General features: G+C 63.4%; 54 protein-coding genes (2 of these 54 only partly in view). 19 read left to right on the top strand and 35 right to left on the bottom strand.

Annotated elements, in window-relative coordinates:
- Together LMTR3_RS01330 and LMTR3_RS01325 are read left to right on the top strand one after the other, a co-directional pair.
- Positions 1-1,030, top strand: partial view of a peroxidase family protein gene (locus LMTR3_RS01330; RefSeq protein ID WP_065743276.1) — the 3' portion only. The gene continues 713 nt to the left of window position 1, outside the view; 1,030 of the gene's 1,743 nt are visible here — the last part of the coding sequence; the start codon falls outside the window, past its left edge; it ends in the stop codon at positions 1,028-1,030.
- Positions 1,031-1,071: 41 nt separating this feature from the next.
- Positions 1,072-1,482, top strand: a complete 411-nt coding sequence (locus LMTR3_RS01325) for a hypothetical protein (protein WP_065743275.1) — start codon at positions 1,072-1,074, stop codon at positions 1,480-1,482.
- Positions 1,483-1,491: 9 nt separating this feature from the next.
- Here the strand turns inward: LMTR3_RS01325 and LMTR3_RS01320 are convergent, their stop codons facing one another.
- Together LMTR3_RS01320 and LMTR3_RS01315 are read right to left on the bottom strand one after the other, a co-directional pair.
- Complete coding sequence (locus LMTR3_RS01320) at positions 1,492-3,597, bottom strand: BTAD domain-containing putative transcriptional regulator (RefSeq protein WP_065743274.1); 2,106 nt, start codon at positions 3,595-3,597, stop codon at positions 1,492-1,494.
- Positions 3,598-3,636: 39 nt separating this feature from the next.
- On the bottom strand, positions 3,637-4,998 hold the full coding sequence (locus tag LMTR3_RS01315) for a YcaO-like family protein (RefSeq protein WP_176721799.1): 1,362 nt from the start codon (positions 4,996-4,998) through the stop codon (positions 3,637-3,639).
- 69 nt (positions 4,999-5,067) lie between these two features.
- On the opposite strand from LMTR3_RS01315, the gene LMTR3_RS38295 reads away from it, so the two are divergent.
- Positions 5,068-5,622 carry a hypothetical protein gene (locus tag LMTR3_RS38295; protein ID WP_028351060.1) on the top strand — a complete coding sequence of 185 codons (555 nt, stop codon included), beginning with the start codon at positions 5,068-5,070 and terminating at the stop codon, positions 5,620-5,622.
- 378 nt (positions 5,623-6,000) lie between these two features.
- Here the strand turns inward: LMTR3_RS38295 and LMTR3_RS01305 are convergent, their stop codons facing one another.
- From LMTR3_RS01305 to LMTR3_RS01290, 4 genes are all read right to left on the bottom strand, one after another.
- Entirely contained in the window at positions 6,001-6,219 is a 219-nt protein-coding gene (locus LMTR3_RS01305) for a helix-turn-helix domain-containing protein (RefSeq protein WP_283809259.1), read from the bottom strand.
- Between the two features lie 95 nt (positions 6,220-6,314).
- Positions 6,315-6,671 (bottom strand): hypothetical protein, encoded by a 357-nt coding sequence (locus LMTR3_RS01300; protein ID WP_141686419.1) that lies wholly within the window; start codon positions 6,669-6,671, stop codon positions 6,315-6,317.
- 231 nt (positions 6,672-6,902) lie between these two features.
- Complete coding sequence (gene pgm / locus LMTR3_RS01295) at positions 6,903-8,543, bottom strand: phosphoglucomutase (alpha-D-glucose-1,6-bisphosphate-dependent) (RefSeq protein WP_065743270.1); 1,641 nt, start codon at positions 8,541-8,543, stop codon at positions 6,903-6,905.
- A gap of 219 nt (positions 8,544-8,762) precedes the next feature.
- The gene (locus tag LMTR3_RS01290) at positions 8,763-10,406 is read right to left on the bottom strand and encodes an ATP-dependent acyl-CoA ligase (protein ID WP_065743269.1); all 1,644 of its coding nucleotides are present in this window, start codon (positions 10,404-10,406) and stop codon (positions 8,763-8,765) included.
- A gap of 184 nt (positions 10,407-10,590) precedes the next feature.
- On the opposite strand from LMTR3_RS01290, the gene LMTR3_RS01285 reads away from it, so the two are divergent.
- Positions 10,591-12,213, top strand: a complete 1,623-nt coding sequence (locus LMTR3_RS01285) for an AMP-binding protein (protein ID WP_065743268.1) — start codon at positions 10,591-10,593, stop codon at positions 12,211-12,213.
- Positions 12,214-12,235: 22 nt separating this feature from the next.
- On the opposite strand, the gene LMTR3_RS01280 is transcribed toward LMTR3_RS01285, so the two are convergent.
- The 5 genes from LMTR3_RS01280 to LMTR3_RS01260 form a co-directional block, all read right to left on the bottom strand.
- Positions 12,236-13,393: an ABC transporter substrate-binding protein gene (locus tag LMTR3_RS01280; protein ID WP_065743267.1), complete on the bottom strand. Its 1,158-nt coding sequence runs from the start codon at positions 13,391-13,393 to the stop codon at positions 12,236-12,238.
- 28 nt (positions 13,394-13,421) lie between these two features.
- Complete coding sequence (locus tag LMTR3_RS01275) at positions 13,422-14,207, bottom strand: cyclase family protein (RefSeq protein ID WP_065743266.1); 786 nt, start codon at positions 14,205-14,207, stop codon at positions 13,422-13,424.
- A 29-nt stretch (positions 14,208-14,236) separates the two neighbouring features.
- Complete coding sequence (locus LMTR3_RS01270) at positions 14,237-15,478, bottom strand: SDR family NAD(P)-dependent oxidoreductase (protein ID WP_065743265.1); 1,242 nt, start codon at positions 15,476-15,478, stop codon at positions 14,237-14,239.
- Positions 15,475-16,653 carry a thiolase family protein gene (locus tag LMTR3_RS01265; protein WP_065743264.1) on the bottom strand — a complete coding sequence of 393 codons (1,179 nt, stop codon included), beginning with the start codon at positions 16,651-16,653 and terminating at the stop codon, positions 15,475-15,477. Before LMTR3_RS01265 ends, LMTR3_RS01270 begins: the two co-directional genes overlap by 4 nt.
- Before the next feature lie 137 nt (positions 16,654-16,790).
- Complete coding sequence (locus LMTR3_RS01260) at positions 16,791-17,588, bottom strand: aspartate/glutamate racemase family protein (RefSeq protein WP_065743355.1); 798 nt, start codon at positions 17,586-17,588, stop codon at positions 16,791-16,793.
- Positions 17,589-17,659: 71 nt separating this feature from the next.
- Here LMTR3_RS01260 and LMTR3_RS37235 point away from each other — a divergent pair, with 71 nt between their 5' ends.
- Positions 17,660-17,914 (top strand): hypothetical protein, encoded by a 255-nt coding sequence (locus LMTR3_RS37235; RefSeq protein WP_141686417.1) that lies wholly within the window; start codon positions 17,660-17,662, stop codon positions 17,912-17,914.
- A gap of 177 nt (positions 17,915-18,091) precedes the next feature.
- On the opposite strand, the gene LMTR3_RS01255 is transcribed toward LMTR3_RS37235, so the two are convergent.
- On the bottom strand, positions 18,092-18,916 hold the full coding sequence (locus tag LMTR3_RS01255) for an alpha/beta fold hydrolase (RefSeq protein ID WP_065743263.1): 825 nt from the start codon (positions 18,914-18,916) through the stop codon (positions 18,092-18,094).
- A gap of 139 nt (positions 18,917-19,055) precedes the next feature.
- Here LMTR3_RS01255 and LMTR3_RS01250 point away from each other — a divergent pair, with 139 nt between their 5' ends.
- Genes LMTR3_RS01250 through LMTR3_RS01235 form a run of 4 tightly spaced genes read left to right on the top strand, consistent with a single transcriptional unit; the run spans position 19,056 to position 23,762 of the window.
- Positions 19,056-20,204 carry an ABC transporter substrate-binding protein gene (locus tag LMTR3_RS01250; RefSeq protein WP_065743262.1) on the top strand — a complete coding sequence of 383 codons (1,149 nt, stop codon included), beginning with the start codon at positions 19,056-19,058 and terminating at the stop codon, positions 20,202-20,204.
- A gap of 38 nt (positions 20,205-20,242) precedes the next feature.
- Positions 20,243-21,286: a branched-chain amino acid ABC transporter permease gene (locus LMTR3_RS01245; RefSeq protein WP_065743261.1), complete on the top strand. Its 1,044-nt coding sequence runs from the start codon at positions 20,243-20,245 to the stop codon at positions 21,284-21,286.
- Positions 21,283-23,052 carry a branched-chain amino acid ABC transporter ATP-binding protein/permease gene (locus LMTR3_RS01240; RefSeq protein ID WP_065743260.1) on the top strand — a complete coding sequence of 590 codons (1,770 nt, stop codon included), beginning with the start codon at positions 21,283-21,285 and terminating at the stop codon, positions 23,050-23,052. Before LMTR3_RS01245 ends, LMTR3_RS01240 begins: the two co-directional genes overlap by 4 nt.
- 5 nt (positions 23,053-23,057) lie before the next feature.
- Positions 23,058-23,762 (top strand): ABC transporter ATP-binding protein, encoded by a 705-nt coding sequence (locus tag LMTR3_RS01235; protein ID WP_084029328.1) that lies wholly within the window; start codon positions 23,058-23,060, stop codon positions 23,760-23,762.
- 328 nt (positions 23,763-24,090) lie between these two features.
- On the opposite strand, the gene LMTR3_RS01230 is transcribed toward LMTR3_RS01235, so the two are convergent.
- The 7 genes from LMTR3_RS01230 to LMTR3_RS01200 all read right to left on the bottom strand — a co-directional run bounded on the left by LMTR3_RS01230 (position 24,091) and on the right by LMTR3_RS01200 (position 30,662).
- Positions 24,091-25,068, bottom strand: coding sequence for a 3-hydroxybutyryl-CoA dehydrogenase (locus LMTR3_RS01230; RefSeq protein WP_084029326.1), 978 nt, complete (start codon positions 25,066-25,068; stop codon positions 24,091-24,093).
- Entirely contained in the window at positions 25,065-26,156 is a 1,092-nt protein-coding gene (locus LMTR3_RS01225; protein ID WP_065743258.1) for an NAD/NADP-dependent octopine/nopaline dehydrogenase family protein, read from the bottom strand. Before LMTR3_RS01225 ends, LMTR3_RS01230 begins: the two co-directional genes overlap by 4 nt.
- 41 nt (positions 26,157-26,197) lie before the next feature.
- Complete coding sequence (locus LMTR3_RS01220) at positions 26,198-26,845, bottom strand: flavin reductase family protein (RefSeq protein WP_065743257.1); 648 nt, start codon at positions 26,843-26,845, stop codon at positions 26,198-26,200.
- Between the two features lie 9 nt (positions 26,846-26,854).
- Entirely contained in the window at positions 26,855-27,766 is a 912-nt protein-coding gene (locus LMTR3_RS01215) for a fumarylacetoacetate hydrolase family protein (RefSeq protein ID WP_065743256.1), read from the bottom strand.
- 104 nt (positions 27,767-27,870) lie between these two features.
- On the bottom strand, positions 27,871-28,998 hold the full coding sequence (locus LMTR3_RS01210; RefSeq protein WP_065743255.1) for a cupin domain-containing protein: 1,128 nt from the start codon (positions 28,996-28,998) through the stop codon (positions 27,871-27,873).
- 51 nt (positions 28,999-29,049) lie between these two features.
- Positions 29,050-29,445, bottom strand: coding sequence for a RidA family protein (locus LMTR3_RS01205; RefSeq protein WP_065743254.1), 396 nt, complete (start codon positions 29,443-29,445; stop codon positions 29,050-29,052).
- Positions 29,446-29,486: 41 nt separating this feature from the next.
- Positions 29,487-30,662, bottom strand: coding sequence for an acyl-CoA dehydrogenase family protein (locus LMTR3_RS01200; protein ID WP_065743253.1), 1,176 nt, complete (start codon positions 30,660-30,662; stop codon positions 29,487-29,489).
- 281 nt (positions 30,663-30,943) lie between these two features.
- Between LMTR3_RS01200 and LMTR3_RS01195 the strand changes: the two genes are divergently transcribed.
- From LMTR3_RS01195 to LMTR3_RS01165, 7 genes are read left to right on the top strand one after another with little or no spacing between them, the layout of a single operon-like run.
- Positions 30,944-33,106, top strand: coding sequence for a thiamine pyrophosphate-dependent enzyme (locus LMTR3_RS01195; protein WP_065743353.1), 2,163 nt, complete (start codon positions 30,944-30,946; stop codon positions 33,104-33,106).
- A complete protein-coding gene (locus tag LMTR3_RS01190; protein ID WP_065743252.1) occupies positions 33,103-34,647 on the top strand; it encodes an indolepyruvate oxidoreductase subunit beta family protein in 1,545 nt (514 codons plus the stop codon). Before LMTR3_RS01195 ends, LMTR3_RS01190 begins: the two co-directional genes overlap by 4 nt.
- A gap of 2 nt (positions 34,648-34,649) precedes the next feature.
- On the top strand, positions 34,650-35,612 hold the full coding sequence (locus LMTR3_RS01185) for a PDR/VanB family oxidoreductase (protein WP_065743251.1): 963 nt from the start codon (positions 34,650-34,652) through the stop codon (positions 35,610-35,612).
- A gap of 11 nt (positions 35,613-35,623) precedes the next feature.
- Entirely contained in the window at positions 35,624-36,937 is a 1,314-nt protein-coding gene (locus LMTR3_RS01180) for an aromatic ring-hydroxylating dioxygenase subunit alpha (RefSeq protein WP_065743352.1), read from the top strand.
- 1 nt (position 36,938) lies between these two features.
- On the top strand, positions 36,939-37,451 hold the full coding sequence (locus LMTR3_RS01175; RefSeq protein WP_245319683.1) for an aromatic-ring-hydroxylating dioxygenase subunit beta: 513 nt from the start codon (positions 36,939-36,941) through the stop codon (positions 37,449-37,451).
- 12 nt (positions 37,452-37,463) lie between these two features.
- The gene (locus LMTR3_RS01170) at positions 37,464-38,192 is read left to right on the top strand and encodes an SDR family NAD(P)-dependent oxidoreductase (RefSeq protein ID WP_502686589.1); all 729 of its coding nucleotides are present in this window, start codon (positions 37,464-37,466) and stop codon (positions 38,190-38,192) included.
- Between the two features lie 20 nt (positions 38,193-38,212).
- Positions 38,213-38,740 carry a MarR family winged helix-turn-helix transcriptional regulator gene (locus LMTR3_RS01165; protein WP_084029324.1) on the top strand — a complete coding sequence of 176 codons (528 nt, stop codon included), beginning with the start codon at positions 38,213-38,215 and terminating at the stop codon, positions 38,738-38,740.
- A gap of 31 nt (positions 38,741-38,771) precedes the next feature.
- Here the strand turns inward: LMTR3_RS01165 and LMTR3_RS01160 are convergent, their stop codons facing one another.
- Positions 38,772-39,611, bottom strand: a complete 840-nt coding sequence (locus LMTR3_RS01160) for a dienelactone hydrolase family protein (protein WP_065743249.1) — start codon at positions 39,609-39,611, stop codon at positions 38,772-38,774.
- A gap of 100 nt (positions 39,612-39,711) precedes the next feature.
- Between LMTR3_RS01160 and LMTR3_RS01155 the strand changes: the two genes are divergently transcribed.
- Positions 39,712-40,641 (top strand): GlxA family transcriptional regulator, encoded by a 930-nt coding sequence (locus tag LMTR3_RS01155; protein WP_065743349.1) that lies wholly within the window; start codon positions 39,712-39,714, stop codon positions 40,639-40,641.
- A gap of 5 nt (positions 40,642-40,646) precedes the next feature.
- Here LMTR3_RS01155 and LMTR3_RS01150 read toward each other — a convergent pair whose 3' ends face one another.
- The 7 genes from LMTR3_RS01150 to LMTR3_RS01120 form a co-directional block, all read right to left on the bottom strand.
- Entirely contained in the window at positions 40,647-42,062 is a 1,416-nt protein-coding gene (locus LMTR3_RS01150; protein ID WP_065743248.1) for an aldehyde dehydrogenase family protein, read from the bottom strand.
- Between the two features lie 114 nt (positions 42,063-42,176).
- Positions 42,177-42,479 (bottom strand): SDR family NAD(P)-dependent oxidoreductase, encoded by a 303-nt coding sequence (locus LMTR3_RS01145; RefSeq protein WP_065743247.1) that lies wholly within the window; start codon positions 42,477-42,479, stop codon positions 42,177-42,179.
- A 16-nt stretch (positions 42,480-42,495) separates the two neighbouring features.
- Positions 42,496-43,464, bottom strand: coding sequence for a Bug family tripartite tricarboxylate transporter substrate binding protein (locus LMTR3_RS01140; protein WP_176721798.1), 969 nt, complete (start codon positions 43,462-43,464; stop codon positions 42,496-42,498).
- A 44-nt stretch (positions 43,465-43,508) separates the two neighbouring features.
- Positions 43,509-44,603: an alpha/beta hydrolase gene (locus LMTR3_RS01135; RefSeq protein WP_065743246.1), complete on the bottom strand. Its 1,095-nt coding sequence runs from the start codon at positions 44,601-44,603 to the stop codon at positions 43,509-43,511.
- A gap of 56 nt (positions 44,604-44,659) precedes the next feature.
- Positions 44,660-45,631, bottom strand: a complete 972-nt coding sequence (locus LMTR3_RS01130) for a DUF6282 family protein (protein WP_065743245.1) — start codon at positions 45,629-45,631, stop codon at positions 44,660-44,662.
- Between the two features lie 29 nt (positions 45,632-45,660).
- Positions 45,661-46,593, bottom strand: coding sequence for a cupin domain-containing protein (locus LMTR3_RS01125; protein WP_065743244.1), 933 nt, complete (start codon positions 46,591-46,593; stop codon positions 45,661-45,663).
- Positions 46,577-47,395: an HpcH/HpaI aldolase family protein gene (locus tag LMTR3_RS01120; RefSeq protein WP_065743243.1), complete on the bottom strand. Its 819-nt coding sequence runs from the start codon at positions 47,393-47,395 to the stop codon at positions 46,577-46,579. Before LMTR3_RS01120 ends, LMTR3_RS01125 begins: the two co-directional genes overlap by 17 nt.
- Positions 47,396-47,531: 136 nt before the next feature.
- Here LMTR3_RS01120 and LMTR3_RS01115 point away from each other — a divergent pair, with 136 nt between their 5' ends.
- Both LMTR3_RS01115 and LMTR3_RS36010 read left to right on the top strand, forming a co-directional pair.
- Positions 47,532-48,311, top strand: a complete 780-nt coding sequence (locus tag LMTR3_RS01115) for a DNA-binding transcriptional regulator (RefSeq protein ID WP_065743242.1) — start codon at positions 47,532-47,534, stop codon at positions 48,309-48,311.
- Between the two features lie 191 nt (positions 48,312-48,502).
- A complete protein-coding gene (locus tag LMTR3_RS36010) occupies positions 48,503-48,778 on the top strand; it encodes a winged helix-turn-helix transcriptional regulator (protein ID WP_349643784.1) in 276 nt (91 codons plus the stop codon).
- 62 nt (positions 48,779-48,840) lie between these two features.
- Here the strand turns inward: LMTR3_RS36010 and LMTR3_RS01110 are convergent, their stop codons facing one another.
- The 8 genes from LMTR3_RS01110 to LMTR3_RS01075 form a co-directional block, all read right to left on the bottom strand.
- Positions 48,841-49,968 (bottom strand): mandelate racemase/muconate lactonizing enzyme family protein, encoded by a 1,128-nt coding sequence (locus LMTR3_RS01110; protein ID WP_065743241.1) that lies wholly within the window; start codon positions 49,966-49,968, stop codon positions 48,841-48,843.
- Positions 49,969-49,984: 16 nt separating this feature from the next.
- The gene (locus tag LMTR3_RS01105; protein ID WP_065743240.1) at positions 49,985-51,022 is read right to left on the bottom strand and encodes a tagatose 1,6-diphosphate aldolase; all 1,038 of its coding nucleotides are present in this window, start codon (positions 51,020-51,022) and stop codon (positions 49,985-49,987) included.
- On the bottom strand, positions 51,019-51,933 hold the full coding sequence (locus LMTR3_RS01100) for a sugar kinase (RefSeq protein WP_141686416.1): 915 nt from the start codon (positions 51,931-51,933) through the stop codon (positions 51,019-51,021). Before LMTR3_RS01100 ends, LMTR3_RS01105 begins: the two co-directional genes overlap by 4 nt.
- Before the next feature lie 41 nt (positions 51,934-51,974).
- On the bottom strand, positions 51,975-53,048 hold the full coding sequence (locus tag LMTR3_RS01095; RefSeq protein WP_065743238.1) for an ABC transporter ATP-binding protein: 1,074 nt from the start codon (positions 53,046-53,048) through the stop codon (positions 51,975-51,977).
- Positions 53,049-53,053: 5 nt separating this feature from the next.
- Complete coding sequence (locus tag LMTR3_RS01090) at positions 53,054-54,058, bottom strand: alcohol dehydrogenase catalytic domain-containing protein (protein ID WP_065743237.1); 1,005 nt, start codon at positions 54,056-54,058, stop codon at positions 53,054-53,056.
- A gap of 7 nt (positions 54,059-54,065) precedes the next feature.
- Complete coding sequence (locus LMTR3_RS01085; RefSeq protein ID WP_065743236.1) at positions 54,066-54,893, bottom strand: carbohydrate ABC transporter permease; 828 nt, start codon at positions 54,891-54,893, stop codon at positions 54,066-54,068.
- 9 nt (positions 54,894-54,902) lie between these two features.
- Positions 54,903-55,790, bottom strand: a complete 888-nt coding sequence (locus LMTR3_RS01080) for a carbohydrate ABC transporter permease (RefSeq protein WP_028351096.1) — start codon at positions 55,788-55,790, stop codon at positions 54,903-54,905.
- A 74-nt stretch (positions 55,791-55,864) separates the two neighbouring features.
- On the bottom strand, positions 55,865-56,580 hold the 3' portion of the coding sequence (locus LMTR3_RS01075) for an ABC transporter substrate-binding protein (RefSeq protein WP_065743235.1). Its footprint extends 586 nt past the window's final position; only the last 716 of its 1,302 coding nucleotides appear in the window; its start codon lies off the right edge, out of view; its stop codon occupies positions 55,865-55,867.

Below are 56,580 nucleotides of genomic sequence, written 5' to 3'. Positions count from 1 at the left end.
CGACATCATCCGCCGCCATGAAGGCAATGCGGGGCCAAACGGCCGGTTCGGCGCCGCTTACAAACGCTTCCTGTGCGCGCGCGGCGCGTTGAAGGCGATCTATCACAACATCATCCGCAACGACCTGATGCGGCGAGTGCTCCATCCGGCGATTTACGCAAGCTATCGCGGTCCGGCCCCGCGGTTCATCGACCGCACCGATCCCGCAAGGAAAGCCACGATCGGCGATTGGGAAATACCGCTGGAGTTCTCGCATGGCGCATTCCGCTTCGGCCACGCCATGGTGCGACCAGAGTACCAGATCAACGACCTCTCTCTCCACGACCTCAACAACACGCTCGAAAAGAGCTCGGTAAATGACCCGGCCAACATGCCGCTCGACGAGACGTGGATGGTGCAATGGTCGCGCTTTTTCGAGATCAACGGTTCGACGCCGAATTTCAGCCGCCGCATCGGGCCCCATCTCAGCTACGGGCTTGGCAACGACCAGTTCTTTCCGGCGTTCGACGAAACGGAACGGGTCGGCCTGCTCTATCGGGACCTGCTCGGCGCCGGACTGGCGGGCATGTGGTCGGTTGACTCCCTGATTGCAGCGATCGGGAATCGTAGACCGAATTTCATCGCGCTGTCGCGGCTGCTGGAGGACCGCGACTACCGCGTCAATGAGCTTCGCGAATGGCTGGGTGCCGGGCGGGCATACGGCGCCCTGACTGATGACGACATCGAAACTCTTTCAAACGATCCGCCGCTGCCGTTCTTCATCCTGTTCGAGGCGATGCAACAGACGAAGGGCCTGCAACTCGGGCTGCTCGGTTCGATCATCGTATCGGAAGTGATATTCGGGGCGCTCTCAAGCGACCCGCAATCGGCCTGCGGCGGTTCGCTCGCCGATCAACTGGATCTCGTTGCCCGCGAATTTTACCTGGCGAACGTACTTAAGGACATTCCGGACATCTCAAACATGGCGCAGTTGGTGGAGTTCACCACTGAAATTGCCGAGCTGCAGCATGCCGTGCCAGCATTTCTGTGAGCGGAATTGTTCCGTCTCGCGCAACCCCGAGGAGTAAAACCATGCGCATCGAAAGGCTACAAGTAAGCAACCATGAGCGGTGGGGCAAACTGGTAAAGACCTGGGCTACCGGCACAAACTATCTTGAGGATGATAATACCTATCCGCTGCCCGAGACCGTGGAAGAATTCAAGGAGCAACTAGCCAAGGCTCAAGTATTCGCCACCGTGCCTGATCGCTTCAAGCACATCAAATTCGTGGCGCAGGAGCAGGACACGATCACAGTGAAGTTGCCACCGAAGGTGATGATCGAGGATTCCGAGGCGCTGCTCAACCAGCCCGGATCGACCTATCCGCTACCGCCGTTCTACAAGCGGCTGTTCAACGGCATCGATCCGGTGATCCCGGAGGAAGACAAGTTCAAGGTGCACGCCGAACGCATCGGCGACTACACGCTCAGCCTTTGTGCCTAAGCCAATCAGCTAAGCGGAAAGCTGGACGATACCGTCGACTGGAAGCCCTGCGCCACGCAAGCCGTGGCGGAGGGCGTCCCATCGCTCGCCGACACTGATCGGATGGGCCTGTAGAACCCAGCGCGTCACGGCCTCGTCGGTGGGGGCCAATTGTCCAACCCAGAAAGAGCGCAGCCCGTTCGCGAACCGCTGCGCCTGTTCCCGCGCCATTTCGCGCTCCCCCAGATAGAACAGCGCCGCCGCCCGCCACGCGGGCAGGATCGGCACGACGTCATGCGTGCGGTCATAGGCGTCGAGCGCGCCCGCATAGTCGCCTGTCAAGAAGCGGATGATGCAATGGTAACTCCATTCGAGATACGACGGCGCCGGTGACAGCGCGAGCGACTGCTCGGCTCGCTGCCGGGCCTGCTCGATCGAACCGCAGAACGCGTCATAGTGCGCGCTCGATAGCAACGTCCACGGATCGTTGTCGTTGAGTTCGCAGGCAAGCTGCATGTGCGGCGCAGCTTCGGTTTCCCGAAGGGCCATCATATAGGACCAGCCGCAGCATAGATGCGCCCTTGAATCGACGGGATCGAGTTGAACGGCGGTCTTTGCAAGTTCGAGTGTTGCCCGCGCCTTGTCGAGATCGCGGAACATGCCCGGATGCACGAAATGCTCGATGTTGTTCATCTGCACGAGGCTGCTGTAGCAGGGCGAGAAGCCCGGATTGTCGCGGATCGCATCGCGGAAGATGGCGACTGCCCGCCGCCAGCTTTCGGGATCGAACTTCGACATGAGGTTCTGTCCGCGCAGCCAGCGGTCATGCAGATCGAGCGACACGTCGGGCTCGCCGGCCAACCGCATCAACCGTTCGGTCGAGAGCTGCACGTTCAGCGAGGTGGCGATCCGGCGGATGATGCGCTGCTGTGTTTCGAACCAGTTGCCGAGGCCGAGCCGGAAGCTTTCGCTCCAGACGTAAATCCCGGTGGTATCGTCCCGGAGCACCATCACGATGTTGATTTCGGCACCCGCCTGATAGGCGGTGGTCTCGATGCAGTATTGCGGAGCCGTACCCGCCGGAAGCACGAGGGCCGCCGGAGGACGATCGACGACGCTCCATTCCCGGAAGCGCACGAGACAGGCCGCGAGATGCTGGGAGAACCCCTGCACCAGATGGCTGTGGTCCTCATCGACGCCGTGCATCGCAAAGGGCCGCAGCACCAGGCGCGTCTTGGCAGGCGCATTGGCCGGTGGCGGCATCGGGGCCACCGGCTGGAGAGCGGCCGCTCTGACCATCCTGACGGCGAATTCGTCATTCGCTGCCGATGCGGCCCGATCGGCGGGCGCGCGCTCCAGAATGCCGAGCTTGATGTTCGCGACGAGCTCTTCGGTGGCCGACGACGGCTCCATGGCGTAGTCGCGATCCAAAAGATCCCACAGCGCCTTGTAGATGCGCAGCGCGCCGGCGACATCGCCTTCTTCCGCATGCGCCCGCATCAGATAGCGGCAGGCATGTTCATGGGTCGGATCGAGATTGACGATCGCAGCGGCGATCCTCTTCTTGGCGTCGGCGGGAACGCTTGCGGAGGTCAAGCCTTCGTCGAGATTTCGCATCAGCCGTTCGTGGATGGTCTGCCGCTTGGCCAGCACCCAAACCCGGAATGACGGGTCGAGATCGTCCATTCCTTCGAGCAACCGCCCGTCAAGCTGCGGCGTATCGAGCAGCAGCGGGTGAACGCGTCCACCTTCAGCGAGTTGAATCACGCTTTCGATGTCGACTTCGATTCGTCCGACGTCGATGCCGATCATCAGCCGTTCCGCGACGAAGCCGTCATATCCGGCCTCCTCCAGCATCGACCGCAGTTCGCGCACGACCTGGCGCAGCGAGGCGCGCGCCTTTTCCTCGTCCGAACGACTCCAGAGCAGGCCGACCAGCCGTTCGCGGCTCTCCTGCTTCGATTCCAATAACGCCAGATAACTCAGAACCGCGCCAGCCTTACGGGTTCGCAGTTCGATAGGCCGGCCATTGAACCGCACGCCGAGCCGCCCAACCAGCGATACCGACAGGCGCGGGGCGCTTTCGGGCGCCACCGTGGCCTCGTCTGCTGTTATGGCGTTTGCGCTGACCGGCATGCAACGGTTTCCGGAACCGGTTGGTTAATTCCCGCCAGTCTATATCAAAGAGACACCCCCGGTATAGGTTGCGCCGCCGCCGGTTCGCGCCATCGCATCCTGCAGCCTGGCCGTGACGATTTCGGATGGCTCAAGTTGCAGGCCCGGGGCAATCACGCGGATCACTGGAATGGCAAAACGCGGGCGCGTGAGTTCGAGGTAGAACGTCTCGATTCCGAGCTTTTCCAAACGCTGTACGATCAATCCAAATATGACGCTCGCTTCAGTTGCCGGAAAGGGCGGGTGGGCCGCGCACTCCGCGACCGGCTGCAGCAATCTGCACTCGTCGGCATCGATCGCCGCGCGCTGCAGGTGGATGCGATCCTGTGCGTTGAGCGCGTCATCGCCGCGTTCACCGCGTTTGGCGGCGACGACGGCGTCGGCCAGTTCGAGCTGGCACATTTCCAGAATCGCCGAGCGGACCGCGGCCTCGAGGGACGGCCGCGCGGCGAGACCGAAGGCGAAGCCGGAACCGTCCGCCCGGCAGGAGACCGCAGCGACGCAGGGCACGCCGATTTCCGTCGTAATATCGAGCAGCCATGTCCGGCGTGGCACCGATGCGCCGTGCCGGACCTGCCGCAACAAACCTTCCGCCGCGATACCTGCTTCATGCTGCGGCGAAATCGATCGTGGCAACTGACCGCCTCGCCACCACAGGCTGGCAGCATCGCGCTCGATCAATTCCAACAGGCCATGCAGCGCTGCGGCGTCCCGCGACGGACCGGCTGCCGATCCGATGCTCAGCGGGAACGGCGGCGCAAACTCGCGCTGCGCTGGCGGCCGACGCAGGCAGATGTCCGCCGGAAGCAACACCTCGCCGCCGTCGGTCAGTCGCGTCGCGCGACACCAGGAAAGCGCTCGCTCCGGTTGCATGCGGCGCTCCGAAAGGGCTGCGACCAACTCCAGCGCCTTCGGACCGAGTTTTCCGGCCCAATCGTCGACGCCGGGTTTGAGCAACAGGTCGGTTCCGGTCTGCAATTGAGAGAGGTATTCGACGCCCTCGCCGATGCAGCTCTGAAACGCGTCCCGCAACGTCAGACCGACGCCGGAAACGCCGACTATCGGGCTTTCCTCATGCAAGGGATCGGCAAGCGCTGGATCGAATTGCGCGCCAAAGCTGATCAGGCCGGGCGCATCGGGCGAGGCCAGTTCGAACACGCGCGCAAATCGGGAAGCAGCGATCAGCAAATGAGCGCGATTGGCGAGCTGCGAATCAATCCCGTTGCCGGATTCCTCGGCATATTCCAGCGCCTGAAGGATGAGTCTGGCGTCGTGATCGCCGGCCGCGTCCACATCGTTGCCAAGAAGCAACGATGCAGCGCGCGCGAACAATTCCTGCATCGAATTTTCGGTACCGCTCACGGTGACCTCACGACTTGACGTGCAGACTCCGGACGTGAGGCCAGTCCGCCCTCGCCCTGGAGGAAACTTATGCTCGCGAAAGCCTTCGTCATAGCCATGGCAGCAGATATTGCTCGATCGGATTACGCCAAGCCGACCTTGATTCGTAGCCGCAGCCGTGAGTGGCTGATTGCCTGCCGTTGGGGACCGGAGGGTGAATATCTTTCGATTGCGACAGCCGGCCCGATCACGGAGCCTCTCGCATTGGTTGCACCGCAGGCGATCGCACCAATCCACAGCCTGGTCGGCGTGCTGGTTTCCGAATCGGAGACGCAATCCACCAGCACATTCCTGCTGGTGCGCCAGTTGCCTGCTGCGATCGAGCTTGCCGGCACGTTTTTTCCGGCCGACGGATACGTGCTGCTGCAGGATCACGGCGATGTCCATCTCGTTTGCAAGACGCGCTATTCGCATAGCTGCGGCTGGCTCGACGGCAAAGAGATCCGCAAGGACATTCCCGATCCGGCACCCTATTCTGCTGAGGCGATGTCCTGGCACATCGAAGCAACGCGCCGAGACTGGATCGGCGAATTCATTCCCGGCAGCAGGCCGCCGGAGCGGTTTGCGATTCGCGCGACCGGCTGAAGCCGCGATCGGACTAGAGCCTTTCGGTTCTGATTGAATCAGAACCGGGCTCTCGATTCTTGTTTTGACGCGTTTTCTTGACGCGAACCGGCATCCACCCCGGATCAAGTCCGGGGCAGGCTTTCGCTGGAAAACGCTCTAGGCAGAAACGGGGCGGCACGAGGTTGCCGCACGCCTTCTATGGAAGGCTATCCCCGCGAGGGAAACCTCCGCCGATCACCGCGATCGACAGTATTCAGCCGCGCAACCGTGGCTTCACCCCGGCCGTTCGATCGCAGATGCTTTCAACCAGCTTGGCGACGCGACGTCGCACGCTGGTCATTCGTGCAAGGCCTTGAGAACGCGCAAGGCGCCCGACTCTGCGAGCAAATAAACTGGTCAATTCAAGCCGGGAGATCCGGGCCGGGAAGATTCGAACAACTCACCGACCGAAACGCCGAGCACCGAAGCGATTTGCGCCAGTCGGCTCGCGCCAACCCGGTCGGCGCTCCGCTCGTATTTCTGCACCTGTTGAAAAGTCACGCCGATGCGTTCCGCAAACATGGTTTGGCTGATGCCGCGGTCGACGCGAAACATGCGAATCCTGGCGCCCACCATCGCATCGAGCGGGCCAGACTTCCTCGTCGCCATCGGCAAGCTCCGCAGCTATTCAAGCCGGGAGACCTTAGCACAACCTCAGGGAGACTCAGGCACTAGTTTGCGATCCTGGGAAGCAATTTTATCCGCTTCTCCTCGGTGACGTGCTCGATTGTCAACCGGCCCTTCGGGTCGATCGCCGCCTTCATGGCGGACGGGTGACCGGCTTCGAGGAAATGCTGCAGGGCGGCACGGCTCTCATCCGAAAGCGCAAACAGCCCGCGCATTAATTCAAAGAACCCAGGTTCCTCCGCTACATAGAGCAGCTCGCGCAATTCCGCGCCGGTATACTGTCCCAATGCCGTTATAAGCCATTCGGTTTGGTCATTCGGATCGCTCTCCGGCACGCGATTCAGATAGTAGACAACCGATTCCGCACTCATTTCATCCCCCGGTACCTCGCGATAGCTCACAGGCCGCCCGTTCGGTACGGCTTGCTGGCAGCTAACTCCCGAGCTTAACACTGCGTGGGCTCTCGTGATTTCAGCGTGATCGCAAGCGCAACCTGAAATTCCGTTCCGGTTCCAGGCTGTGCCGAACTGGTGCAGGCCGCGCAGCCGGGCGCAATATGCAATATTCTGCCGTCCCGTGGCGGTCCGGCATTTGCCCGTTAGACATCTCCCAACCGCCTCACGGCGCGACAATCAGAAAGCCTTTGCGATGGCCCGCTGGGCATCCTGCTGAATCGTCTTCAGGTGATTCTGGTCCCGAAAACTCTCGGCATAGATCTTGTAGACATCTTCGGTGCCCGATGGCCGCGCGGCGAACCATCCCGCCTCGGACTCCACCTTGATGCCACCGAACGATTGATCGTTACCCGGCGCCTGGGTCCGAATCGCGCTGACCGGTTCACCGGCAAGCTGGTGCATGTTGAGCTGCTCCGGTCCGAGTGCCTTTAGCGCGTTCTTCTGTTTTGGCGTCGCCGGCACGTCGATCCGCTCATAGAAGGGCACGCCGAGTTCGGCGGTCAGGGCCGCAAACTGCTGGCTCGGATCGCGGCCGGTGCGACCGAGCATTTCGGCGGCGAGCAGCCCCATCACCATGCCGTCCTTGTCGGTCGTCCAGACCGAGCCATCGCGCTTGAGGAACGACGCGCCGGCGCTTTCCTCGCCCGCGAAGCCGAAGCCGCCCGTGCCAAGGCCTTCGACGAACCATTTGAAACCGACCGGGGTTTCGACCAGCTTGCGGTTCAGCTTCTTCGCGACACGGTCGATGATCGAACTGGAGACGATGGTCTTGCCGATCGCGGCCTTGCTGCCCCATTGCGGCCGATGCGCGAACAGGTACGCGATCGCCGTCGCGAGAAAATGGTTCGGATTCATCAGCCCGCCGGTGCGGGTCACGATGCCGTGCCGATCGGCGTCGGTATCGTTGGCGAAGGCGACGTCAAATCTGTCGCGCATCTGGATCAGGCTTGCCATCGCGAACGGAGACGAACAATCCATCCGGATCTTTCCATCCCAGTCCGCCGTCATGAAGCGAAACGTCGGGTCGACGGCGTCGTTCACGACAGTTGCGTTGATCCCGTAATGCTCGATCAGCGGCTGCCAGTAGTGAACGGCGGCGCCGCCCAGCGGATCGATCCCGATTCTCACGCCGGATGATTTGATCAACGCCATGTCCACGGTATTGCCGAGATCGGCGACATAGGGACGGATGTAGTCGTGCAGATTCGTCGATGGCGCCTTGCGGGCGCGCTCATACGGCATCCGCGCAACGCCCTTCATGTCGGCTTCGATGTAGGTATTGGCAGCCTTCTCAACCCTGGCCGTTACGTCGGTATCGGCCGGGCCGCCATGCGGCGGGTTATATTTGTACCCGCCATCGTCTGGCGGATTGTGTGAGGGCGAGATGACAACGCCATCGGCAAGTCCACTCGTTCGTCCCTTGTTGTAACTCAGGATTGCATGCGAGATGACGGGCGTCGGCGTATAGCCGCCGCCCTCGTCAATCATGATGTCGACGCCGTTGGCGGCAAACACCTCTACCGCGCTTGCCAGCGCCGGCTCGGCCAGCGCATGGGTATCGATGCCGATGAATAGCGGACCGGTCAGTCCGGTCTCGCGGCGATAGTCGCAAATCGCCTGCGTGGTTGCCAGGATATGATTTTCATTGAACGAGTTCTTCAACGACGTCCCGCGATGGCCCGAGGTGCCGAACGCAACGCGCTGGGTGGGATCGGACGGATCCGGTTTCGATGCAAAATAGGCCGTTATCAACCGCGGTACGTTGACGAGGGAGGCGGGATCGACCGGTTTGCCGGCAGCGGGATTGGGGGCAGTCACATGACCTCACGGAATGGTGGTTTCGCCGGATTATAGGTGCAAGCGTTGGCCTGGGCAAAATCGGGCGTCACGTCAGCGCCGCAAGCCGATGCCACCTTCAGTAAACGCCGCGCTGCCGGGGCGGTTTCCTAACGCCTTGCGCAAATCGTCAGGCAACGCGATCGATTTGTGATCCACCAGCGAGATCGTCACGGTGACGGACCAAGCCCGCACCTGATCTTAACGAAGCAGTTTGTACCCCGCGGTATCGCGGTCCCAGGTGTCCGGAGTCTTCCCGGCCTCGCGCAGCGCGACCTTGCGTATCTTGCCGTTCTCGGTCAACGGCATCTCGGTGACGATGCGGACAAAACGCGGAATCGCGAAATAGGCGATCTTGCCCTCGCAATGGCTGATGATCCCGACAGGATCAAGCGCTTGGCCGGGTTCAAGCTGGACGGCCGCCGCAACCTCCTCCTCGCCGAGTTCGGACGGCAGCGGATAGATCGCGCAGGCAGCAATCGCCGGGTGCTTCAGCAACACCTGCTCCACCTCCCAGGACGAAACATTCTCGCCGCGCCGGCGGATCGAATCCTTCATTCGGTCGACGAAGCGATAGTGGCCGTCCGCGTCGCGCGCGACCCGGTCGCCGGTGTGAAACCACCGATTCCGCCAGGCTTCGGCCGTCTTGTCCGGCATTGCGAAATATCCCGTCGCAAACGCGAGCGGTTCGCGCGCGCGTAACAACAACTCGCCGGCCTCGCCGTCAGCCAGGGGTTCGTCCTCGGAGTTGACGATACAAGCCTCCACGCCTTCGACGAGATAGCCCATGGTGCCGGGGCGATCGGACGGGATCGTGCTCGCGAACACGAAATTCGTCTCGGTCGAACCATAACCGTCGAGCAGCGGCACGCCGAAACGCTCGAGGAACGGGCCGTGAAATTGGCCGGCCACGCCGCCACCGAGCGCGACACGCAGGAAATGCGCGGTGTCGTTCGCTGACGGGGGCTGTGCCAGCAACATCACGGCCATCGCGCCGAGGAGATAACCGACCGTTGCCTGATGTCGGCGCGCCGCGGCCCAGAAACCGGAGGCGGAGAATTTCTGTTCGAGCACGTAGGTGCAGCCGTTGAGGAGCGCCTGATAGAACGCGTTCAGCGCGTTGGTGTGGAACAGCGGCAGCGTCGTGAACAGGACGTCGCCTTCGCGAATGTCGAGCGCACGCGCCGAATAGACGCTCCACCAGAACATCTGCGCCTGCGGGCAGCAAACGCCTTTGGAAGGACCCGTGGTGCCCGACGTATAGAGGATCGCGACCGTGTCGCCCGGCTGCACCGGCGCGGGCGGTGTTCCAGCGCCGAGCGTCGGCAGCGGCGAGATCGATCCCGACGCGACCGGAGTTGCGGTGGCTTGCCCGATCGTCCAGATAATCTCCGGCGATGACACATCCTCTTCCAGCGTGTCGATGGCGGGCATAAAGCACGACTCGATCACCAGCAGCTTCGGCGTGGAGTTGCGCAGGATGTGGCTGAGCTGGATACCGCGCAGCGCGGTGTTGATCGGCACCGTGACGGCGCCCATCCAGGCGCAGCCGAGATAGATTTCCAGGAACTCCGGCCGGTTCGAGCACATCAGCGCGACGCGGTCGCCGGCGCGAATTCCGGCCTGCATCAGGCGGGCGGCCGATGCGGCGGCGATCGAAACCGTCTCGGCGTAGCTCCATCGCGTTTCGCCAAAGACAAACAGCGTGCGGTCGCGGTACCGCCCGGCTTGCCGTGTCAAAATGGTCGAGAGAATTCGATCCGCCGGCGGAAAACGCTCAGCCGCCTGCGGCCAGATCGACCCACCCCGCCGCTGCCCGGCCGCGCCGCCATCACCTGCCCGCATACGCACCTCCTACTTCCAAAGCTACTCTCCAAGATTCGCCGGGCAGGCCTGCGATAGATCGCTATTGGCCGGCAATATAGTTTAGGCTTAAAGTATTCGACGAGGACCGCTGCAGCAAGCGCTGCGTGCGGACTTCCGGTCACCTGCGTCCGGCGGCAGGACATGAATGGGAGCGACGCCCGCAATGAGTCTCAACATTCCGTATCGATCGCCATCCGATGCTTTCGCCGCCACGGCTGCAAGGCGGCCGGACGCGCCATTCCTGCTGGCGCCTGCGAGTGCGCAACTGCCGTACGCACCAGAAGGTTTCAAGATCGAATACGGCGCCTTTAGGTCCGAGGTCGAGCGTCTGCGTGCCGAATACGCAGCCGCCGGCTACGGACGCGGTGCGCGGGTCGCCTTGCTGCTCGAAAATCGCCCGGTCTTCTTCCTGCATTGGCTCGCGCTCAATGCGCTCGGAGTTTCGATCGTTCCGATCAATCCCGACGTCCGCTCTGATGAACTGTCCTTCCAGCTTGAGCTGTCGGAGGCCGACCTGCTCGTGGCGACGCTCGATCGCATCCATGTGACGAAAGATGCGGTGCTCGGCCGCGCCCGCCTGATCGATACCGATAGCCGCATTCCACCGTGCCAGACGAACGTCAGCGCCCAAAGCTCCGAGTTCAATGATGAATGCGCGCTGCTGTTCACCTCAGGCAGCACCGGCAAGCCAAAGGGCTGCATGCTCTCGAACCGCTATTTCCTGCAGGTCGCCGACTGGTACCTCGCGCAAGGCGGCGTGGCAGAGCTACGGCCAGACCGCGAGATCAACCTGACGCCATTGCCGATGTTTCACATGAACGCGCTCGGCTGCAGCGCCGTCGGCATGATGGTGCTCGGCGGCGCCGTGGTGCCGCTCGACCGCTTCCACGCCAATCGCTGGTGGCAGTGCGTCGCCGATAGCGGCGCGACCGTCGTGCATTGTCTCGGCGTCATCCCGGCCATTCTGCTGCAACTGCCTGTAACCGAAGTGGAACGGCAGCATCGCGTGCGCTTCGCCTTCGCGCCGGGCGTCGATGTCCGCCACCGCGCCACCTTCGAGGAGCGCTACCGCATCCCGATCGTCGAGGCCTGGGCCATGACCGAGACCGGCGGTGCGGCAGCGACGACCACCGCGCGTGAGCCCGCGGGGTTTGGCGCGCGCTGCGTCGGCCGGCCATCATCGGATATGGAGTATCGCCTGGTTGACGATCAGGGCTCCGATGTTGCGCCTGGAAAGCCCGGCGAATTGCTGGTCCGCGCAAAGGGTGACAATGCCCGGGCTGGCTTCTTCAGCGGATACCTGAAAGACGAGGAAGCCACCGAAGCGGCGTGGCAGGACGGCTGGTTCCACACGGGCGATCTGGTTTTCGACGACGAGGACGGGCTTCTGTACTTCTTCGATCGCAAGAAGACCATCGTGCGCCGCAGCGGCGAGAACATCGGCGTGCTCGAGGTCGAAAGCGCGCTTTACATGGACACGCGCATCGGCGGCTGCGCGGTGACGCCCGTTCCCGACGACATCCGCGGCGAAGAGGTTTTTGCTTTCATCGTGCTGAACACGGAGGTCGACGATTCAGCCGCGCTCGCGGCTTCGATCATCAAAACCTGCGCCGAACGCCTCGCCTATCACAAGGTGCCCGGCTACGTCGCGATCGTCGATGAGTTGCCGCTGTCGTCAACGCGCAAGCTCGCCCGGGGCGAGATCAAGACGTGGGCGGCTGCCGCCGTCAGCGCCAATCGCGCGATCGACATGCGGGCGCTGAAGGCGAAGCTGCGACACGCCTGAGCCGCGGGTGCCGACCCGGCAACTACGGCAGCAGCTTGTATTTCCCGTTTTCGATCTGGACCAGTATTCGCGCGCGGCTATCGACGCCGTGGCGGTCGGCCGGCGTATAGGTGTAGATGCCGTGCGCACCGACGACATCCTTGGTCGCGAACAGGGCTTCGCGTAACGCGTTACGGAACGCCGGCGTGCCGGGCGTCGCGCCGGTCGCCTTGGCACGTTTGGCGGCATCCATGAACACCAGCCAGCCATCGAAGGCATAGGGCGAAAACGCATCGGCCGGCGCCTCGCCATTGGCTTTCTCATAGGCCGCGCGGAATGCGAGCACGACCTTGCGGATAGGATTGCTCTCGGGAAGCTGTTCGCCCGCCGTCACGGGCCCGGTCGGGCAGATGATACCCTCGGCCGATTTGCCGGCAAGCCGCAGAAAGTCCGCGCTGATCATGCCGTGATTGCCGTAGAGCGGCCCCTTGTAACCGCGCTCGGATAGCGCGATCACGGGCAACGCGCCGGGTGTTCCTGTGCCGCCCAGCATGATCGCGTCGGGCCGCAAGGAAACTGCACGCAGCACCTGCGCAGTGACCGAATTGTCGGAGCGCGCGTAGCGTTCGTTGGCGATCACCTTGATGTCGGCCTTCTCGGCGCTCTGCAGCAGCGAATTATACATCAGGTCGCCGAAGGCATCGGAGAAGCCGATGAAGGCCACCCTCTTCACGTTGCGGCTCTTCATGTGATCGACGATGCCCTGGACGAGCAGCGGCGTCGGCTGCGGGGTTTGCACCACCCACGGCCCGCCCTCCCCGGCCGACACCGGCGCGATCGGCGAGACCGCTATCATCGGCACTTTCATCTCGACGGCGGCGGTCGCCATCGCCAGCGTCTGCGGCGCGCCTGACGTGCCGATCAGAAAATCAACCTTCTCCTGCTCGACCAGCTTACGCGCGTTGCGCGTCGACGCGGCCGGATCCGAGCCGTCATCGAGCTGGATGACGCGGACTTTTTCGCCATCGATCTCGCCGACATAGGCCTGGCCAGCGGCCAATCCCTTGGCGTTCGGCACGCCGATCGAGGACACCGGTCCGCTCAGGCCGGTAACAAAACCGACGAGGATTTCGGCATGCGCCGGCGCCACGGCGGCGAGCAAGAGCGCAGCGCCGATCAACAAAGTCTTTTTCTTGTTCATGGATGTCACTCGATGTCGACGAAAAGGTTCAGCCCTGCCCAGGTACCAGCGCCAGCACGCGCAACGGACTGCCGGAGCCATTCTGGATTTTGAGCGGCGCGGCCACGATCACTGCGCCGGTCGGCGGAAGCTGATCGAGATTGCATAGGCACTGCAGGCCGTAGCGTCCGCCGCCGTGAAGGAAATGATGCGCCGGATACGGAGGATCGAGATGCCCGGCCTGGCCGGCATCCGTCCCGATCGTCTCGGTGCCGAAGCCGATGACGCCGCGCTCCTCGACCAGCCAGCGCATCACGGCTGCATCCGGCCCCGGCGTGTGCGCGCCGTCGTCCTTCAGATTGGCGTAGTCGCGCCAACCTTTCTTCGACCAGTCGGTGCGCAGCAGCACCCAGTGCCGTTCCGGAATCCGCCCGTGGCTTTTTTCCCAGCCTTCGACGACCGGTATCGTCAAAAGGAAATCTGCATCCTTTGCGGCCTGCGCCGAGCAATCGATCACGCAGGCCGGCGCGATCATGTCGCGCAGCGGCAGCGTGTCGACTGCGTTGTTCGGCAGGTCCTTGCCGGTGAACCAGTGAATCGGCGCATCGAAATGCGTCCCGGTGTGCTCGCCGAAGGTAAGATTGTTCCAGTACCAGGCAGGACCATTCGCGTCGTAGCGCGAAATCTGCTGGATGCGGACCGGCGCGGCCTGACCAAATTCCGGCGGCAGCACGATGACGGGAAAGTCCGGGCTGAGCGTAAACGTCAGATCGACGACACGCACCGCGCCGGATGCAACCGCGCCGGCAAACTGCATGAGACTGTTGCTGTCCATTGCGCTTCTCCCGTTCTCAACAAGCCCGCCTACGCCCCTAGCTCACGCTCGACTGCCTTGGGGTTGGCCGCCAGGCGCTGGCGAATGTCTTCGGCGACATCGCCCACGAACACGTCTTCAACCCCGCGCCTGAGCGCCGACACGATCGCGTTCGCGACTGCGCGAGGCGCGACCTTCGGCGGCGGCACCGTCTGGAACCACTCGATATCGAGCGGACCCGTGAACACGTTCACCACCTTGACGCCGCCGGGCCGCAGCTCCGCCCGCAGGCAGTGCGACAGCGACAGACAGGCAGCCTGCGACGCCGAATAGGCGCCAAACACCGGCCAGTTCGCCAGCGCATAGACCGACAGGATATTGACCCAGGCGGCTGCACTGTTGACGCCATCCGAGCCGCGCATCCGCATCGCCGGCCCGAACGCCTGCGCCAGATGCACGAACCCGAGATAGCTCTGGTCGATCTCATCGCGCACGACGCTGGTGCCCTGACGATCGAGCAGCCCGCCGGCGCGGACATGCTCGGTGGTGTTGACGAGAATATCGACCTTGCCGCCAATATCGGCCGCCAGATCTGCGACCGACTTCTCGTCGCCGATATCGAGCGGCACGATCTCGACGCCCGCCATGGCGCGCAACGCATCCTCGCCGCGGAACGGCTTCCACGGCTCGGCGACGCCGACGAACACGATCGACGCGCCGGCTGTCTTCAGCGCAGCCACCACTTCCTGACCGACGATGCTGCGCCCATTGGTCACCAGAACGCGCCGGAATTTTGGATCGGCGGTCATCTCACGCCACTGCCTGTCGTCCGTCATGTTGGGGGGCTCACGTTCGGGGTGCGCGAAGGCCACGGCCTGTCCGCTCTTGTCCAGTTGGAACGACATCACGACCGGCCCGCCCTCTTCGCAATCGGCGTGCAGGTGCGTCACGAGGGTTGGCCCGCACTCCATTGCAACCAGGCCGATGCGCCATGGCGCGCGCTCGCGGAAGTGCACGTCCGCCGGGACGTGCAGCGTCGTTTCGGACAAAAGCGTCCCTCGCCGCGGCGCATCCGTGAAGGCGAGTTCGGCGGAAAGGCATGCAAGGCATGCATCGCGCGCCGGATAACAGAACGTTCCGCAGGCGCCGCAACGTTGCAGCATGAAGCGGCCCTCGGCGGCGGCCCGCGTGAACCCGTGCGAGGCGCGGCTGCGTGCGCGCGCTGGCGACGTCGGCAGCCGCGTCCGCTGCAAAGGGTTCTTCCGACGCGGCTTGGCGATCGGTTCGATCATGCGTCTGGTCCCGCGAGGATCGCCGCGCCCGAAGCGAGGCCGCGATCATAGTTGATCATTCCAAAACCCGAAGCCAACCCGACGCGTGCATCCCTGACTTGCGTCGGACCGGCCTGCCCGAGAACCTGGCGCAGCGCCTCGACCACGCCGAGATAGGCGCCGCCCGCGCCGGCCTGCCCGACCGAGAGCTGACCGCCGGACGTGTTGTGCGGGAAGCTGCCGTCGATCGTGAGATCGTGCTGCCGAACGAAGTCCGGTCCCTCCCCCTTCCGGCAGAAGCCGAGGTCCTCGAACTGCATCATCGAGATCACAGGGTAATCGTCGTAGGTCTCGACAAAGTCGAGATCATCAGGCTTGACGCCGGCCATCGCGTAGAGTTCATCGACATCCATCGCCCATCCGCCGCGCACCTGAACGGGGTCGTCGCCGAACGCATTGTGGCGCTCGATCGTGGCGAGAATCCTGGCCGCAGGCAAATTCAGCGATGCGGCGACATCCTCGCCCATCACCAGGAACGCCTCCGCGCCGGCGCACGGCATCACGCAGTCGAACAGATGGATCGGATCGGCGATCGGACGCGCCGACATGTATTGCTCGATGCTTAGCGGCGCTTTCATCAGCGCGTTGGGATTGCGGAGCGCATTGCTGCGCTGGGCGACGGCGATCTTGCCAAAATCCTCGCGTTTGGCGCCAAACGTTCGCATGTAGTTGCGCGCGATCAGTGCAAAGCTCGCATTGGCGCCGCCGGCGCCATAGGGATAGACGGCATCCTGATTGAAGCGCGAGAAGTTTTCGAGTGTGTAGCGGAAGGAATCGACGTGGTTGGTATCTCCAGCCACGCAGGCCACGATGCGCGCGTCGCCCGCCTGTACCGCCCGCGCCGCGCGGCGGAGCGCGGCGATGGCGCTCGCGCCCCCAAGCGGAATGGTGTCGATCCATCGCACGCAGAGGCCGAAATGTTGGGTGAGCCCGATCCCGCTGTCGAGCCCTGCCGTGAAACTCGAAACACAGAAGCCGTCGATGTCGCGCGGCGTGATTCCGGCGCCATCGACCAGCGCCTTCAGTGCGTGGCCGATCCACCACTGCGCGCTCTCGATCGAATAGCGCACGTACGGGATCGTCACCGGAACTGCCATCACGACCCGATCGTAAGGTGTTCGGATGGAGCTCTGCATCGGACCGCCGGATTCCTGTGAGCCGTTCAGAGTACGGTCAACTTGACGTCGTCGCTCGCCGCCTTGCCGTCGCGCCCGCCGGTCGCCGTCACCTCGTCTTCATACAAGATCTTGTCGGGCTGCAGCATGTCTTGTCCTCAAGCGCTGTTCGGTTTGTCGGGCGTGCGCGCCACGGTGGCGCGGAAATCCCGGCGGGCACGATCATTGGCCAGCGCAAAACTCGGCCCGCGGCTCGGCTCGGTGCCGTTGAGACGCTGCAGCTGCACCCACATCTCGGCGCTCTTCAGCGCGACCGCCGCGCAGTTCACCACGGGCGCATAGCCGATCTTGAACCCACGCTCGCTCGCAATCAGGAGGCCGGGCAACACGCCGGCTGGAATGATGACGTCGGCGCCGCGATCGACCAGCGGCTGCGCGCAGGCCGCAAAGTCGCTCAGCATGCGTGCCTTCGCCACTGCATCGCCCGCAAACGCGGCGCTGAAATCTTCCGGACGACAGCCCATCCCGGTAACATGCACCACGCGGCCGGAAAGCCCGTAACGATCGGCCTGCTCATAATGCCAGACCTCGAAGGCGGCATCGAGCGTGACAAGGCCGAGCCGACGACCGAGTTGCGAAGCCGCCAGCAGCGTGGCTTCGCCGGCGCCGACCACCGGGATCGTCAGCGCCGAACGCAGTTCGTACACTCCCGGATCCTGGAAGTGGCCCATGACGTAGGCGTCGAAGCCGTTTTCCTGCGCTGCGAGTCCATTGTCGACCGCCTGAATGGCACAACGGAATTCGCTGAGGCGACCGAAGTCGCGATCGGCGGGCGTGATGCCCTCGACGTGGACGCTGGTGCCGGGCGCCGCGATCTCGTTCAGATAGGCCGCAAGCTGCGCCATGTAGGGCGCGCTCGTAGCCTGATCGACGAAGCTCTGCCAGAAGATGCGCACAGCGGTTATCCCGTTCACAGGCGACGCGTGCCGATCGATCCTCAACCACGCAGTCTGAGAGGACTGACGATATGCACGAGACAATCGATGTGAAGGCACGCGATAGCGTCGCGCCATTCCATCGACTGAAATATTTCAACCACAAAATAATTTTCGCGTCAATTGAACGGCTTTCCGACGATATCTGCGCGCGACGAGATCGAGTTGCCGAAAGGACAGGCAGAGAGCGCCTCACGCTTTTGCACAGGCGAATTCAGCTTTCGCGCTTGCATGCGCCGCCGCAAACTTTTTCCGCAGGGCGCGAAACTGGCATATTGACCTTCTGAGGATAAATACTTTAGGCTTTAAACAATTGGCAGGCACCGGAGCCTGTGCATGTCGCATTGGTAGTTGCGTTGATAGGAGGCTCGTCAATCGTGGCTGAGATCATCGACCTTGGAACAGCACGGGCGCCAGGCAGGTTCGCATCCGCCGCGATTGGGCCGGGCGTTACATCTGCTGTTTCATTTTCCGGCCACCTGCGCAGCGACAAAATCGCGGACGAGGCCCGCGAAGGCGTCCGGCATCTGATCGGGAAGCGGCACCATGCCCCCTGAGAGCTCACGCAGGATACTGCCCTCGATAGCCCCGGCAACTCTTGGAGCCACGGGATGAACGTGCGGATCGGCTGTCGGAGCAATGACCAGCGTGGGACACTGGATGCTTCCCAGACGATCCTCCATCCGATAGCGATTCACTACCCGGTGGCCTTCCGCCGCCATCTCGCCAGCCCGCAACGCATCGACCATAAAGCGCTGCAGCAAATCGATATCATCAGCCGGATAGAACGGCTGCCGGCGCGCCCAGAGCTTGGTGAGATGGGAGCCGTCGGTACGCGCCTCAACCTCGTCGATCACACGCATGCCGTCATGCCTGGCCCGGCGCGCCGCATCGACGAAAGGACAGGCCGAGAGCACCAGTGCGCTCACGCGCGCAGGCGCCGAGGCGGTCATTTCGACTGCGATCACCGCGCCGGTGTGATGACCGACGATCGCGGCGCGCGGCTCTTCCAGCGCATCGAGCAGCGCGAACGCCGCTTCGGCCCACAGTTCAATCGAAGGATCAGCGGCAGGGGAATCGGAATCTCCGAAGCCGAGCGTATCCATTGCGATCGCGCGGAAATCGCGGCCGAGCAGCGGCAGCACATCACGGTATTCGTCCCACGAGCGTGGCGTCTGATGCAGCAGGAGAACGGGAAACCCGGTTCCGGCCATAGCGACATGAATGCGGCCAAGACGCGTCGTGACGAAGCAGCGCTCGAGATTGGAACCGACTTTGCGGACGCTCATTTCATAACTCCCATCCAGAGGCGGGGACCGGACCCGCGCCGGGTTTCGGCGACAATCACGGCATCGATCGTGCTGGTCCGACCCGATCCATGCTGACATCTCGCTCAGGTCGCGGCTGTTTTCAACCAAGGGGAATGCAATGCGCAAGATGTTGAGTTTGACTGCCCTCATCGGCGGCCTCGTTGCGGCATCGACCGCACAGGCCGACATCACGATCGGCTTCGTGACGTCGCTCAGTGGGCCGGGCTCCTCGATCGGCATCCCATATGGGCGCGGCATCCAGGCTGCTATGGAATACAAGAACGAGGTCAACGGCGAGAAGATCAAGCTGATCCAGCTCGATGACGGCTCCGATCCCTCCGCCGCAACCCGAAATGCGCGCAAGCTCATCGAGGAAGAGAAGGTCGATCTCCTGATCGGCACCGCAACCGCCCCGTCGACCATCGCGATGCTGGCGGTCGCGACTGAACTGAAGGTGCCGATGATCGCCGTTTCCCCGGTGATCGGACAGCCCAATCCGACCGACCAATGGGGCATTTCCGTTCCGCAACCCGCTTCGCTGCTGGTCAAGGTCGTCGCCGATCGCATGAAGCGCGATGCGATGAAGAACATCGGCTATATCGGCTATTCCGATGCCTGGGGCGATCTGGTCTACAACGGCGCCAAGGCGGTGGAAGGCGAGGACGGCATCAAGGTGCTGACTAACGAGCGCTACGCGCGCGTCGATACGTCGGTCACCGGCCAGATCCTTAAGATTCTTGCCGCGCGTCCGGATGCCGTGCTGATCGGCGGATCGGGCACGCAGGGCGCGCTGCCGTTGCTCGCGCTCGGCGAACGTGGTTTCAAGGGCAAGACCTACGGCACGGTCGCGCTGGTCAATCCCGATTTCGTACGCGTCGGCGGCAAGGCCGCGGAAGGCATTCAAGTCTCGGCCGGTCCGGTCATCGTGGCCGAGCAGCTTCCGGACAGCCATTTCGCCAAGAAGCTCGCGCTCGAATTCCGCGCCGCCTACCAGAAGGCCAACAATCTGCCGAGCACCGACGGCTTCTCGGCCTATTCGTTCGACGGCTGGATGATCTTCACGTCCGCCGCGGCGCGCGCGCTGAAGACCGCCAAACCCGGCACCATCGAATTCCGCAAAGCCCTGCGCGACGAGATCCTCAACACCAAGGAGCTCTCGGGCGTGCACGCGGTCTACAACTTCAAGCCCGGTGCCTATCACGGCGTCGACGAGCGCGCGCTGGTGATCGTTCGCCTGGTCAACGGCGCCTGGACCTACCAGCCCTGAGCGATGCCGACGCGTGACACGGAAGGACGATTGAGGGCATGACGGCAGACATCGCAGCGATCCTTGCGATCGACGGAATAGCCACCGGGGCGGTCTACGCCCTGGTGGCGATCGGCACCGTGCTGATCTTCACCGTGACGCGGGTGATCTTCATTCCGTTCGGCGACATCGCAGCCTTCACGGCCCTGACGCTGGCGGCGCTCGATGCCAGGCAGCTTCCCGGAACAGTCGGATTGGTTGTCGTGTTGGCGTGCATGGCCTGCCTGATGGAAGTCGTCTCGCTGGCGCGCGCCGGCGAGCTTCGCGCGGTGCCGAAGGCCGTCCTCTTCTATCTCGTGTTACCCCTGATCGTAGTCGGGACCGTCTGGCTGACGATGCGCTTCACCCCGCCGATGCCGGTCCGGATCGTGCTGGCGCTGCTCTTGATCCTGCCGATCTCGCCGCTGTTGGACCGGATCGTGTTTCGTCCAATCGCGGATGCCTCGGTTCTCTTGCTGCTGACCGTCTCGGTCGCCCTCCACTTCGCGCTGGTCGGACTTGGCCTGCTGTTCTTCGGCCCCGAAGGCGTCAGAACCGAGCCGCTGACGTCGATGGCGATGGAAATAGCCGGAGTGCACGTCTCCGGACAGACGGTGCTGATCCTGGCCGCCGCGCTGGTGTTCAGCGGCCTGCTGTTTCTGTTCTTCGACTTCACGCTGATCGGCAAGGCGCTGCGCGCGACCGCCCTGAACCGGACCGGCGCCCGGCTGATGGGGATTAGACCGGCGCGCGCCGGGACAATCGCTTACCTGTTGGGATCACTGATGGCTGGCGTCTCCGGCATCCTGATCGCGCCGGTCAACACGATCTTCTATGACTCCGGATTCCTGCTCGGCCTGAAGGCCTTTGTCGGCGCCATCGTGGGCGGCATGACGAGCTATCCGGGGGCTGCGCTCGGCGCGTTCGGCGTCGGCCTTCTCGAAAGCTTCGCCTCGTTCCAGAGCAGCACCCTGAAGGACGTCATCGTCTTCTCGCTGCTGATTCCCGTGCTGCTCTGGCGCTCGCTCGCCTCGCAACATTCCGAAGAGGAAGTCGAGGAATGACGCCGCAGCAGATCCGTCTCATCATTGCCGCGGCGATCGCCTGCCTCGTGACGGCGCCCTTCGTGCTCAATCCGTTCAGCATTACCTTGCTGAACTACATCGGCATCTACTCGCTTGCGGCCATCGGACTGGCGCTATTGACCGGCGTCGGCGGCATCGTGTCGTTCGGCCAAGCGGCCTTTGTCGGCGTGGCGGCTTATGCGACGGCATGGGTCACAGCGCTGAACGGCTATTCGCCCTGGCTCGGACTGGTGCTGGCCGTTATTCTTACGTGCAGCATTGCGGCAATCCTGGGCTTCGTGACGCTGCGCCTGGGCGGCCACTTTCTGTCGCTGAGCACGGTCGCGTGGGGACTGGCAATCGCGTTCCTGTTCGGCAACATCGATGGCCTCGGTCAACACAACGGCATCTCGGGCATTCCGCCGATTTCGATTGGCCCGGTCGCTTTGGTCGAGAGCCGGCAGATCTATTTCCTGATCTGGGCGATCGTCGTCGCGGTGCTTCTCGTCTGCTACAACCTTCTCGACTCCCGCATCGGCCGCGCGATGCGCGCGATGCGCGGCGGCAATACCCTGGTCGAAAGCCTCGGCATCAGCGCATTCCGGATCAAGCTGGTGACATTCGTGATCGCCGCATTCTTCGGCGCCCTGTCCGGATGGCTCTATGCCCATCTCGGCCGTTTTGTCAGCCCTGGACCGTTCGAAGCGATCATGGGCATCGAATATCTGATGATGGCGATGGTCGGAGGGGCCGGCAGCATTCTGGGCGGCGTGGTCGGCGCGGCAATCGTGACGCTCCTGAAAAACAGCGTGCAGGACTACCTGCCGCTGATCGCGAAGGGCGCCTCCGGCCAGCTCGAGATCGTGGCGTTCTCGGCCCTGTTCATTCTGTTCCTGCAGCGGGCCCGGCAAGGCATCGTTCCGTTCCTCGCGGGCTTTCTGCCCGACGTGAAGCTGTCCCGTCCGCAACCGGCTAGCCCGCTGCCGCGCCGCGAGCAGCCGGCGCCCGGCACGCTTCTTCTTAAAGTGAGCGGCGCGCAGCGGCGGTTTGGCGGCCTCGTCGCCGTCAACAATGTCAGCTTCGAAGTCAAATCCGGCGAGATCCTCGGGCTGATCGGGCCGAATGGCGCCGGCAAGACCACGATGTTCAACCTGCTCACGGGGGCGCTGCGCGCGAACAGCGGCGAGATCGCTTTCGCGGGACGCTCCATCACCCACGACCAGCAATTCCACATCGCTCGTTCCGGCATCTCTCGCACTTTCCAGCACGTCAAGCTGCGCCCGCGCATGACGCTGCTCGACAACGTGCTGCTCGGCACCTATTCGCGCACCAGGACCGGCCTGCTCGCCGGCGCCCTTCGCCTGAATCAGGCCGAAGAAGCCAGCGCACGCTACGAGGCGTTGCAGCAGCTCGAGCGGGTCGGGCTCGGCGACAAGCCGTTCGAGCTCGCCGGCAATCTCCCGCTCGGCAATCAGCGCGTGCTTGAGATCGCCCGCGCGCTCGCAGCCGACCCCACACTGCTCGTTCTCGACGAACCGGCGGCCGGTCTGCGCCGCCAGGAAAAGCTTAAGTTGGCCGAACTGCTGCGGTCGCTTCGCGCCGACCATCTGACGATCCTCCTCGTCGAGCACGACATGGAGTTCGTGATGTCGCTGGTCGACCGCATCGTCGTGCTCGATTTCGGCTCAAAACTCTGCGAAGGCGAACCGGCGGCAATACGCAACGACGCCCGCGTCCAGGAAGCCTATCTTGGAGGTGTCGCGTGACACAGATGTTCTCGATCGAGAATGTGTCGGTCGCCTACGGCAAGGTGGAGGCGGTGCGGAACGTCTCGCTTTCCGTCGAGCAAGGGCAGATCGTGACCGTGATCGGGCCGAACGGCGCCGGCAAGACGACGCTGCTGATGGCCGCCATCGGTCTGCTGAAGTCCACCGGACGGATGGTTTTTCAAGGCGCCGACCTTGCACGGATCGACGTCGAGGGCCGCATCGAACGTGGTCTCTGCCTCGTGCCCGAAAAGCGCGAGCTGTTCGCCGACATGTCAGTTGCCGACAATCTGTTGCTCGGCACCTACAGCCTGCGCGATCGCTCGGCGACGCGCAAAAGCCTCGACGACGTGTTCGACCGCTTTCCACGGCTGAAGGAGCGCAGCAAGCAGGCCGCCGGTACGCTGTCGGGCGGCGAGCGGCAAATGCTGGCGCTTGGGCGCGCGCTGATGGCGAAGCCGAAGCTCCTGGTGCTCGACGAACCGAGTCTCGGCCTTGCGCCGCTCATCGTCCGGGAAATCTTCCGCACCATCGCCTCGCTGCGAAGCCTCGGCGTGTCGGTCCTGCTCGTCGAGCAGAACGCCCGCGCCGCACTGGAGACCGCGGACTATGGCTATGTGCTGGAAACCGGCGAGATCATCCAGTCGGGGCCTGCGGACACTCTGATCCACGACCCGAAATTGATCGCAGCCTATCTAGGCGGGCATTAGAGCCACTAACAGCGGGACCAAAAAATGCGAAAACAACCCCATGCAAAGTAGAAATGGGGCCTCGCGTCATCCGAACACGCTAGATCTAGAGCATGATGATTTTTGGTTAGATGAGTTTAGCCGCAGAGGCGCTTTACCTCTCCCGCTTGCGGGGGAGGTCTGCGCGAAGCGCCGGGTGGCCGCTCTCTCCACTCGGGCAGTATCGCCCGCGGAGACACCCCACCCCAGCCCTCCCCCGCACGCGGGAGAGGGAGCGCACCTTCTTCGTGGTCGCAGTTAAGCCTAATTTCATCATGCTTTAGCTAGCTAATTTAGGGCAGCGCGCGCGTTACGCGACGGGTTCGCGGGCAAGGCCCATCGCCCGCAGCGCCGAGGCAAAAGCGGCGAGGCGCTGCTCGCGATAGGCGGCTTGGTCGACGCCTTCATAATTCATGAATCCCTGTCCGGTCTTCATACCAATGCGGCCCTCGCGCATATTGGTCTCGATAATGGGCGGTGCCGCATAGCGGCTGTCGCCGAGCGCTTCGACCAGATAGCGGCTGGCATGATGCAGGATATCGCCGCCGCCCCAGTCGATGAACTCGAGCAGGCCGAGCACCGCGAAGCGGAACCCGAAACCGTAGATGACGGCCTTGTCGATATCTTCCGCCGAGGCGACGCCTTCCTCGACCATGCGAGCGGCTTCGTTCATCGCCAGCGCCTGGATTCGCGGAACGATGAAGCCCGGCCGCGCCGCGCAGACCACCGGCACCTTGCCGATGCCTTCGAGCAGCGCCTTCATCCGCGCTGTCGTCTCCGGCGCGGTGAGCCGCCCCGGAGACAATTCGATCAGCGGCACGAGGTAAGCGGGGTTGAGCCAGTGCGCGTTGAGGAAGCGGCCGGGATGTTCGATCGATCCGGCGAGATCGTCGACCAGTATCGTTGATGTCGTCGAGGCCATGATCGGACCCTCGCCCGCCAGCCGCGAGGCCTCGGCCAGCGCCGCCTGCTTCAACTCAAGGATCTCCGGCATTCCCTCGAAGACGACATCGCAGCGCGGCAACGCCGTGGCCGCCTCGTCCCGACACACGACCGTGATCCGTTCGGCAATCGTGGACACAAGTTCCGGCGGGAGCAGATCGATGCGCGAGAGGATATCGAGCGTCGAACGGATTTCCGCCCTGGCTTCGGTTGCCAACGCCTCGAAGGCCAACGCATCCCGTTCCTTGAAATCGATGACGACAACCTGATGACCGGCGAAAGCGAACACGACCGCAATCCCACGCCCCATTCGCCCGGCGCCGAGGCATCCGATAACCGGTTTCATCGGAAGCCCTCGGCCAGAAGATTTTGCAACGCAGCCCGGTCGAGATCGCCGAGGCCGAGCGAGGACAAGCTCCGGCCCGTCACCGCGAAATCCTCACCGGTGATGGCGGAGCCGATCGCGAGGAACGCCTTGACCAGCGGCGTGTGCACGCCTGCAAGACCGGCGACCGATGCGAGGAACGACAGACCGAGACGCAAATCCTCCAGCATGTAGCGGTGTTCGACGAGAATGAGGCGTTCGGACCAATCGCCGGAATCCGTGAGCTGCTCGTGCGCGTCGCGCGCATACATCCAGGGTTCGCCGTCGCGCGAATAGTGATCGGCCAGGGGAAAATGCGGCTTTCCATAACCGAGCGTCTCGCGAATGGCGATGCGCTCGGCATCGAGGGCGTCCGTGACGCGGCGTATGGCCGGCTGCGTTCCTTCCTTGTGAATATCCCACTTATCGAAATGTTCGATCGGGCCGGCGTTCATGGTGATCAGCGGCGGATGAATGATCGGACCGGCATTCATCAGCGCCGCCGAGAGCGCATCGTCGCACGGCTCGATGGCGTTCGGAAACGCGCGCTCGATCACATCAAGCGCGTGCTGGGCAAGGCGCTTCGGAAACACACCGATTGGCAATCGAGCACCCCTGCCCGAGATGCGAACGGCATAAGGACCTTGCTTGCGCGCCAGCCACGGCAAGGTTCCGGTCTCAGCCGTTGCAACCTCCGCACGGTTGCCCGCATCGCGCGCGGCACGGGCGAAGATGTAGGAGCCGAATGTGCCAGGCGGCAAAAACACGACCTGGCCGTCGCGCAGATGCGGCGCGGCCAATTCGGCGATCGCGCCTTGCGCAAAAGCCGGCGCCGGACAAAGGATGAGATCGGCAGCGTCGATCGCTTCCGCGATCGAAGACGTAATCACAGCCAGCCTGGCCTCGCGGCGGCCCGATCGATCGATAACCGTGATCGTGCCGCCCTGCGCCCGATGCGCCTCGACATCTCCGGGATCTCGCCGCCACAGCCGGATTTCGTGACCGGCCAACGCGAGGTCGCCGGCGGCCGCGAACGAACCGTTTCCTCCACCCAACACTGCGATCTTCAAAGGTGTCCTCCGCTTCGTCGCCACGCGTATCGGCAATCCTGTCACGCAGGTTCCGCCTTGACGTTCTGTTGCTGCCACGTCGCCCAGGTTGGCCGATCGATCTGGAACAAGTCGGTGGAGCGCGCATACCAGCCGCTGCCGTGCATGCGAGCGATCAGGCGCAGCGCCTGCGTATCGATGTGGCAGCGCTCCTTGTCCAGGATCACGGCGTCGTCGATATGGGCGCGAACGATACGACCGATCACGGCCGTTTGTCGCGGTCCTGTCACCAGCGACGTGAGCACTCGGCACTCGAATGACACCGGCGATTCCGCGATGCGCGGCGGGCGCACCGCCTGGGAGGCAGCCGGGGTCAGTCCGGCCAGCGCCAGCTCATCGATCTCGGGCGGCGCGTCGATACACGTGATGTTCATGGCCTCGGCGTTGCGCTCGGCGACGAGATTGACGACGAATTCTCCGGTATCGAGGATATTCGCCGCCGTGTCCTTGAATCGCTGCGAACCCGCCAGAAGTCCGATCGCGACGGTCGGCGGTTCATGCCCCATCACGTTGAAGAAGCTGAAGGGCGCGGCATTGATCACGCCGCTCGCGGATAGCGTGGTGATCCAGGCGATCGGCCGCGGCGTCACCGTGGCCGTCAATATCTTGTAGCGGTTTTGCGCTTCCAGCGTCTCCATGTCGAAGATCATGCCGGCCTCTCAGATCGCCACCACCGGATGACGCAACCGGCCGATGCCCGTTACTTCGGCTTCCACCACATCGCCCGGCCACAGCCATTCCTGCGGAGAGCGGCCGGCGCCGACGCCCTCGGGCGTGCCGGTCGCGATGATGTCTCCCGGCTCCAGCGTCATCGCGGCCGAAATGTCGGCGATCAGAAGCGGTACCTTGAACAGCATGTGGCGGGTGTTGGACCGCTGCTTCTCGACGCCGTTCACCGTCAGCCAGAGATCGAGTGCATGCGGATCGGTGATTTCGTCCGCCGTGACGATGCACGGCCCGAATGGCGCGTAGGTGTCCTGCCCTTTGGAGTAGATCCACTGGCCGGCACGGCGGTTGTCGCGGGCGCTGACGTCGATCATCACGCTGTAGCCGAACACGAAGCCGAGCGCGTCAGCTTCCGACACGCGCCGTGCAGTTCGTCCCATCACGACGGCAAGCTCGACTTCCCAGTCGAGTTGCTGCGTGATCGCCTTGTTGTGATGAATGGCCTCGTCCGGTCCGATGACGCTGGTCGGCGGCTTCGAAAAGATGATGGGCTGCTTCGGCAGATCCTTTGCGGTGTCGAGGGCTCGCGAGGATTCCGCGACGTGCTCGACATAATTCAGGCCGATGCCGAAAATGTTCTTGCGGGGACGCGGTATCGGCGCCAGCAGCCGGACGTTTGCAACCGGCAGTGCAGCGCCGACCGGCCAGTTGTCCCTGCCTTCGTTCAGTATCTTCTTGAGCGCCGCCAAGGCGGGTGGGCCCAAATCGATGAAATCGAGCATCGACGACGGAAGGCAAACACCGGCATGCTGGCCCGCCTTCTCGACGTCAATGACCAGATCATCGACAACCGCACCGAGGCGGGCTGCGGCTTCGACCGTGCCGCGATAGGTAACAAGACGCATTGTGGCTCCCCTATAGCGCTTTCAAGCGAAGTGGATACCGGTTCGCGTGAAGAAAACGCGTCAAACAGAAGTCTAGAGCTTCGGTTCTGATCAGAACCGAAGCTCTAGGATACGAGTGGCTGGCGGCCGCCATTGTCGCCAAAAGCTTCCTCGCGATAGAGCCCGAGCGCGTGCATGACCGGCAGGTCGTTGAAGGTGAAGAGGCAGGCGTCCTCGCTGGCGGAGGCGTTGACATGTTCATGCCAAGCCCAGGAAGGAACGCAGAAGATATCCCGCTCCTTCCAGTCGAAACGCTTGCCGTCGATGATCGAATGACCGCGCCCCTTGGCGACCTGATAAATGAAGCTGCCCGTGTGACGATGCGCGCGCGTGCTCTCGCCCGGCCGCAGCATCTGCATCGATGCGCCGATCGTCTGCATTACCGGGCCGCCGGTCACGGGGTTGACGTAGTTCATGAGAACGCCGTCATAGGGCGAGCCGTCGGTCGCTTTGGCGTAACGCTGCAGCGCCTCGTAGGTCGGGGCCCACTCATATTTCAATAGCGGCGAATATCCCTTCGACCATTCCGCGCCCGCCGGGCGCAGGCCGGGATTACCCCAGGCGTGCGTCATGTCGTCGACGGGATAACCGACGCTCTGCTGCAGGTCGGGGTGAACCACATAGAAGTTGGCTTCGAGCGTGTTGACGAGGGGAATGTCGAGGCCGTCCTGCCAGATGCAGGGCGTGCCGTCGCTGGAGACGCCGTGCTCGTGCCAGGTGCCGTTCGGCGTCAGCACAAAGTCGTTGGCACCGAGCGTCATCTTGTGACCGTCGACGATCGTATAGGCGCCCTCGCCCTCCATGATGAAGCGGAGCGCGGAGGCCGAATGGGCGTGGGCGGATGCGACCTCGCCCGGGTGCATCACCTGCAGGCCGGAATAGAGCCAGCCGACCGCGGCGGCGTGCTCGCGGCGTCCGGGATTGTTCAGATAGATGACGCGGCGCCCGGCCTTTTCGGGCGACACCAGTTCGACGGAGCGCAGCACGTGCGCGCGGAGGTCCGCATAGCGCCACAGCACCGGGACGGAGGACGATTTGGGCTGCCACGGCTCGATCTTGTTCGCGACCGTCCAGAGTGCGCCCGCCTCCAGCCGTTCGAGCTCGTCATAGTAGGCGAGCAATTCAGGGGTGTCCTCGACATTGGCCCGCCCGGCCACATCTTCCCGGTGGTTTTCACGCGCTTTCGTTGCCATGTCGCCCTCCTGTGAGTTGGCGCCGCTTCCGGCGTCGCGTTGTCAATTCATCTAGTCAGGCATCATTGCGATCGCCTGGATTTCGACCTTGGCACGATCCTCGACCAGTCCCGATACCTGCAGCGCAGTCATGGCCGGAAAGTGCCGACCCATGACGTCGCGATAGACGACGCCGATCTCCTTCAGGCGCGCCGAATATTCCTTGCGATCGAGCAGGAACCAGGTCATCGACACCACGTGCTCGGGCACCGCGCCGCCGGCGCGCAAGACCGCGCCGACGTTCTTCAGGGTCTGGCCGATCTGATCCACCAGATCATCGGACTCGAACTTGCATTGCTCGTTCCAGCCGATCTGGCCGGCGACGAAGATCATCCTGCCGCGCGCGGCGATGCCGTTCGCGTACCCCCTCGGCTTGGCCCAACCGGGTGGTTGCAAGACCTCGAACATTTCATACTCCCGTAGCAGGACGCGACTGGACGGCCGTTCGGCTAGACCGCCTTCAGGACGTCACGTCCGATGATGAGTTTCTGGACTTCGGTCGCGCCTTCATAGATGCGCAACGCGCGTATCTCGCGATAAAGCTGCTCAACGACTTCGCCCGAGCGCACGCCGCGTCCGCCGAACATTTGTACGGCGCGGTCGATCACCGCTTGCGCGGTTTCGGTCGCGACCATTTTGGCCATTGCCGCTTCACGGGTCGTGGAAGCTTTCTGCACGTCGCGCCGCCACGCCGCGCGGTAGGTTAGAAGCGCGCTGGCATCGACGCCTGCGGCCATGTCGCCGAGGGCTGCCTGCGTCAATTGCTGGTCGCCCAGCACGCCACCGAACATCCGCCGTGACAGTGCATGCGCCACCGCCTCATCCAGCGCGCGGCGGGCAAAACCCAACGCGGCGGCTGCAACCGATGCGCGGAAGATATCGAGGGTGCGCATCGCGATCTTGAAACCTTCGCCCGGCGACCCCAACAGCCGCGCCGCCGGGATCCGGCAAGAATCAAAACGCAGCGTCGCCAGTGGATGCGGCGCCATCACATCGATACGGTCGGTAATCGAAAACCCGGGATCGTCCGGCAGCACCACGAAGGCCGAAATGCCCCGCGCGCCCGGTGCCTCGCCGGTTCGCGCAAACAGCGTATAGACGTCGGCAATGCCGCCGTTGGAAATCCAGGTCTTCTCGCCATCGAGGATGTAGTGGTCGCCTTCGCTGCGGGCGCTGCAGCCCATGGCAGCGACGTCGGAACCGGCCTCCTTCTCCGACAAGGCAAAGGCGGCAATCCACTCGCCACGCCGCGCCTTCGGCAGCACCAGCGCGCGCAATTCGGGCGACCCGGCAATCGCCACCGCACCGGTTCCAAGCCCCTGCATCGCAAATGCGAAATCGGCTAGCCCGCTGTGCCAGGCAAGCGTTTCGCGGGCGAGACAGATCAGCCGCGAGTCGATCACCGCATCGGGCCGATCGCCTGCGACCGATGCCTCCAGCAATCCGGCGGCGCCAAGCCGGCGTACCAGCGAACGGCAGGTTTCGTCGACGTCATGGCCGTGCGTATCGCCAAGGCCGGCTGCAAATGCGTCGAGCGCGGCGGCGTATTCGCTGTGGCGGGAATCGAAGAACGGCCACGCGAGGTGTTCGCGCGACGGCCCGCGTAATGGCGAAACCGGAGTCATGTCAGTCTCCCGCAAAGGCCGTTTTGCGCGCGCCCGCCAAGTGCAACGCGCCCCTCAATAATGTTTCATGGCTAAAATATCATGTCAAGCGAACCGGCCGCCGATCGGAAGCCCGGCGCGTGTGCATGAAGCCTATGAATCAGGCTAGAAACTGGGCTCAAATGCGCGTGAAGCGTTTTGCGGCCTCAGAACTCGCGGGTTCGATTGACATCATTTTTGTTTGATGTCTAAAATTATATTCGGTCGTCCGGAAGTTCCGCACGAGGGCCTTGGAGGCGAACATGGCAGAACGCTCTTTCGCGCGCGAGGTGGAAGACCTGAAGCTCGGTGCCGGCCAGGAATTTCGCGGCGAAGGCATCCTCGCCATTACCAAGGCGTTGCTGGAATGCGGCGTCAGCTATGTCGCCGGTTACCAGGGCGCGCCGATCTCGCACCTGATGGACGTGCTGTCGGACGCGCAGGACATTCTTTCCGACCTCGGTGTGCATTTCGAATCCAGCGCCAGCGAGGCCACCGCGGCGGCAACGCTGGCTGCCTCCGTGATGTATCCGGTGCGTGGCGCGGTCACCTTCAAGGCGCCGGTCGGCATCAACGTCGCGTCCGACGCGCTCGCCAACCTCTCCTCGGGAGGCGTGACTGGCGGCGCGCTGATCATCATCGGCGAGGATTACGGCGAAGGCTCCTCCATCATGCAGGAGCGTTCGCATGCGTTCGCGATGAAGTCGCAGCTCTGGCTGGTCGATCCGCGGCCCAACGTGGCGTCCATCGTCAAGGCCGTGCACGATTCCTTCGAGCTGTCGGAGGCGTCGAATACGCCTGTCATGCTAGAGGTACGGATACGCGCTTGCCACGTGCATGGCCGCTTCGCCACCCGCGACAATATACGCCCCGCCTTTCCGCTGTCCCGCGCGCTGGACCAGCCGTCGCGCGACACCAACCGTATCGTGCTGCCGCCGGCCTCGTTCCTGCACGAGAAGGAGAAGGTCGAGCATCGCTGGCCCGCCGCGGTCGAATTCATCCACGCCCGCGGCATGAACGAGACGTTCGATGGCGATATCGATGATATCGGCATCATCATGCAGGGCGGCATGTACAACGGCGTCATCACCGCGCTGCGCGAGGCCGGGCTTGCCGACATCTGGGGCGAGACGCGCGTGCCGCTCTATGTGATGAACGTGACCTACCCGATCGTCGACCGCGAGGTGATCGACTTCTGCCGAGCTAAGAAGGCGGTGCTGATGGTCGAGGAGGGACAGCCCGAGTTCATCGAGCAGGCGCTGCACAAGATCCTCCGCAATGCCGACATTCCGGCCAAGCTGCACGGCAAGGACCTGTTCCCGATGGCCGGCGAATATACGGCACAAGTCATGGGCGAAGCGATCGGCGCTTTCATCCGCCGCTGGCGGCCGGATGCCTTGTCGGATGCCGCGCGCGCACCGAACATCGACCGCACTGAGGTCGATGAGAAAATCCGCGTGCTCGCCGACGTGGTCCCGCCGCGCCCGCCGGGTTTTTGCACCGGCTGTCCGGAGCGGCCGATTTTTTCCGCGATGAAACTGGTGGAAAAGGAGCTCGGCCCGCACCACGTCGCTGCCGATATCGGCTGCCATTTGTTCTCCATCCTGCCCCCGTTCAACATCGGCGCCACCACGATGGGTTACGGACTAGGCCCGGCCTCGGCCTCAGCCTTCAATGTGCCTGCAGGTAAGCGGTCGATCTCGATGATGGGCGACGGCGGCTTCTGGCACAACGGGTTGACCAGCGGCGTCGGCAACGCCGTGTTCAACCAGCACGACGGCGTGATCGTCGTGGTCGACAATTACTATTCCGCCGCGACGGGCGGCCAGGACATCCCCTCCTCGCGCGCCGACAACCGTTCGCGTTCGACCAAGCACCCGATCGTCGAGGCGGCGAAGGGCGTCGGCGCCAAATGGGTACGCCAGATCGACCGCACTTACGATGTGACCCGCATGCGCGACACGCTGCGCGAGGCGCTGACGACAGAGGAGAAGGGTCCGAAGGTCATCGTCGCCTCGTCGGAGTGCATGCTGAACAAGCAGCGGCGCGTGAAACCGCTGGTGGCCGCCGCCGCCAAGCGCGGCGAGCGCATCGTGCGCGAGCGCTTCGGTGTCGATGAGGATGTATGTTCCGGCGACCACGCGTGCATCCGCCTGTCCGGCTGCCCCTCGCTGTCGGTGAAGCCGACCACAGATCCCCTGAAGGACAATCCGGTCGCCGCCGTCGACAATAGTTGCGTGGGCTGCGGCCATTGCGGCGAGGTCGCGGACGCGGCTGTCTTGTGTCCCTCGTTCTATCGCGCCGACGTCGTTTCCAATCCGACCTCGTTCGAAACGCAGCTCGACCGCCTCTGGCAACGAATGATCGGCGCTTTGCAGCGCTGGCGCGCCGGACGCCGCGTCATGTTCGAGCAGGAGGCGGCATGAACGTCTCGGTCGCGCCCTCCTCCATCGTGCTTAGTCAGGCCCGCCCGATCACCGTCGCGGTGCTCGCGATGGGCGGCCAGGGCGGCGGCGTGCTGGTCGACTGGATCGTGGCGCTGGCGGAGCGGCGCGGCTGGTTCGCGCAATCGACATCGGTGCCCGGCGTTGCCCAGCGCACCGGCGCCACGATCTACTACATCGAGATGATCGCGCCCGACACGAGCAAGCCCGACCGCCACCCCGTGCTGTCGTTGATGCCCGCGCCGGGCAAGGTCGACATCGTGATCGGCGCCGAACTGATGGAAGCTGGCCGCGCCATCCTGCGCGGGCTGGTCTCGCCTGATCGCACGCTGTTGATTGGCTCCTCGCACCGCTCATTAGCCGTGATCGAGAAGACCGCGCCCGGCGACGGCACCGCCGATGCGGCACAGGTTTACGAGGCGGCGAATGTCGCCGCCAACCGCTTCATCGCGTTCGACATGGCCGAAATCGCCGACGCCACCGGCAGCGTGGTCTCCTCGGTGTTGTTCGGCGCGCTCGCGGGCTCCGGCGCTCTGCCCTTTGCCACCGAGGATTTTGAAGCCACGATCCGGGCCGCGGGGGTCGGTGTCGATGCCAGCCTGCGCGCCTTCGCCGCCGGCCGCGAACGGGCCGTGGCCATGGTCAAGCAGGATCCCCAGATCAAGCCTGTGGCGAAGCCGCCGCTCGCAAGACATTTTCCGCGCCTCGAACCGATCGGTCACGCCGGCTATGACGCGCTGGTCGCGCGAGCGCAGCAGTTGCCGCCGGAGGTGCACGGCATCGTCGCGGCCGGCTTGCAGCGCGTGGTAGATTATCAGGACGTCGCATACGGCAGTGAATATCTCGACCGGCTCGAAGCGATGCCGCGCGAGGCGACCGGCCTGCTGCAGGCATTTGCAAAGTATCTCGCGGTCGCAATGGCCTATGACGACGTGATTCGCGTGGCGGATCTCAAGACACGCGCGGGGCGGTTCGACCGGGTCCGCCGCGAGGTCCGCGCCGGCGACGACCAGGTTGTCGCGATCACTGAGTTCTTCCATCCGCGGATCGAGGAAATGGCGGGGCTCCTGCCGCCAGTTCTCGGCGAAAAGGTCGAGCGCAACGAGCGGCTTGCCCGGCTGATCGATCGTGGACGTAAACTGCGCACGACCTCACCGTCTGCGTTCCTGCTGCTGTACGGCGTGGCCGGACTGCGGCGCTTCCGCCGGCGCACGCTGCGGCATGCCCGCGAGATGCGCCATCTCGACGAGTGGGCGCAACGCGTCCGGAAATTCGCCGGCAGCGACCCGGCGCTCGCGACCGCCGTATGTGAGGCCCGCCGTCTCGTCGGCGGCTATTCGGACACCCATTCGCGCGGTGAATCGAAGTTCGACAAGGTCATGCTTGCGTCCGAGCGTCTGGCGAGCCGGCCCGATGCCGCCGAATGGGTGCAGCGGCTGACCAAGGTGGCGCTGAAGGACGCCGATGGCGCCGAACTCGACGGCGCGTTGCGCACCGTCGAGACACTGTTCGAGGACGCCTGAGGATGGATCAATTCGAAGTCGTGGTGTCGAAGGCCGAGGCGCTTACGTCGCGCATCCGCGAATTCGTGCTGACGCGCGTCAACGGTGCGCCGATGCCGGGCTGGTCTGCCGGCGCCCATATCGATGTCCACCTGCCTGACGTCGGCCGTCGCTCCTATTCGCTGATCGAGACGGTCTCGCCGCGCGCGGCCGAACATCCGACCGCCTATCGCATCGCCGTGCTGCAGGAAAGCAAGAGCCACGGCGGCTCCAGCTTTATGCACGGCCTCAAGACCGGCGATCGCCTGACGATCTCGCCGCCGGCGAACAATTTTCCGCTTCGAGCCGGCGCGGGTGAAGTCGCGCTTGTCGCGGGCGGCATCGGCGTGACGCCGCTGCTCACGATGGCCTGCGAATTGAACGCGGCGAAGCGGCCGTTCTCGTTCTATTATGCGGGCCGCAGCCGTGGCGAACTCGCCTTTCTCGGCGACATCGAGCGGCTGGCTAGCGCCAGCGCGACCATTCACGCCGACGACGAAGCCGGTCGCTTCTTCGACCTTGAGGGCTTGATGAGCCGGCTCGCGCCTGACGTGCCGCTCTATCTCTGCGGACCGCTGCCGATGATCGAAGCAGCCATCGCGCTGGCGAAGCGGCTGAACTGGCCGCAAGGGCGGCTGCATTTCGAAATCTTCTCCGCGCCGGAAGAGAAGTCCGGGGATTCCGCCTTCGAGGTCGAACTCAAAAGCAGCGGACGCGTCTATGAGATTCCCGCCGGCAAGACCATCCTCGACGTGCTGATCGAGGCCGGCGACGACCCAATGCATGACTGCAAACGCGGCGATTGCGGCATCTGCCAGACCACGGTGATCTCAGGCATTCCCGATCATCGCGACTACATCTTGAGCGACAGCGAGAAGGCGTCGAACAAGGTGATGCAGATCTGTGTCTCGCGCGCAAAAACCAAGCGACTCGTGCTCGACCTGTGATGGAGGAACGCATGCCCCGATACGCCGGCAATGTCGCGGCAATTCGCGACCTGGTCCGCGACCAGGAGGTTCACCGCGACGTCTATGTCAGCGAAGAAGTGTTCCAGCTCGAGATGGAGCATATGTTCCCGAATAGCTGGGTCTATGTCGGCCACGACAGCCAGGTCCCCAATCCCGGCGATTATTTCGGCACCACGATCGGCACGCAGCCGATCCTGCTGGTCCGCCACACTGACGGGACGGTAAAGGTGCTGCACAACCGCTGCCCGCACAAGGGCACGCGCATCACGTCGGAGACCTGCGGCAATGCCGGAAAGTTCTTCCGCTGCCCCTACCATGCCTGGAGCTTCAGGACCGACGGTTCGCTGCTCGCGATTCCCCTTAAGAAGGGCTACGAGAATACCGGCTTCGAACAGAGCCATGCGGCGAGCGGCATGGCGCCAGTGCGCCATGTCCGCAACTACCGCGGCTTCGTGTTCGCCAAGATCAATGACGGCGGCCTCGATTTCGAGGAGTTCTTCGGTGAAAGCCTGTCGAGCTTCGACAACATGATCGACCGCTCCCCGGTCGGTCAGCTCAAGGTCGCCGGCGGCGTGCTGCGCTATATGCACAATTGCAATTGGAAGATGCTGGTGGAAAACCAGACCGACACCTGCCATCCGATGGTTGCGCATGAGTCTTCCGCCGGGACGGTGGTCGAGGTCTGGAAGAAAGCGCCGCCCGGCACCCAGAAGCCGATGGCGGTCGAGATCATCGCCCCCTTCATGAGCCCGTACGAGTTCTTCGAGAACATGGGCATCCGGATCTGGGACAACGGCCACGGCCACACCGGCGTGCACCACTCGATCCATTCCGACTATTCGGCAGTGCCCGGCTATTTCGACAAGATGAAAGCCGCCTATGGCGAAGAACGCGCCAAGGCGATCCTCGGCGAGAACCGGCACAACACGGTCTATTTCCCCAACATCATGATCAAGGGGCCGATCCAGTTATTGCGGCACTTCAAGCCGATCGCGGCCAACAAGACGCTGGTCGAATCCTGGACGTTCCAGCTCGTCGATGCGCCCGACATGCTGCTCGAGCGCACGCTGATGTACAACCGGCTGATCAACGCGCCGACCTCGATCGTCGGCCATGACGATCTCGAAATGTATGAACGCGCCCAGGAGGGCCTGCACTCGAACGGCAATGAGTGGGTGAACCTCCAGCGCCTCTACAGCCCCGACGAAGCCGGGCAGACCAACGTAGCGGTCAACGGCACCAGCGAATGGCCGATGCGTCATCAGTTCCGTGCGTGGGCCAAGTTCATGACGATGGGGATGTAACATGAGCATGGTCGCTGAGGCTCAACTGAAACATGCGGTTCCCACCGATCAGGAATTGATCGATTTCGTGGTTCGCGAAACGCGGCTGATCGATCAGCAGCGTTTCGACGAATGGCTCGATCTCTACGCCGACGATGCTTTCTACTGGATGCCGCTGGAATGGAACCAGACCGATCCGCGGCTGACATGCTCGCTGATGTATGAGGACAAGCTGTTGCTCTCGATCCGGGTCGAACGGCTCAAGGGCGTGCGGACGTTCAGCCAGAAGCCGAAAAGCCGCTGCCATCACGTGCTGCAGACGCCGCAGGTGGATTCGCGCGATCCTGCCGCCAACAACTATGTCACCTGGACCCCGATGCATTACATCGAGACCCGCATGGACGAGCAGACGCTCTATGCGGCCTGGGCCACGCATCATCTCAGCGTCGAGAACGGCAGGCTGAAGATCAAGCTCAAGCGTGTCGACCTGATCAATTGCGATGCTGCCTTCGGCAACATCCAGCTCTTCATGTGAGGGAGGATGAACGTGGTCCACCACACGGCGATCGTAAGCGGCGGTAATACCGGCATTGGCGCTGCGATCGCGCGCGGCCTTCTTGCGGAAGGGTATGACGTGATCTCGCTGTCGCGGCGCAAGCCGGACTGGAGCCATCCAAAGCTCTCCTCGCGCGAGGTCGACCTGCTCGATGCAACGGCAACGCGCCAGGCGGCGACGGAAATCGCCGCAAGTTTTGCGATCACCCATGTCGTGCACAATGCCGGCGCTATTCGGCCTAAGCCTCTGGAAGAGGTTGACGACGAGGACGTCGGCGCCTTGGCGCAGCTTCATTTCGGCGCCGGGATAGCGCTGGCGCAAGCGGCGCTACCGAATATGAAGCAGGCGCGCTTTGGGCGCATCGTGCTACTATCCTCCCGCGCCGCGCTCGGCGCCGCCACACGCACGGTCTATTCGGCCACCAAGGCCGGCATCATCGGCATGGCACGGACCTGGGCGCTCGAGCTTGCCCCGTTCGGGATCACCGTCAATGTCGTCGCGCCGGGCCCGATCGGCGATACCGAGATGTTCGAGAGCGTGATGTCTCCGGAATCCGAACGGGCCAAGAAGCTGGCACAGTCGATTCCGCTCGGCCGTCTCGGCAGATCCACCGACGTCGCTCGCGCGGTCAGTTTCTTCAGTTCACCGGATGCCGACTTCATCACCGGGCAGACGCTTTACGTCTGCGGCGGAGCCAGCATCGGGTCGATTTCCATCTAGCCTGGGGTGAGATTCTAGCCATGGACGCGACGGTCAAACGAAAGGCTCGATCTCCCAAGGGCGCGCGCATGCACACGCTGCACCCGGCCGAGCCTTCGCACGAATCCGACGGCGCACATCTCGAACTGCGCATCTGGCTGCGGCTGCTTTCCTGCGCCACAAGGATCGAGAAGGCGCTGAACGCACGGCTGCGCAAGGAGTTCAACACCACGCTGGCCCGCTTCGACCTTTTGGCGCAGCTCGCGCGCAAACCGGCAGGCGCGACCATGTCCGAAGTTTCTGAACTCCTGATGGTTTCGAACGGCGCCATCACCGCGCTCGTGCAGAAGCTGGAAGCCGACGGCTTTATCCATCGGGAAGTCGATTCCGAAGATCGCCGCACCTTCCGCCTGCGTCTGTCACAGGAAGGCGCAAAGGAATTCGGCCGGATGGCACGCCGGCATGAGGAATGGGTGATCGCCCTGATCGGCGAGCTGTCGCCAGTTGCGCAGTCGGACCTGCTGCAACATTTGACCCTGCTCAAGCGACGCCTCGACAAGCACACCTGACGCGAATGCCGGATCGCGCCGCGGCAAGCGGCTATGAGCCGCGACCGCTTCGCGAAGGCGCGAGCCTCTGCTTGAAGAACGCCAGGATCTCGTCGCGGGCGGCGATCGTCGGCTGGCCGGCCTCGTCGATCAGGTGCGCGGTGACGACGCTGTGCGGGGTCGTGACATGCCGCTCGAAGAACGGCGCAAGATCGGTACTGGCCGCGCTGTCCGGCAGCACCCGCCCGATGAAACGGTCACCGAGCGCCTCCGCATAGGCCGCGAAGCGTTGCGCCATGCAGAACTTGTCGCCTTCGAAGCGATAGGCCAGCACCGTCAGATCTTCCCGCTCGAGCCGCTCGCGGACGGCCCTGACTTCGTCCGAAGCGATTTCGATGCCGGCCGGATCGTTCAGCGGCAGCGACGGCTGCGAAAGCACCGGCGCCAGCATCGACGGTTCGAGCATCATGGTCAGCGCGAAGTTTCCTGTAAAGCACATCCCAATAGCGCCGACGCCGGGACCGCCGCACTCGCCATGCGCCAGCCGCGCCAGCGAACGAAGCCACCTGGTCACCGGACTGGACTCGTTTGAGGCGAGGACACGGAATTCGGCGCTGACGCAGGCGCGCTGAAAAACAGCAGCGCCCTCCTCCGCGCCTGGGACTGCGCCGTCGCGGCCGAACAGTGACGGCATGTAGACGGTGAAGCCGGCGTCGCGGACCCAGCGGGCAAACCGCGCGACATGCGGGCTGATCCCCGGCATCTCCGTCATCACGATGACGGCAGGGCCGGCGCCGGCGACGTAGACACTCTTGGCGACGCCGTCGAGCGTGATATCGCGGCGCGTGAAATCCTCGAGCGGATCATCCTGCTTCATGGACCGTTTCGGCATCGGCGCAATTCTTCGGGGGATGGCATATTCGCTGATATCGTTGCGATTTCGCGAGCAGCGCGCTAGTGTCAAAAATGACATTTATCGGGCATTTCTTGACATGACCAAAGTCGCGGTTATCGAGATCGAGGGATGCATGGCTTCGAGCGCGGCGATCACCCACGACGTGTTGGCGACCGCCAACCGGATCAGCGCCGCGACGCGCGCTCCGCCATTCAAGGCGACGACGGTGCGTTGCGGATCACGCCGCAGCGATGTCGATCTGCGTGGCATAGAACTCGTCATTGTCCCGGGTCTTGGTACCCCGACGGCGGACGAGCTCGTTCGCAAGCTGAAGGGTTCAGCCTGCCGGCGCGCCGGCGACATGGTGGCCCACGCGTTCGGCCGCGGTGCGGCGCTCGCCGCGTCCTGCGCGAGCACCTTCGTGCTGGCAGAGGCGGGCCTGCTCGATGGCCGCCGCGCGACCACGACGTGGTGGTTCGCGCCGCTGTTCCGGCAGCGCTACCCCGCCGTCAAACTGGTGCCGGAGCAGATTGTGGTCGCCGATTGGCCGGTCGCAACCGGCGGCGCGGCCATGGCGCAGATGGACCTGATGCTCGCGATCGTCAGCCGGTTTGCCGGACCAGGCCTGGCACAGGCCTGCGCCAACTATCTCCTGCTGGAGGAGCGGCGTTCGCAAGCGCCGTTCATGGCCATCACCTATCTGGCGGGACAGGATGAACGGATCGCCAAGGCCGAGCAGTGGGTCCGCCATAACATCGCGCGCGATTTTGCGATTGAAGAACTCGCCGCAGCCGTCGCGCTGGCGCCGCGGACATTTGCCCGGCGCATGGCAGCGACCTGCGGCGTCTCACCGATTCAATTCGTGCAGCGGATCAGGCTGGAGACCGCGCGCTTCCTGCTGGAAACCACTCGCCTTTCCGTCGACGAGATCGCGCGGCGGGTGGGATATGCGGAGCCTTCCACACTGCGCCGGCTGATCCGGCGCGATACCAAACATCCGCCCGGGCATTTTCGCCCTGCCACCTGACTGCATCAGCCGATGATCGCCTTCACCTCCAGATATTCCTCAAATCCGAACACCCCGAATTCGCGCCCATTGCCGGACTGCTTGTAGCCGCCAAACGGCAGGCTGCGGTCGAACGGGGCACCGTTGAGGTAGACGCGCCCTGCGCGGATGCGGTTGGCGACGGTGCGAGCGCGGTCAGGATCCCTGGATTGCACGAAACCCGCCAAGCCGAACGGTGTGTCATTGGCGATTTCGATCGCCTCCTCCTCGCTATCATAACTCATGATCGACAGCACCGGGCCGAAGATCTCCTCACGCGCAATCTTCATCTGCGGCGTCACGTCGCCGAACACGGTCGGACGAACATAGTATCCGCGGTTGGTTTCGGCAGGCCGACCCGGACCGCCGGCGACCAGCGTCGCACCCTCGTCAATGCCGCACTGAATAAGATCCTGAACTTTCTGAAACTGTGCCTGGCTGACCAGCGGCCCCATCGTGGAAGCCGGATCGAGTGGGTCTCCCAGGCGAATACTGTCGACCGCCTCGCGCGCCGCCTCGAATGCCGCATCCCGCTTCGTGCGCGGAATCAGCATGCGCGTGGGAGATTGGCAGTTCTGGCCGGCATTGGTGTAACAGGCGTGAACGCCCTGGATCACAGCCGCTTTCAGATCGGCATCGGCAAGGATGATGTTGGCGGACTTGCCGCCCAGTTCCTGTGCGACGCGCTTGACCGTATTCGCCGCAAGCTTGGCCACCCTTACGCCAGCCGCCGTGGATCCGGTGAACGACACCATGTCGATCTCGGGATGGGCGGCGATCGCCTCGCCCACCATGGGACCGTCGCCGTTGACGAGATTGAAGACGCCCGCCGGCACACCGGCGGCGTCGACGATCTCGGCGAACAGCATCGCGCTGAGCGGCGCGATCTCGCTGGGTTTCAGGACGACCGTGCAGCCGGTTGCGAGTGCCGGCGCGACCTTGGAGGCCACCTGGTTCAGCGGCCAATTCCACGGCGTGATCAATCCACAGACGCCGATCGGTTCGCGGCGGATGATCCCGTTCCCCATCCGCTCCTCGAACTTGTAGTTCGCAAGCACGCGCGCGGCTTCCTCGAAATGAAACAGCGCGACGGTCGCCTGACGCTCCGTCGCAAACGTGATGGGCGCGCCCATTTCGAGGGTCATCATCCGCGCCAGTTCCGGCAGGCGCGCTCTAAAACCCTCGATGATCTTCTGGAGCCAGGACAGGCGTTCTTCGACGCTGGTTTCGGAATAGGTCGCGAACGCGCGGCGGGCTGCCCTGGCGGCCCGATCCACATCCGGAGGGGAGCCCAGGCTGATCTGCGCGAAGATCTCCTCCGTCGCAGGATTGACGATTCCAAGCGTTGACGGCGCGGCCGGATCCACCCAGGCGCCGTCGATATAGAATTTCAGTTTTTCCATTGTTCTCTTTTCATGATGTCCGCGCAGCGGTGGAGTTGTTCCGTCAGAGGTGCCTGCCCTCATCCACCGGCACCACAATTCCCGTCGAACTGGTGAGGTTGACGATGCAGGCAACTACCACCCTCGCCACATCGTCATGACCAACGCATCGAGCCGCCCGTACCGCGTGCCCACGGCCGCCGCGGCCTCTGAGATGGAAGCCGGATCGTCGATCGCGATCCGCATGGCGACGCGCCGGCTGCCTTGCAGCCCATCGATCACCTGGTCGGCCAGCGAGCGGCGGCTGTTGTAGCCGACCACGACAGCAGAACCCATGGCGGCAAGGCGCGCCGCCGTCGCCTTGCCGATGCCGCTGTTGCCGCCGGTGACGAGGACAACCTTCGGGATCGACAGCGCAGGAATTTCAATAGCAGCCATCTATGGCGATCTCGCTTTACTGCATCGCGATCTTTGCGGCCTCGATCACGGGCCGCCATTTGTCGCGTTCGCCATCGATAAACGCCTTGAGGTCTTGCGGCGCGCCTCCGACGCCTTGCAACGAATTTTGTTCGAGGATGGTCTTGCCCTTGTCGCTCTTCAGAAAGGCATTCACCGCCTTGTTGACCTTCATCACGATCTCAGGCGGTGTACCGGTTGGAGCCACGATCGCGTACCATGCGGTCGCCTCGAATCCCCTAAATCCCGCTTCCTGCACCGTCGGTACATCGGGCAGTTGCGCAACGCGCTGGCTCGTCGTCACCGCAAGCGCGCGGATATTGCGGTCGGCTATCAGCGGCAGATAGGTCGGCATGAAATCCATGGCGACGTTGACTTGTCCGCCCAAGAGGTCCGTGATCAGCGGCGCGGACCCGCGATAGGGTACATGTGTCATCTCCACGCCGGCAAACTGCTGGATCAGCGCCGAGGTAATGTGTCCGAGCGTGCCGTTGCCGGGATGGCCGACGTTGACCTTGCCCGGGTTCTGCTTGGCATAGGCGATCAGGTCGGGAAGCGTCTTCGCTGGAAAGTCTGATGTCGCCGTAATGATCATTGGAGACTTGGCGACGAGCACAACCGGCGTGAAATCTCGCTCGGAATCGTAAGCCAGGCCCTTGTACATGAACTTGTTGAGCGCGATCGGCGCCGGCGTCCCGAACAGCCACGTATGGCCATCTGCAGCCGCTTTGGCGACAGCCGCCCCACCGAGATTGCCGCCCGCCCCCGCGCGGTTTTCGACGATGAACTGTTTGCCGAAGTCTTCGCTCAGCGCATGAGCAACGGCGCGCGCCAACGTGTCAACGGCGGCGCCAGCCGGGAACGGCACGATCATGGTGACCGGCCGGCTCGGCCACTCCTGCGCGGCGGGCTGACATGGCGCAATGGCAAGTGCCAGGCCTATGAGGCCGAAAGAGAGCGGACGCATGTTTCCTCCCGAGCTGTGCGCAGGTCCTGCATGGGCGCCAGCGCTTATTCTTCGGCAAACTTGTCCAGGCCCTTGCGGCCCAGCCATTTGGACAGTTTCTCCGCAACGGCTTCATTGTTGAGATCGGCAAAGGCGATGTGCGTGTTGCCGCGCAGACCCGCATCGGGAAGCAGCAGGACTTCGCAATCTCCGCCGTGACGATTGACGATATCGCAGAAGGTCCGTGCCACCTTGACCGAGGCGGCCCAGATCGGACGCGTCTCGGTGTAGTCGCCGAATACCATCTGGATCGGAAACCTGGTCAGCTTCTTGAACTCGACGAGCGGCACGGAATTGGGACCGTAGGGCGCATCCGGCTTCGGCTCGGGCCCCTCGCCCACCGGAAAGACGAAGCCTGGCGTTTCGTAGGCGACGATGCCCTTCATGTTGTCGCTCTTTGCCTTGAGCGCCGACAACAGCGCGCGCCAGCCCCCCGCGGAATTGGTGACGGCAATCACGGGGCCGATCTTGTCGATCGCCTGGCCGCCGGCCTCCGCCTGCAACAATGCGTTATCGAGCGTATCGAACTCGTCGTAACGGGCGCGCGTCGCCTGATTCCAGGCTTCCTTGTCGGCCGTCGGAAACTGCAGGCCCGGATGCCAATTGAGATAGGTCAGACCGAAGCGCCAGGCGGCAAAGTTACGCTGATCGAAATAGTCAGGCGTGTAGCTGATCGGCTCGCAACTCCAGTTCGCGCGGCCGACGCGCGGGCCGTCCCACAGGTAAACAGGATAGCCCTTGCGCAGGAAGATACTCTTGTAGCCTTCGCCGCCGTCCCAGCGGTTCTCCCACACCTTGGTGCTGGAGCTGTGCCACATGATCAGGCCGACGCTGCGCCTTTTCGCGGGGATGAAGTATTCGACGTAACCATGGTCGCAGGAGAGCGTCTGGCTGGGATCGTCGGGCTTGGCAACGACCTTGCCGCCCACTTCATACGCGCCCGTCGATTCCAGGATGATCGGCGGCCTCAGCGGCTGGCGCTGCTCTTCCGCGGCTGCCGTATGGCTTGCTCCCATGAACAGCAATGCCGCCACCAATGGCATAGCTCGCGCCACGATGCGGTGCATCGGCGCGTCACCGTCGCGATCTACCCGTTCCATGCTGACTTCCTCCCCTTAAGCGCGCGCCGCTTTTCGCGGTCTTCGCGCCTGTCCCGCTAAGCGGCGTCTTGCGCGGTCGACGGCATCACCGGAAGGTTCAGAAACCGTGCTGCGTTGTCGCTGATGAGCTTCCTGATCGCGGGCCGCGGCATCTGCAGATCGAGCAGGATCTGGGTGATGCTGCGGAAGCCGTCGACCGGACGCTGCGAGCCCTGCAGGCCGAGGTCGGACGACAGAATCGTGTTGTCGACGCCAGCCACTTCGATCAGGTGCGCGAGATCGTCCGCGCTGTACTTTAAGGATTTGCCTTCGATGAACATGCAGATCGAATGCTCCATCTTGACGCCGCGCGCGACGAGCTGGCGGATATCGGTGTCATTGCAGCCGACGATGTAGGTCGGATGGTTGACCATCATCTTCTTGACGCCGCGTCGCGCCGCCTCTTCGAACAGGATGTGCAATTCGCTGGCCGGCAGATGGCCGCCGGCCAGGATAATGTCCGCCTCGGCGATGAGATCGATGACCTTCTTGGTGTCGTCCGTGAGCTTGCCATGGGCGTCGAGCGCGGAAAGCGGGATCGGTTCGAGCATTTTTTGTGAGGTCTTCGGAAACGTCGAGTTTCCAGCCGACATCGCCTTGATATGGTTCGCCGCCGACAGCGTCGGCATCCAGACGATCTTGCCGCCGAGCTTGATCGTATGGTCGACCGCATGCAGGTTGATACCGCCCGAGGCATTGTTCAGCACGATGCCGGAGAACAGTTTTACATTGGTTTCGGGAAACAGCTTCTCCAGCAGGATCGCATGCGCCATGCCGGCATAAAAATGATCCTTGTAGAGCACGGCGCGGAATTTTGCTTCCGCCGCGTCGAGCAGCTCCTCATGATGATCGAGGATGCGTGGCATGGCTGCCGGGCCGCTATGGCAGTGCAGATCGATCGCGCCGACCAGAAGCTCGGCAACTTCCGCCGCCCGCGATAGCGGCGGCAGCGGCACGGTGTTCGGGTAGGACGCTTGCTTGTCGGCCATGGTCGAAGGCCCTTTCAGATGGAGATATGTCAGGCCGCGGATTGGCCGGCGCCGGTTTGCGCGGGCATCGGATAATCGTCCTCATTCAACACCCAGCCCGGCTTGGCCGAGAAATCCAGGCGCGGCGGGCAGAAGATGTCGACGAGAACGTTGAGCTTGGGATCGACGGCTTGCGATGTGTGAATGGCCGGCGGTGGAATCACCGCGACCGAGGGCGATCCGCAGCGTTCGTGATCGTCGTCGCGCCACCGGGCCATGTCGGTCGTCCACGGCCAGCGCAGATGGTGAACGAAGGTGCCGGCCAGCGCCAGCGAGCATTGCTCGAAATCGTCATGGTGATGCGGCGACATCTTGCTCGGGTCGCGCGGGCCGTGCTTCGGCTCCAGGAAATTCACCATGAAGGTCGAGCAGCGGAAGATGCGCCCGAACCGGCCCGGCGTCGCCGCGACGTCGAGACTGTAGGTCCGGATCTTCGTGCCCGCGGTCGCCTCCGGCCACGGCTCGAACGGCGGTAGATTGGGATGCGGCGTCGCGTAGGACGCGGCGTTCGAGCAGAGTTTTGCGAGGTCTTCCGATCGCGTCGTCACCATGCGCACCACCTTGGCAGCCCCCAGCAACGTGACGGAGCTTGCACCCGCCGGCACGAAACTGATGGAGTGACCGTTGACGACCTTGCGCTCGTTGCCCCAGACGATCTCGGCGCCGGCGCCGGGATCTGGAAGCAGCACGACATATTCGTCGGGCTGGTTGGTCCGGCTCAGCACCGCACCCTTGTCGGCCTCGCTATAGGCAATGATGAAGTTCTGGCCGCGGGCGTACCAGGTGCGCGCGCCGTTCTGATTTTCGGCCGGCGGCGTTTCGTAGAATTTGGCGTACTCGGCACCCGCAAAGTGGGTGGCGGCGGGTTTTGTGCCGACGGGCGTGGCGGCGAGCGCAGCGCGCGGATCAGTGCTGTGGTACATGTGAGCCATCCGTGGTTCGAACGAGCGATTTGAAATCGGTGAGCGTTTGCGCCGCGGCCCGACGCATCAGCCCCTGATCCGACGAGATGATGAATGCGCTGGCCCCGAGTTCGGCGAAATCCCTGGCTTCCGCCGGACTCGCGACCATCACGCAAACCGGCTTGGCGACTTTCTTCGCCGCTGCAATGATCCTGATCACCGCGTCCTTGACGGACGCGTCGGCCGAGGATTTGGCGCCAAGGGCGACCGTGAGGTCGCCGCGGCCGATGAAGAAGCCGTGGATTCCATCGACCGCAGCGATGGCGTCGATATGGTCAAGCGCTTCCGGATCCTCGATCATTGCAATCGCGCAAACCGATTCATCCTGTTCATCGACGAGAGACCACATCGGCGTGCCGCCATAGGCGCCGGCGCGGGACGAGCCGGAATAGCCGCGCCGCCCACCGCGGTATCGCGCGGCGGCCGCAATGGCGCGTGCCTTCTCGACCGTCGCGACATGCGGCACCAGCACACCGGCTGCGCCGCAATCCAGGCAGGACAGGATCTTGGCCGGATCATCCGACGACACCCGCACGATTCCGGCGAGGTTGCTGGCGCGCGCAGCCAGCAGCATGACATCGGTCATCGCGCGATCGATCGGCGCGTGCTCCTCGTCGATCACGACGAAATCGTAGCCGAGCGCGCCGAATATCTCGGTTGCGTGCGTGGTCGGCGTCTTGATGAACGAGCCGACGACGACCTGTCGCGCAGCGAAGCGGCGGCGGAATGACGAAAAATGCGGCCTGACGACGTCTCCGGACACGGTTGCTCCTCCCCGGCCATCTGCACAGGCTGCCTTCGGAAGACAGGTCCGGCGTGGCGCTTGGCGAAAACCATTGCAGGGACGACGCCGATCGGCCATAGCTATTCCGCCGCGTTCCACCAGGTGGAATTTCAAGATGCCGCTCAAATCCGACACCGTCGAAGCCGCCTCGCGTACGCTCCTCTTGCTGGAGGAGCTCAATCGCCACCGCGTCACCTCGATCGATCGTCTGCACAAGGCGACGGGGCTGCCGAAATCGACGGTGGTGCGGTTGATGAAGTCGCTATGCGCGCTGGGCTATGCCGCCAACGACCGGCGACAGGGCGGCTACGCGGTCGCCTCGCGGGTCAAGTCGCTGAGCAACGGCTTTCACGGCGATCCGCTGGTGGTGGAGGCTGCGCGCCCGTGGGCGCTCGCCTTCACGCGGCAATATCACTGGCCGATCGCCATCGCCGTCCTCGAACGGAGTTCGGTCGTGGTCCGCTTCAGCACCATTCCCGACAGCCCGGTCTCGCCCTTTCACGGCACGCTCAACATGCAACTCAGCCTGCTCGGGCGGGCGCTGGGGCGCGCCTATCTGGCGTTCTGTCCGGTCAGCGAGCGATCGATGCTGCTCGACATGCTGGCCCGCTCGCAGGAGGCCGAAGACAAACTCGCCACCGAGCGAAAGCGGGCATTGGCTTTGCTGGCCACGATCCGCAAGCAAGGTTTTGCCGAACGCGACCCGATGGTCGAACCGCGCTCCTCGAACACGATCGCGCTCCCCGTCATCGTCAATCATCGCGTTCTCGCCACCGTCGGCATGACCTACTTCACCTCGGCGCTCGACCGCGCAGACGTCGTCGGGCGCTACGTGCCGCTGGTGAAAGCCCTGGCGGACAATATTGCCGCAAGCGTCTCGTCGTTGCAGGAGTAGAGGCTGGGGAGATGAGCCGCCAGAGTGCTGCGGCGAGCACAGTGATGGGCATCCTGTGTGCCCGCGATGGCGTGGTGAGATCCCCAACGCTTGACAGAGGCAGTGCTACCTATTTAGTAGCGAGAATGCCTATGAGCCAAACACCAAGACCTGGGAAACCTGTCCGAGGCTCGCGGACAGGCGTCCCGGTCATGGCGCTCCTGGACCTGTTGGGGCGACGCTGGACATTGGGCGTTCTGTGGAATCTCAGCAATGGCGGACCCTGCACATTCCGCGAACTGCAAGAACGTTGCGAATCGATCTCGCCTACGGTTCTTAATTCGCGCCTGAAAGAACTGCGTGAAGCAGGCTTGGTCGAGCATTCGACCGAGGGTTATCGCGCTACACCGACCGGACACGAACTTTATGCCCTTCTTGTTCCTCTTGGTATTTGGGCGAAGAAGTGGGCGGCGAAGTTACCGGCGTAAGTTACGATAGGGCGAATGAAAGCTCCGCTCTATCCGAACGAGATGCATGCGGCCCCGTCGGATCAAGCGGTCCGGTACTGCTCGATCGGGCTCAGATCCGGTTCGATTCCCAATCCCGGCTCTTCGCCCAGCGTCACGGTTCCGTTCGTCACGTTGATGAGCGGTCCGCAAAGTCGGTCGCGCAGCACATTGTCGTTTGAATCGACTTCCAGCAGACCGTCGCCACCGATCCCGGCAAGCAGATGCGCCGATGCGAGCAGACCAATTCCACCGCCGAGATAGTGCGGGCAGAAGGTCTTGCCCGACGCCAGGATGTCGCGCGCGATACCTGCGCACATAGTCAGGCCACCCCATTTGGCGATGTCGGGCTGCATGACGTGCAATACGTTGTCGCCGAGCGCTTGCTCGAACCCCGCGCGGCTCGCGATGTTCTCTCCGGCCGCCAGCGGGATGCCGACGTTTTCACGCAACTCTTGCCATTCCCGCCACGGCCGATCGGCACGGATCGGCTCTTCCAGCCAGGCAAGATCGAACTCGCGCAGATGCGGCGCAATCTCCAGCGCACGGGCCAACGACCAGCCCTGATTGGCATCCGCTGCCAGCACGCCGTCGCCTACCAGATCGCGCAGCGACGCCAGATTGGCGCGATCCGTCGCCAGTTCGAAGCCGATCTTCAGTTTCAATGCGCGATGCCCGCGCCTAATGGCCGATTCCGCCACTTGCCGCGAACCCGTCGGATTAATTCCGCTGGCGTAGACCCTTATCGTCTTGCCGTTGCCACCAAGCAACCGCCACAGTGGTAGCTTCCGCCGCCGCGCGAACAGATCCCAAACTGCAAGATCAATTCCCGCTATCGCCTGCGCGAACGGACCGGGCTCGCCGGATTGCAGCGCCAGCACGGTGGTGCCCTGTGTCAGGGCCTCGAAGATTTCCTGGGGGGCGCCGACTGTGCGCCCGCATGTCGCGGGCGCCAGCACCTCGTTGACGAGTCGCGTTCGATGTTCGGCTCCGACCGATGGAAAGTTTGACCAAATCTCGCCCCAGCCGGCATTGCCGTCAGTGTCTTCCACACGAACGAATACTGCCGGCCTGTCAAGCATCTTGCCGAAGGAGGTAACAACCGGCGTCGACAACGGGTAACGATAGCAGAAGGCCTGCACGCTACGGACGGTGAATGTTTGCGACGTCATGTCAGGCCCCGGAAAATCAATACGCTCGCGCGAAATCACCTTCCTGCCTGATTTCGCTGAAGGCGGGAAAGCGCGCTGTCCAGGCCTTTGCCTTGGCCTTGGTCAGCGTGTTGAGCCGTTCGAGCACGCCGACGCCGTCCTTGCGAAGGCTGGCGGCGACTGCGGCGCGATCAGGAAAATGGCTGCGCACGGCATCCAGCCAAATCGTGCGGCCGGCCAGAAAGCCACCGGCGCCGGCGGCGTAGGCGAAGTCCAGCACGCGCTCGAATTTTTCCGGTGCCGCACCGCCTGACAGCAGCACCCAGGGGATGTTGCGTTGGCGACAGATGTCGCCGATTGCCTCGAACTCCTTCTGCGCAGCTTTTGACTCAGCGCTTCCATCGCGCGGCGGCAGGCTGTTGGCCGCAAGCGGACTTTCGAGCTTCAGCAGATCGACGCCGTATTCAGGCTTCGCAAACTCCTGCACGCTGTCGATGACAAGCTTCGGCAGCTTGCCCGGCGATTCCACATAGTCGGCGGTGTGGTTGGCGCTGCCGAGGAAGGGGTATACCAGCAGCTCGAGCACATAAGGGATGTCGTGACGGGCGCAGTCCTCGCCGACCGACCGCACGAAGCGCTTCTGATGTTCGTTGACGGCAGGATCGGCATCTGGCCGGTACCATGCGAGCACCTTCACCGCATCGCCGCCGATGGCGCGGATCTTCTCCACGCTCCAATCGGTGATGGCCCGCGACTTGCGGCCACCCGGAGTTTCCTCGACGCGATGCTCCTCGAGCGTCATGATGAGGCCGCAGCGGGCCGGCAATAGGTCGATGGCCGCAGGCACCGCAAAATTCGGATCAAACAGCATCGAGCTGCAGTGTGGCGCCAGCGTCTCCACCAGAAGCCGCTTGGCCGCAGTCACATCGGCATACTCGACCTGATCCCTGGTGATGCCTTTCGCCTGTGCGATGGCATCAAACAGCGGGGGCCGCTGGTCGAGCGCGACCATGCGAAAGTGCCCGTCCGCATCGGCCAGACGCGCAAGCCCGCGGTTCTTTCCAATTGTTCTCATTGGTTCGTCCTCATGAATGCAAGACAATTTTCGATCGAGGGAATTCCGGCGCGTCCGCCCGAATGCTCACACTTCAGCGCCGCCGTGGCGGCAGCAAATGCCATGGCATCGCGCACGGCGAGACCCATACCGACCGCAAAGGCATAGGCGCCGTGAAAGACGTCGCCCGCACCCGTCGTGTCCACGACCCTGACGCGGAATGCGGCCTGCTTTTGCAGGCTGCCATTCTCGTACCAACTCACCCCTTCATGTCCGCGGGTGACCGCGACGATGCGGCAGTTGAAGCGCGCAAGTTTCGCCAGCGAGGCGTCACTGGCCGAGCCCATGAAGGCGGCCAGCGCGGGTTCAGAGAATACCGCGTGATCGGTGAGCGGAAGCAGACGCTCGAATATGGCGGCTTCGGCGACATCGCCGTCGAGGACGGTCGGGATGCCCAATGCGCGCGCTTTTTCGAACAGCGCAACAGCTCCCTCCGGCCAGCGCGGATCGGCAAGCACGGCGGAAGCGCCTGCAACGGCATCGAGCGGTAGCCAATCCGCTCGCTCGGGATACGACCCTCGAAAATTCACGATCTGCCGTTCACCGGACTTGTCGACGATCACGCCAGAGACCGACGAGCGGCCTTCGGGAAACAATTTGAAATTCGCAACGTCAATGCCTTCGGCTGATAGCGCTGACCGCATCTCATGCCCGGCGGCGTCATCGCCGCCACGGCCCCAGAAGGCGGCGGCGCCGCCGAGACGCGCGATGGCGACCGCAGCGTTTGCGGCCATGCCACCGCCCAGTGTGGAATAGTCGAGACTCCTGATCTTTTCGCTTTCGCCTGAAAACCTTTGGTCAACGCGCCAGATCTGATCAAGCGCCGAGAGGCCGAGGCAGATCACATGCGCGCACCTTGCTTTCGAGGCCATGTCGGCCAACCTCGTCCGCGTCGCGGGATTGGCGTGCTCGTTCACCGCAGCACCTGGCCATTGCTGCCGTCGAACAGATGCGCCCTGCCGGGCTGCGGACGCAGGTTAAGACGATCGCCGACCTTCGGCCGCAGCGAGGGATCGACCCGCGCGATCGCCGATACGCCGGCCAGATCGAAATGAATCAGCGTATCCGAGCCAAGCGGCTCGACCAGCCTCACCGTCACCACCACGGCTCCGGCAGCATCTGCCGTCACCGAAAAATGCTCGGGACGGATTCCGAATACGCCATGGCCGGTCTTGCGCAACAGATCGCGGCTTTCCGCGTCGAGCGGCGCGTCAGTGCCACCCTGCGAAAACACGATCTGCTCTCCGCGCAGTTCGACCGGAAAGAAATTCATGGCCGGCGAACCAATGAAGCCGGCGACGAACTGGTTGGACGGTCGCTCATAGACCGTCTCCGGCGTGTCATATTGCTGAACGGTGCCGCTCTGCATCACCACGATGCGGTCAGCCATGGTCATGGCTTCGATCTGGTCGTGCGTGACGAAGACCATCGTGGTCTTAAGCTGTTGCGACAGCGCCTTGATTTCGGCGCGCACCTGCCCGCGCAGTTTGGCGTCGAGGTTGGATAGCGGCTCGTCGAACAGAAAGGCCTTTGGATTGCGCACGATCGCGCGCCCCATCGCCACACGCTGCCGCTGGCCGCCAGACAATTCCTTCGGCTTGCGGTCGAGATAGGGTTCGATGTGCAGCAAGGCCGCAGCGCGCTTGACCCGCGCATCGATCTCGGCCTTCGGCGTACCGCGCAGTTCGAGCGCAAAGGACATGTTCTCGTAGACCCGCATGTGCGGATAGAGCGCGTAATCCTGGAACACCATGGCGATATCGCGCTGGGCGGCGGGAACGCCGTTGACGCGATTGTCGCCGATATAGAGCTCGCCGGAGCTGATCGGTTCAAGACCGGCGATGATCCGCAGCAAGGTCGACTTGCCGCATCCGGACGGGCCGACGAAAACGACAAACTCGTGGTCCGCAATCTCGAGATTGAGATCGGGAATGACGGTAAAGCTGCCATAACGCTTGACGAGATTGCGGATCGAGATCGAGGCCATGACCGCTAACCCAGCGCCAGCACGGGCTTGATCAATTCACCCTGGGCGAATCGCGCAAAATTCTCCGGCAGTGCCGAGAGCCCGAATTCGCCGTCGACCAGGACGCGATATTCCTCCTTGTACTGGCGCAGCAAGGCCACGTTGGGCTCGAAATCGCTGATCGGGAAGTAGAACGTGCGGATCATGTAGAAATCCTTGCGCCGGAACACCTTGCCTTCCTCGATCGTCCAGGGCGCGGCGTTCTCACCGACCAGCACCAGTGCTCCGCGCGGCAAGACGAGCTCGATGCCGAGATTACGGGCCGCGTGCGCGCCCGAACATTCCATGATCAGCGCGAAGCGCCTCGACGTATCACCGACCGGGTGCGGCTTTGCGCCGAACGACTGCGCGATCTTGAGGCGCGCCGCATTGGGATCGGCGACATGAATGTCGCGATAGCCGAGACTGCGGAGCGCCAGCACCACGCCGAGCCCAACGGGCCCGGCGCCCATCACCAGAACCGGCCCCGCCTCTTGTGGCGGCACAATACGGCTGACGAAACGCACGGCATGACCTGACGTGCCGATCACGTCAAGCAGAAGCGGCGCCAGGCTGTCTTCGATGTCGTCAGGTACCGGCAGCAGGCAATTTTCCGGGACCGGCACGTATTCGGCGTAGCCGCCCGGCCTGTTCCAGCCGATCAGGCTCGATATCTCCAGGCACATCTGCGTATCGCCGCGTTGGCAAGCCGCACAGCGGTCGCAATGCAGCGGGATGTAGACGGCGCAACGTTTGCCGTGCATGGCATGGCCGGGCTGCTCGACCACACCGAAGATCTCATGGCCGGCGGTAAACTCGGCGCCCTTGTGCCAGAGCTTGAAATCGGAGCCGCACAGCGCGGTTCGCGAGACTCGCACCAGCACCTCGCCGATCGCCACCTCCGGCATTGCGATGCGCTCGATGGTGATGCGGTCTCCGCCGTGGAACACGGCGGCCTGCATGATCGAATTCGGTAGCGGAACGACGTTCATCCAATCCCTAGCCTTTCACTGCGCCAAGCGTCAGTCCGGATACCAGCCAGCGCTGAACCAGCGCGGCCAGAATCAGCGGCGGCAGCGCGATCAGCGTTGCGGCGGCCATCAACGCGCCCCATTGCGTCGATCCTTCGCCGATAAAGTTGAATGCGGCAGCAATCAGCGTCTTGCTGTCGCCGTTCGAGAGTACCAGCGCGAACAGGAAATAGTTCCAGGAAAACACGAAGGCCAGGATGGACGCCACCGCGACGCCAGAGGCGACCAGCGGCAGCGCGATCCGCCAGAGGATGCGCGTGACGCTGCAACCATCGACCTGTGCAGCCTCAAAGACGCTGCGCGGGATGCCGTCGAACGACGGTAGCAGAACCCATATGACGATCGGAAGCGTGATGACGGCATGGCTCAGGATGAGCGCGGTGTAGGAGCCGATCATGCCGACCTGGCGGAACATCACGTACCACGGCAGCAGGAACAGCGTTCCGGGCGCCATACGCGCCGCCAGCGTCAGTATCGCCGGCCATGAAATGCGCGTCCACGATACGGCAAACGCCGCGGGAATTCCGAACAACAGGCCAAGGGCGGTTGAACCGATGGTGACGATCAGGCTGTTGATCGCGTAGCTCAGGAAGGGCGTCGTTTTCGTGAGCTGCGCATAGTTCTCGAGCGTCGGCGCGAACACCAGCGTCGGCGGATAGGCGGTCACCTCGAATGACGGCTTCAGCGAGGACAGCACCATCCAGAGCGTTGGCGTCAGCACGATGATGCCGGCGACCACGAGCTGAAGCAGGTTGAGGCGGCGGATCCAGGCATCGGTGATCGGCGCGTCGGTCATGGCTTCACCTCACCAGGCCACTGCGCCACGCAGGCGGTTGAATGCCAGCACCGCGCCGAACACGATCGCAGTCAACGTCAACATCAGCGCGCTCGCATAGCCAATGTTGAAGAACTCGAAGCCGACCCGGAAGCCGTAGATGTTGAGCGTATTCGACGCGTTGCCGGGGCCCCCTTGGGTCGTGATGTAGATGATGTCGAAGAAGCGCAGCAGATCGACGCTGCGCAGGATCGTTGCCGTGACGATCGTCGGCAACAGCAGCGGCAACGTGATGCGCTGGAACGTCTTGAACGCCGAGGCGCCATCGATTTGCGCCGCCTCATAAACGCTCGGCGGCAGCGACTGCAGACCGCCGAGCACGATCAGCGCGACATAGGGCGTCCATTGCCAGGTGTCGATCAGCGCAACCGTCGGGATCACCCAGACCGGCGATGCCAGCCACTCCGACGGCGGCAACCCCAGGGATTGCAGGATGTAGTTGGCGGCGCCGAGCGACGGATCGAGGATGACCAGCCACATCATGCCGGCGACCACCGGCGGCATCATGAATGGCGAGATGAAGAGCGAGCGTACGATGCCCGGAAGGCGCTTGGCGTGAAAAAGAACCAGCGCGAGCCACACACCGAACACGAGTTGCAGCACCAGCGAGAGGACATAGAGCGCAATCGTCACCCACAGTCCGTGCCAGAATTCGGTATCGGCGAGCAGCCTTGAATAGTTCGCTAGCCCAACAAACGACTGCTTGCCGGTGGAGGAAAAGCTGTGCAGCCCGAGCCAGACCGTATAGACGACCGGGAACGCAATCATCGCAACGGTGAAGATCACCGCCGGCGCCGAAAGTGCGGCCAGCTCCAGCCTCTGCCGATCTTCAGTAAATGTGGCGGCAGCCTCGGACATGCCTGCATGTTATCCCGGATTGAATCTGGAACGGAAAGGCGTCGACCGCAGCAATGCCGTCGACGCCTCATGTGCTATTTCTGTGCGATCAGGGCATCGAGCCCCTTGTCGGCGTCGGCGCAGGCCTGATCGACGGTCTTTTGCTTGAGGATCAGATCCTGCACGGCCTGACCGATGAATTCGCGCGACTCCGGATTGGCAACAATGGGATAGCCGACCTCAGACGAGCCTTTCGCAGCCAGAACATCGAGGGCGGCCTGCCACTGCTTGCGCACCGGCTCTTCCTCAATCCACTTGCGGTACGCGGGATCGTTGGCAACTGCAGAGCGCGGCGGCGCAATCCCCTGCAGCGCCATGCGCTTTTGAATCTCCGGGCTCGTTGCCCATTGTACGAAATACCAGGCAGCCTCGGGCTGCTTGCTGTGGGCGGAGACGGCCATGCCCCAGCCGATCGCTGTCGGTACCTGGCCCGCATCGCCGGCCGGGAACGGAACAAGCGCGGTGTCCTTCAGCCGCTCGCCGCCGTCCATTACGGTACGCAGCTCGTTCGAGGATTCGAATGACATCGCCGCGCGGCCGCTGCGATAGAGCGCCGAGATCTGCTGGAAGCTGTAATTGACGACGCCGGGCGGTCCGTAATCCCTGAGCAGGCCGCTGTAGGTCGCGAGGGCTTCCTTGCCCTTGGCCGAGCAGAGGTTGGATTTGCCGTTGGCGATGTAGTTGCCGCCGATGTTGTGCAGCATGTTGCTGAAGGTATAGGCGATCGCAGGCTTCAGGCCGCGCGAGACGA

This window comes from Bradyrhizobium sp. LMTR 3 (assembly GCF_001693485.1).
Lineage (GTDB): Bacteria > Pseudomonadota > Alphaproteobacteria > Rhizobiales > Xanthobacteraceae > Bradyrhizobium.
This window is presented reverse-complemented; position numbering and strand designations above follow the sequence as displayed.

Bases quoted from the DNA above. Each gene is read 5' to 3' on its own strand.
- LMTR3_RS01325 (WP_065743275.1), top strand. From the start codon at position 1,072: ATGCGCATCGAAAGGCTACAAGTAAGCAACCATGAGCGGTGGGGCAAA.
- LMTR3_RS01320 (WP_065743274.1), bottom strand. From the start codon at position 3,597: ATGCCGGTCAGCGCAAACGCCATAACAGCAGACGAGGCCACGGTGGCG.
- LMTR3_RS38295 (WP_028351060.1), top strand. From the start codon at position 5,068: ATGCTCGCGAAAGCCTTCGTCATAGCCATGGCAGCAGATATTGCTCGA.
- LMTR3_RS01305 (WP_283809259.1), bottom strand. From the start codon at position 6,219: ATGGTGGGCGCCAGGATTCGCATGTTTCGCGTCGACCGCGGCATCAGC.
- LMTR3_RS01290 (WP_065743269.1), bottom strand. From the start codon at position 10,406: ATGCGGGCAGGTGATGGCGGCGCGGCCGGGCAGCGGCGGGGTGGGTCG.
- LMTR3_RS01285 (WP_065743268.1), top strand. From the start codon at position 10,591: ATGAGTCTCAACATTCCGTATCGATCGCCATCCGATGCTTTCGCCGCC.
- LMTR3_RS01280 (WP_065743267.1), bottom strand. From the start codon at position 13,393: ATGAACAAGAAAAAGACTTTGTTGATCGGCGCTGCGCTCTTGCTCGCC.
- LMTR3_RS01275 (WP_065743266.1), bottom strand. From the start codon at position 14,207: ATGGACAGCAACAGTCTCATGCAGTTTGCCGGCGCGGTTGCATCCGGC.
- LMTR3_RS01270 (WP_065743265.1), bottom strand. From the start codon at position 15,478: ATGATCGAACCGATCGCCAAGCCGCGTCGGAAGAACCCTTTGCAGCGG.
- LMTR3_RS01265 (WP_065743264.1), bottom strand. From the start codon at position 16,653: ATGCAGAGCTCCATCCGAACACCTTACGATCGGGTCGTGATGGCAGTT.
- LMTR3_RS37235 (WP_141686417.1), top strand. From the start codon at position 17,660: ATGCACGAGACAATCGATGTGAAGGCACGCGATAGCGTCGCGCCATTC.
- LMTR3_RS01255 (WP_065743263.1), bottom strand. From the start codon at position 18,916: ATGAGCGTCCGCAAAGTCGGTTCCAATCTCGAGCGCTGCTTCGTCACG.
- LMTR3_RS01250 (WP_065743262.1), top strand. From the start codon at position 19,056: ATGCGCAAGATGTTGAGTTTGACTGCCCTCATCGGCGGCCTCGTTGCG.
- LMTR3_RS01245 (WP_065743261.1), top strand. From the start codon at position 20,243: ATGACGGCAGACATCGCAGCGATCCTTGCGATCGACGGAATAGCCACC.
- LMTR3_RS01240 (WP_065743260.1), top strand. From the start codon at position 21,283: ATGACGCCGCAGCAGATCCGTCTCATCATTGCCGCGGCGATCGCCTGC.
- LMTR3_RS01235 (WP_084029328.1), top strand. From the start codon at position 23,058: ATGTTCTCGATCGAGAATGTGTCGGTCGCCTACGGCAAGGTGGAGGCG.
- LMTR3_RS01230 (WP_084029326.1), bottom strand. From the start codon at position 25,068: ATGAAACCGGTTATCGGATGCCTCGGCGCCGGGCGAATGGGGCGTGGG.
- LMTR3_RS01220 (WP_065743257.1), bottom strand. From the start codon at position 26,845: ATGATCTTCGACATGGAGACGCTGGAAGCGCAAAACCGCTACAAGATA.
- LMTR3_RS01215 (WP_065743256.1), bottom strand. From the start codon at position 27,766: ATGCGTCTTGTTACCTATCGCGGCACGGTCGAAGCCGCAGCCCGCCTC.
- LMTR3_RS01210 (WP_065743255.1), bottom strand. From the start codon at position 28,998: ATGGCAACGAAAGCGCGTGAAAACCACCGGGAAGATGTGGCCGGGCGG.
- LMTR3_RS01205 (WP_065743254.1), bottom strand. From the start codon at position 29,445: ATGTTCGAGGTCTTGCAACCACCCGGTTGGGCCAAGCCGAGGGGGTAC.
- LMTR3_RS01200 (WP_065743253.1), bottom strand. From the start codon at position 30,662: ATGACTCCGGTTTCGCCATTACGCGGGCCGTCGCGCGAACACCTCGCG.
- LMTR3_RS01195 (WP_065743353.1), top strand. From the start codon at position 30,944: ATGGCAGAACGCTCTTTCGCGCGCGAGGTGGAAGACCTGAAGCTCGGT.
- LMTR3_RS01190 (WP_065743252.1), top strand. From the start codon at position 33,103: ATGAACGTCTCGGTCGCGCCCTCCTCCATCGTGCTTAGTCAGGCCCGC.
- LMTR3_RS01185 (WP_065743251.1), top strand. From the start codon at position 34,650: ATGGATCAATTCGAAGTCGTGGTGTCGAAGGCCGAGGCGCTTACGTCG.
- LMTR3_RS01180 (WP_065743352.1), top strand. From the start codon at position 35,624: ATGCCCCGATACGCCGGCAATGTCGCGGCAATTCGCGACCTGGTCCGC.
- LMTR3_RS01175 (WP_245319683.1), top strand. From the start codon at position 36,939: ATGAGCATGGTCGCTGAGGCTCAACTGAAACATGCGGTTCCCACCGAT.
- LMTR3_RS01165 (WP_084029324.1), top strand. From the start codon at position 38,213: ATGGACGCGACGGTCAAACGAAAGGCTCGATCTCCCAAGGGCGCGCGC.
- LMTR3_RS01160 (WP_065743249.1), bottom strand. From the start codon at position 39,611: ATGCCGAAACGGTCCATGAAGCAGGATGATCCGCTCGAGGATTTCACG.
- LMTR3_RS01155 (WP_065743349.1), top strand. From the start codon at position 39,712: ATGACCAAAGTCGCGGTTATCGAGATCGAGGGATGCATGGCTTCGAGC.
- LMTR3_RS01150 (WP_065743248.1), bottom strand. From the start codon at position 42,062: ATGGAAAAACTGAAATTCTATATCGACGGCGCCTGGGTGGATCCGGCC.
- LMTR3_RS01145 (WP_065743247.1), bottom strand. From the start codon at position 42,479: ATGGCTGCTATTGAAATTCCTGCGCTGTCGATCCCGAAGGTTGTCCTC.
- LMTR3_RS01140 (WP_176721798.1), bottom strand. From the start codon at position 43,464: ATGCGTCCGCTCTCTTTCGGCCTCATAGGCCTGGCACTTGCCATTGCG.
- LMTR3_RS01135 (WP_065743246.1), bottom strand. From the start codon at position 44,603: ATGGAACGGGTAGATCGCGACGGTGACGCGCCGATGCACCGCATCGTG.
- LMTR3_RS01130 (WP_065743245.1), bottom strand. From the start codon at position 45,631: ATGGCCGACAAGCAAGCGTCCTACCCGAACACCGTGCCGCTGCCGCCG.
- LMTR3_RS01125 (WP_065743244.1), bottom strand. From the start codon at position 46,593: ATGTACCACAGCACTGATCCGCGCGCTGCGCTCGCCGCCACGCCCGTC.
- LMTR3_RS01115 (WP_065743242.1), top strand. From the start codon at position 47,532: ATGCCGCTCAAATCCGACACCGTCGAAGCCGCCTCGCGTACGCTCCTC.
- LMTR3_RS36010 (WP_349643784.1), top strand. From the start codon at position 48,503: ATGGCGCTCCTGGACCTGTTGGGGCGACGCTGGACATTGGGCGTTCTG.
- LMTR3_RS01110 (WP_065743241.1), bottom strand. From the start codon at position 49,968: ATGACGTCGCAAACATTCACCGTCCGTAGCGTGCAGGCCTTCTGCTAT.
- LMTR3_RS01105 (WP_065743240.1), bottom strand. From the start codon at position 51,022: ATGAGAACAATTGGAAAGAACCGCGGGCTTGCGCGTCTGGCCGATGCG.
- LMTR3_RS01100 (WP_141686416.1), bottom strand. From the start codon at position 51,933: ATGGCCTCGAAAGCAAGGTGCGCGCATGTGATCTGCCTCGGCCTCTCG.
- LMTR3_RS01095 (WP_065743238.1), bottom strand. From the start codon at position 53,048: ATGGCCTCGATCTCGATCCGCAATCTCGTCAAGCGTTATGGCAGCTTT.
- LMTR3_RS01090 (WP_065743237.1), bottom strand. From the start codon at position 54,058: ATGAACGTCGTTCCGCTACCGAATTCGATCATGCAGGCCGCCGTGTTC.
- LMTR3_RS01085 (WP_065743236.1), bottom strand. From the start codon at position 54,893: ATGACCGACGCGCCGATCACCGATGCCTGGATCCGCCGCCTCAACCTG.
- LMTR3_RS01080 (WP_028351096.1), bottom strand. From the start codon at position 55,790: ATGTCCGAGGCTGCCGCCACATTTACTGAAGATCGGCAGAGGCTGGAG.